Genomic DNA, 57,671 nt, shown 5'->3' on the forward strand with positions numbered 1-57,671 from the left:
TGATCTTCTTGACCAAGTTAGCTGAGGCCGTGCCCGCGGCAAGCATCCATCGACAAGCGATTCGTGAGAATCAACAACAACCTTTAACCACTTCTCTTGATAGGAAAAGGAGTTTTTCAGTGGCCACTCATACGGAAGGGGATTTTTTATTACTCATGGAGATAATCATAAATTTTTTGATTCACTTGATGTTCAAGTTTCATATTCATGCGAACTACAGGAATTTCTTTATCCCCATCATTCATTGTGGTTTGTTCCACCGTGTTTTGGTCCGGGATCGCTTGCCCAAGGTAATAAAAATCACTACCTTCCCCGTTATCCTTCTTCACAAAAATGTGAAGATCATTCTCTTTTTGCTCCGCTTCAACGATTTGGACGACTTCATTGGATTGTAAGGTCCGTTTACTTCTGGAATACCACGTGAGAACTTCAGGATTTAAGAATCCATCCTCATAGTTCACACTAGACTCCACTTCTTCAGGCTTATGATAAGTCACAAAGATCGGACATGTCCCATACTTAGGCTTGTATCCATAGACCGTTGAGCTTTCATCATTCTCCCAATTCAGAAGCTTACAAGCATCCTTACGAGAGTATTTTTCAAAAAGAGTAAAGGGTTGTGCTGGAGAATAGCTTTTACTTTTGGTCATGGCAACGTCCACAATATCGTGAACAAAAGTACGGAAGATAGCATTCTCATTTAAAGATGAGGCGATTTCCTCTTCCCAGCTAATTTGATTCCCTTCAAAGATAATAATAGGCTTGTTTCCATACTTTTTTTGATCGGTAATCTTGAAAAACTCCAGACTAAACATTCGCTCCACAGAGTGTAGCGTTTGTTTATCCACTCGTCCGCCTTGCTCCAATACTTTTTCTTTGTACTCAGGATAGGAGATAGACGAGTGATCTAATAGCAAACGCAACAATAAGGGCTCGTTGATTCTTTTTCCATTTAACACTTCCTGAGAGAGCATGGTTAGGATTTGTCTTTCCCTATGGGTTAGGTGGCCCACTTCTTCTTTGACTCCCTCCAAAAATTCTACATAGTTCCCTTTTTTATCTACCAAAACGAGAGGATCAATAGAGTGGTGCTTCTGAAAGTCTACTAGCATTGGAATACGACCGATCCTATTCTTCAGTTCTTTATAAGCATCACGCAACACCTTCATTTGCGTTAAGTTAGCTGTTCGAATGGACTCGTAAATTCTCTCTTTAGCTACTTCTTCAAAATTGATTGTGGATTTTCCTTGAATATAACTCGTATCAATGACTCTTCTTCGGATATTATCTTTGTTTTGCGAATGATCCCCAGACAAAGCAATGGGGATCAGGTAGTTGTTTTCGTAGTTCCCAATAAAATCGATGACAGTAACAAAGTCTTTTGTATCATGCTTCCTAAGGCCTCGTCCAAGTTGTTGAATGAAGACAATACTGGACTGTGTTTGTCTTAACATAACAACTTGATTGATGCAGGGAATATCGATCCCTTCATTGAAAATATCTACTGTTAAAATGTAGTCCAAGGCACCGTTTTCTAACTTTTGAACAGCTGCTTGCCTTGTTTCTTGAGAGTGATCGCCTGTGAGAAAGTCGGTGTTATAGCCACGCTGGTTCATAAGATGTGAAAGCTGTTCAGCCTCTTTCTTCGTACTACAAAAAATCAATCCAGCTACCCTGTCACCTGAATAGCCATAGTATTCTACCTTCTCCAAAACATGATCAACCCGCTCATCTGCTGTTAGGTAGGTAAACATCTCATTTTCTGTAAACCCATGGCCCTCGATAGAAAGATCGGTTACCCCAAAATAGTGAAAGTGTGTTAGCATATCAGCTTCTAGCGCTTCCTGGAGGCGAATTTCATAAGCCACGTTATAATCAAACAGCTCAAAAAGGTTGAAGCCATCTGTACGCTCAGGTGTAGCTGTCATGCCAAGCAGAAATTGGGGCTTAAAGTAGTCGATCAATTTCAAGTAAGACTGTGCGCCCGCTTTATGAACCTCATCAATTAATATGTAATCAAATTCTTCTTGATCAAAAGATCTCATGACATCTGATTTTGATATCGTTTGGACTGTCGCAAATAAATAACGAGCATCTGTTTCACGCTTGGTACCTGAAAGGATTCCAAAGTCTTTATCCTCACCGCCCAGTACTTTCTGAAAGTCACTTTTCGCTTTATGTAGAATTTGTTCTCTATGCACAATGAACAACATCCGTTTGGGTCTAGCTCTACGGACGTCAAAAGCGGATAAATACGTCTTCCCTGTACCCGTAGCAGATACGATCAGAGCCTTTTCTTCATTCTCCGTCCTTACCTGCTGAATGCCTTCCAATGCAGCCTCCTGCATTTGGTTAGGCTGAATGGATAGAGAGTCCCCTAGCTTATTTTGTTCATATGGCGCTGCTTTTTCAGCAACCTTGAAGAACTGAGGAGGCTGATAGCTTTCTTCATACGCCATGATCCAGGCCAATGAAAGATGATCGGCTTGATCCCACATGACTTGGAATTGGTCATTAAAGTGATGAATGATCTCCCCATTTTCATGAGAGGTTAACTTGATGTTCCATTCATAATTAACTTTAAGAGCATTGGTTGTGAGATTGGAGCTCCCTACAATAAGAGAGACATGAGTGTCATGTTGGAAGATGTATCCCTTTGAATGGAAACCTTCCACATCAGCAATTCGCACTTCCACATTGTCGAGCTTTAGTAGCTCTTTAAACACCTTAGGTTTATTAAACATTTGATACGTAGAGGTTAGTATTTTGCCTCTCACACCTTTTGATTTTAAATCTAATAAGTGTGATTTCAGAGTCGCTAATCCACTTTCCGTAATAAAAGCTACGGAAAACATAAACGAGCGACAATTTTTAAGTTCATCCACTAATGACGTAAGAACGTCCTTACGTTGCTGTTTATTGTTCACTAAAAGTTCGGGCCGAAAACGAGTCGAAGTTGAGAATTCACGGTCAATGAATCCCTTATGAAAGGAATTCTGTAACTGCTCAATAATTGATTCCATCATAACCCTCCATCCTATTGATCTACTTTTATCTCTACCTTCTAAAATGTAATGGATGTTACCCATCCACACATGGATATATATAACAATATAGGATATAAGCAATAGAATAAAGAAAAAGAACGAGGTCTCCCTCATCCTTTTTAACTAGCTTCGTATTAACTCTGGTACATTCCCTGTAAACTTCCCATACTCCTTCTCAAAATTAAGATCGACTTTCCCAACTGAACCATTCCGCTGCTTTCCGATAATCAACTCAATTTTATTACTGTTCTGGTGCCACTTGTAGTAGTCTTCCCTGTATAGAAAAGCAATCATATCTGCATCCTGTTCGATGTTTCCTGATTCACGAAGGTCAGATAGAAGCGGGCGCTTGTCCTGACGCTGCTCCACATTACGGGATAGCTGAGACAATAGAATAATCGGAATATCTAGTTCAAGGGCAAGCAACTTCAGCTCTCTTGTGATATTGCCAATTTCAAGATCGCGGTGTTTGAAGCGGGGGTAGAAGAAATAATTCGTCACGAAATAAAGTATAATCATTTTACATACAGTAAAAGAGAGGAAGTAATCCCCATTTTCGCCTTAGCGTTGTTCAATACTAAGATACATCTCAACCAATCTTGCATGAGGTCATAAACAAAACCAAAAAAAGCTATACCTTAACAAAGACCAGCCTTTCAGCCTTTCAGCCTTTCGAGATATAGTTCTATCAATATTAAATATTTTCATGGTGGGCCAAAATCACCCTTGACAAATCACTTATGGCAGTCTCTTTAGTTGTTGACTCATCATTAAAGTATCGATTTCAACTATACCTATTCTTATGTGAGAGAATTCAGCCATGAACATTGGGGAACTTAACTCGGTATAAACTGATGAGATTCTGTTTACTCGAATTTAATTTTCTATACCGCCGATTTCCGTAAGTATTCCATTACATTACCAACATAGAATGCTCACATATTGATACTCAAATAGGTAATGAAGAAAGAAAGGTATCAGAAACTCACTTACTATTATATTCTTCACCTTCGTCCTCCTCACCATCTTCACTTTCTATCACTTCAGAATCAACATCAATGATATCAGGAAATTCTTTCTCTAATTCATTAAATTCATTTTCAATATCATCCTCTGTAAGAATAAGAGCTTCAGATAAAGTAGATGCTAGCCTTTTCCCCATTGGTCTCATTGTAAAATAAGTTACCGTGCCGGATACTACTCCACCTACAACTGGGATTGCTTTAGAAACTCCTTTTGCAAAAGAATCCTTAGTGATTTTTACACCGATATACCCTGATATTTTCTTTATAACTGGATAGTAAATTGTTTTAGTAAGCGCTTTTTGTGGCAGCCTTTTCAAAACTTGCTTTGACATTCCTGAGGCAACTAATTTGATAGCTGAAGTAGACCCACCTACACCAAACATGACCCCAAGATATAGGATTAAGTTACTCCTAGCTTTTTCAGTATCAAGATGATCTTCCAGCCAAAGATCTTGATGACCATATAAGTAAGCTAATTCCTGGGACAACCTCAGCGCAATACCAAAGAACTGGATAATATCTGCAGGAATCGCTCCTGCCATAGCAATTCCTCCAGGTAATCCTGCTCCAAAGGATAAACTAGTACTAGTCAAAGTTCTTTTAGATACGATTGAACTAGCAAGATTATCAATCTCTTTTCTTTCAATCCCTGCATTATATGGGCCGTTTTTAATTATATCTACTAACTGTTTAGGACTCTTACGGTCAGCAAAGGTGTTTGTTAAGAATTCATCTCGATAAACTTTCACACCAGGAATTTGCAATGCTTTCCCTAATATAATTTCAAAGTTCCCGCTTTTAGTTATTTCTCCCATAATCTCCCCTCCAAATATGTAAGTTTGAAAGCTGAATAGTTGGTTCCAAATAATATAATGTGGCATCGTTATCTGGTTTATTATTGGTAATAGTAACTATTTCAACAAAAGACTAAGAATACCTTTTGATGAAAATGTTGAAGCATCGACCTAATGCCCACGACATTTATATAAACCTCTATTTGTCCACTTTTTAATAATAATCTAACTAGAGAATTTTAAAATGAACAAGGTCATCACTAACATGGCATTTAAATGCTACCTCATTGCAGAGATGCCATCTCAGAGAAAGGGTTCCTCTAAATTGTACCAAGAGTAAGAAATTATTCTTTTAATTAAAATTCCACAACTCTAAAGCACTATTAGCAAGTATCTTTGAGCGATTAATAACATCTTCGAATTTAAAATCATCAAACTTTGAAACTTCTTGTGTCAATGCAATATTGGACTTTTTATATTCCTTAACCTTACTTTGAAATGGATTATTTGATGCACTAATGTTTAGTGATCGGGCTAAGAGTGTCAAATTACCAATTCTATTTACATATTCTCTATGTTCTCCGCTGGAATTCCCCCCCAAATAACCTTCCCAGTCCCCAAAATCCTTTTTAGACTTTTTAGTAGTTATTTTTTGAGGAATTATATGTTCTAAATGAAGGTCAATACCTGATGTTAACTCATACTCTCCTTGATCATTTATCAAGTTATACTCAAGCTGCTCAAGGACATACTTAGCTCGGCCTTCATTATTACGGAAACTATGCCTAGCAAACTTTTCTTCAAACTCATTATCTCCAGGTAAATATCTAAAAAGTCTACTTTTAACTTCATTTACGATTTGTATATCTTTTAAATTAACTAAATTAGAGAATATGGTATCCAATTCTCCTGTTCTATACTCACATATATGTCTTCTTAACATAAATGTCTCGATTAGCTTAAGAATTTTAATTCTATCATTCTTTTCTATATTCCTTTGAAACAAGTCTATTAAAAAAATATAGCTTGGAAATGATTTGATTCTTTTAAGGTTAATTAGATGTTTATTATAGTCTTTAACTTCAAATGAACCATTTCTAATCATTTTATAAATAGTTGAAGAGTCTTTTAGTCTTTTTGCAAATTCAGTAATAGAAACTTTGTTAACGGTTGATTGATCAATATCCTTTTGTCCTTCAAAATTTATATTCTCATGAACAACATCTTCATCTGTCGATTCCTCTAATCCACTATACTCACTATATTCATTCAGACTCTCCGCTTCTATAACTGAATTAAAATAATAGTTTTTAAATTCACTAATAATCGTTGATTTTGTAATTCTTTTTTGGGTAGCGTATGAAAGATAGTGTCTAAAGAAGTCATCAGTCTTTGTTCCATCTAAATTAATAATAATTTCTGTCCAATAACTTTTAACTTTTTCAAGGGTCTTCTCATTGATTAATGAAGCATGCCCCAATAGAAAATTTTTTATAATATCCGTCGAACTTAGTCTAAGGCCACGATTATTTATAGTTTCAAATAATTTGTATGCATCTTTAGCATTCGCTACATCTAAACGAATGACATAAGTATTACTTCTAAGTTTATGTACATATTCATACAGGTTTTCAACGCTAAAAGAACTAAATTCATTAAGAAAAAATTTATAGGCTTCAACAAGATTCTCATTCTCTACTTTATCTAATTCGTCATTATTTAAAAATCTCATGTAATCTATATCATCTAAATCACCTAAAATAAGTTTGCGCTTTTGCTTACGATCTATACCTTTACATGTGAGTAATACTTCCAATTCGTTATGTACTTCATCAATGCCAAAATTTTTAAACATGTCCGCTAATGCCTTGATTATTATGGTCAGTGTTGTTGCCCTCTGTTGTCCATCCACTAATTCAAGCTCATTAATCCCTACAGAATAGTTTGAAGTTAGACACAAAATGTTTCCTAACAAGTGTGAATCTTCTTGGTTTAATAACTTAATGTCATTAAATAAATCAGCCCATTGTTTTTCTCCCCATGAATACCTGCGTTGGTAAGCTGGAATAATAAATTGTTCATTACTGCTACCTAATAATTGATTAATAGTTAAAGTAGTAGGGGTGATTTTCATAATGGCTTCCTCCTATTTTTTCTATTCCTAATCACTTATGGTACGGTTCATTCCGATTAATCTTAAACGCCCGGTACACCTGCTCCACCAACATCAACCGCATCAATTGGTGCGGGAACGTCATATTCGAAAATGACAGCCCGAAATCACTTCTCTCCAGTACCTCATCACTCAACCCGAGGGATCCTCCAATCACAAACGCGACTTTACTCTTTCCGTAAGTCGCAAGCTCGTCCATCTTTTTCGCCAGTTTCTCAGACGTCAGCTGCTTCCCTTCGATTTCAAGCGTAATAACGTACGTATCCTGGGAAATCTTGCTCAGGATGCGTTCGCCTTCCTTCTGCTTCACCTCAAGCATCTGCGCTTCACTCAGATTTTCCGGAGCTTTTTCGTCGGGCACTTCAACGACCTCGACTTTAGCGTAGGGGCCGAGTCGCTTCACATATTCAGCCATCCCCTGCTTCAAATATTTTTCTTTCAATTTTCCTACGGTGACAATGGTTAGTTTCATGGTGGTTCCTCCCGTACGTTCTGTTTCCTTTAGTTTACCATGACAATTCCAGGAATAGAAAAACACCACAGGTATCCTGTGGTGTTCATGCAAGCTTTCGAGAGTGTTTACTCCCTTTTAAGTTAAGGTCACGAGCAGCGTTCGGTGGTGACGCCTGCGGGAACAGCACGGACCGAAGATCCACTTGGGCAGATGGTTTTTCTGCCCAAGTCAGCTGAGGTCGTGCCCGCGGCAAGCAGCCACCGATAAGCGGAACGTGACCGTAACCATCATCATTACAAATCTTTCTCTCTTTTTATAGAATGCCAATCGTATTCAACAGAATGACGACCGCAACGGAAATAACCGGGATCAGAAGCGCGACGACGAAGATATCGCGGTAGCTGTCCTTGTGGGTCATGCCGGTGATCGCAAACAGCGTGAGCACCGCTCCGTTGTGCGGCAGCACGTCGAGACCTCCGGAGGACAGGGAAGCGACGCGGTGGAACGCTTCAGCGCTGATGCCGGTGTCCTGGGCGATCTGATAGTACTTGGAGCCGAGGGCTTCAAGGGCGATGCCGAGGCCGCCGGAGGCGGAGCCTGTGGCGCCGGCGAGGACGTTGACGGCGACCGCTTCGGAGATGAGCGGGTTGCCTTTGATGCCGACGAGGATCTGCGTGAGCTTCTCAAAGCCGGGCACTTCGCGGACGACGGTCCCGAAGCCGACGGCGGCACTGGTATTGATGATGGCGATGACCGATCCGCTCGCCCCTTTGTTGATGGATGTGACGAACTTTTTGAACAAGGTGATGTTCAACAGCATAATTAAAAGAATTCCTGCGATTAATGCGGTGACAACGTCCCATTGCAGCAAGTTGAGTGTCAGTAACACGGTCAGCAGTGGCAGAATCGACAGGATGAAGTGCGGCTCGCGCTCCACGTCACCGAGTGAACTTTTATCCTCCGGTTCGACGAAGATGTCGCCTCTGTCGCGCAGCTGTTTTTCTCTAAAGCGCAGGTACAAATAGCCTCCGACCGCCATGATGATGGCGGCGACGATCCCCATGACCGGGGCCGCGGATGCGGTTGTACCGAAGTATTCCATTGGAATGAGGTTTTGGATCTGCGGTGTACCAGGCAGGGCCGTCATCGTGAAGGTGAAGGCGCCGAGCCCGACGGTCGCTGGTATGAGCTTCCGGCTGATGTTGGCTTCCCGGAACAGCGATAAGGCGAGCGGATAGACCGCGAAGACGACGACGAACAAGCTCACCCCGCCGTACGTTAAGACGGCGGCGGAGACGAGTACGCCGAGGATGGCGCGCTTGGTGCCGATCACTTTTGTGAATGCGACGGCGACCGAGCGGGCCATGCCGGTGTCCTCCATCAGCTTTCCGAAGATCGCCCCGAGCATGAAGACCGGGAACCATGATTTCGCAAAGGCGACAAAGCCGCCCATGTACGTATCTTTATAAGCATCGAGCAGGTCGAGGCCGCCGGTGACGGCGACGACGCCGGCAGCGATCGGTGCGACCCAGATGATCGACCAGCCGAGGTAGGCGAGCGCCATCAGGACGATGAGGCCGAGTAATATCCCGAACATTGGTGTTTCCCCCTAAATGATTTTTACATTAAGATTTTAGACGGATTCGACGACCATGGCAATCCCCTGTCCGCCTCCGATGCAGAGTGAAGCGACTCCATAGCGTCCGCCGCGGCGCTTCAATTCCTTGATCATCGTATACAACACGCGGGTCCCGCTGGCGCCGACCGGGTGGCCGAGCGCGATGGCGCCGCCGTTGACGTTCACTTTTTCACGGTCGAGCCCGAGCTCTTTTTCCACCGCCAGATACTGCGCGGCAAAGGCTTCGTTCACTTCGATAAGATCCATATCCTCAAGGGAGAGCTCCGCTTTTTCAAGCGCCTGACGGATCGCAGGCGCAGGACCGATGCCCATGTAGTGCGGATCCACACCGGCCACGGACCAGGAGACGATTCTTGCCACAGGGCTTAAGCTGTGGTCCTGGACGTAGTTTTCACTGGCCAGAACAACCGCTCCAGCGCCGTCATTGATGCCGCTCGCGTTTCCGCCTGTGACACTGCCGTCTTTTTTGAAGGCGGGCTTCAGCTTGGCCAGTTTTTCTGAATTCGTGTCTTCCCGGATGTGCTCGTCCTGATCGACGACAGTCGTGCCTTTGCGTCCCTTCACTTCCACCGGAGCGATTTCCTCAGCAAAACGGCCGGAGCGCCGGGCTTCGGCGGCACGCTGGTGACTGCGGGTCGCATATTCATCCTGGGCTTCGCGTGAGATTTCATAACGCTCCGCCAGATTTTCCCCTGTCATGCCCATGCCCGCACCGATGTACTCATCCGTAAGCGCGGACCAGAGCATATCATCGACCTTCGGTGTGCCGAGCTTCGTACCAAAACGGCTGCCGCGCAGGGCGTACGGGGCGAGACTCATGCTGTCGACACCGCCGGCAAGCGCGGTTTCCCCTTCCCCGAGGAGAATGGACTGGGCTGCGGATACGACGGACTGCATGCCCGAACCGCAGAGGCGGTTGACGGCAAGGGCCGGGCTTTCCATCGGGATACCTGTTTTCAGCGCGATGTGGCGCGCCATGTACGGTGCGTTTTGAGATGAATGAATGACGTTGCCGATGACGGAGAAGTCGATGCTGCCGGCATCGATGCCGCTCCGCTTCAGTGCTTCTTTTCCAGCGGTGATGCCGAGGTCCGTCGGTTCCACGTCTTTGAGGGCGCCTCCGAATGTACCGAACGGCGTGCGCGCTCCTTCTACGATATATACGGATTTCATTGAAATACCCCTTTCGGTTACTGGGTCGTATAGCCGCCGTCGATGACAGCTGCCTGACCGGTAATGCCTTTCGCTTTGTCACTGGCTAAAAACAGCGCATAGTCGGCGATTTCCTGTACTTCCAGGAGACGCTTCTGCGGCACGAGCGGATAGATGACTTCTTCGAGTGCCTTATCGAGCGAGACGCCGCGGTTGCTGGCGAGATCCTCAAGCTGGTTGCGGACGAGCGGTGTATCGACATAGCCCGGGCAGATAGCGTTGACGGTAATGCCGTCCTCCGCGCCTTCCAGAGCGGTCACTTTCGTGAGACCGATGACGCCGTGCTTGGCGCTGTTGTAGGCGGACTTGCCGGCGAATCCGATCAGGCCGTTGATGGAGGCCATGTTGAGGATGCGGCCGAAGCCCTGCTTTTTCATAATCGGGAATACATGCTTTGTCGCCATGAACGGGGCCACGAGCATGATCTTCGTAATCAGCTCGAACTTCTCTGTCGGAAACTCCTCGATGGACGAAACGTGCTGGAGGCCGGCGTTGTTGACGAGCACGTCGAGACGGCCGTACTTGTCCACGGTTGCATCAATGGCGTCCTGGATATCCTTTTCCTTCGTCACATCGCAGACGAGACCAGTGACGTCATACCCTTCTGAAGACAGCTGCTTTTCGGCTTCCTTCACTTTTTCCTCGTTTATATCGCTCAAGACGACCTTGGCGCCGTTCTTGGCAAACTCGGTGCCGATTTCATAGCCAATGCCGCTGGCCGCGCCTGTAATGAAGACGACTTTATTTTCTACCATCCGGTGTTCCTCCTCACGTGTTGGACTGGATTGTCATCAGCTCGTCGCTGACAATCAGATCCGCTTCTGTCGATGCCTTGATTTCGTCTACCGTCCAGCCTTCAGCGATTTCGATCAGCTTCAGGCCTTCCTCTGTTACGTCCATGACGGCACGCTCGGTGATGATGCGGTCGACGACGCCTTTTCCTGTGAGCGGCAGACGGCATGCCTTCAGGATCTTCGGATCTCCGTGCTTGTTCACGTGGTCCATGATGATGACGACTTTTTTGGAGCCGTGGACGATATCCATCGCCCCGCCCATGCCTTTGATCATTTTTCCAGGGATCATCCAGTTGGCGAGATCGCCGTTTTCTGCGACTTCCATCCCGCCTAAAATCGCAAGGTCGAGGTGCTCACCGCGGATCATCGCGAACGATTCGGCACTGTCACAGTAGGCGGCGCCGATGGAGGCGGTGACGGTTTCCTTTCCGGCGTTGATCAAATCCGGATCGACTTCCTCTTCATACGGAGAGCGTCCGATGCCGAGCAGTCCGTTTTCCGACTGCAGGACGACTTCCTTATCAGAATCGATGTAGTTGGCGACCATCGTCGGCATTCCGATTCCAAGGTTCACATAGTAACCGCTTTCAATTTCCCTTTCAGCTCGTCGGGCAATCAGTTCCCTGACTGCCGCTTTATCCATTTCTACGGCCATAATAGCCCCTCCTTTTGTTATGCATGAGTGCGTACGGTCCGGCGTTCGATGCGTTTTTCCTGCTGACCTTCAATGAGTCCCTGTACGTAGATGCCCGGCGTGTGGATCTGATCGGCATCAAGTTCGCCCGGCTCGACCAGCTCTTCGACTTCAGCGATCGTGACGGCCCCGGCAGCGGCCATCATCGGATTGAAGTTGCGCGCCGTTTTGTTATAAATGAGGTTGCCGTGCTTGTCACCCTTCAGGGCACGGACGAGGCTGACATCAGCGGTGAGTCCGGTCTGCAGCAGGTAGTCCCTGCCGTCGAAGGTGCGCACTTCTTTTCCTTCCGCAATCGGTGTTCCGACGCCTGCCGGTGTATAGAAAGCAGGAATGCCGGCGCCGCCTGCGCGGATGCGTTCTGCGAGCGTTCCCTGCGGCGTGAGTTCGACTTCCAGTTCGCCTGCGAGCACCTGACGTTCGAATTCCTTGTTTTCGCCGACGTAGGAGCCGATCATCTTATCAATCTGTTTGTTTTCCAAAAGCAGGCCGAGACCCCAGTCGTCAACGCCACAGTTGTTGCTGATGACGGTGAGATGCTTCACGTTCGATTCGACGAGTGCCAAAATGAGATTTTCCGGGATTCCGACGAGTCCGAATCCTCCGACCATAATCGTTGAGTGATCGTTTATGTCCTTAACTGCTTCCTGAAATGATGTGTGAATGTGTTTCATATTGGTTTCCACCCCTTCCACCCTTCTACATGCAAGTTTCATGCCAACTTTTCAACCGCGGTACTAAAGGAATCTGGTTTTCCGGTTTCCGGATTTATGGAAAAAATGATTTGCCATTCATGAAAACCCTTACAAAACGGCATAAAAAAACCCATTCCGGATTTCCGGAACGGATTCCTGAAATCTGGAATGGCTTACAGGTCGTACTTTTTCACTTTGTCATACAGGCTTGATTTGCCGATGCCGAGGCGGTCGGCGGCTGTACATTTGTCACCGTCCGCTTCTTCGATCGCGCGGAGGATCGCCGTTTTTTCCGCTTCCTCGACCACGTCCTTGAGCGTCTGTCCGGCGCGCTGGCCGTTTCCTGAGGATGACAGATAATCCGGCAGGTCTCGGTAACGGATTTCCCCGTCGTCGGTCATATGAATGGCGGATTCAATGACGTTTTCCAGCTCACGGACATTCCCCGGCCAGTCGTGTTTGTTAAAGAGAGCCTCCACGTCCGGGGCGAGCGTCTCAATCCGTTTGCCGGTCCGGTCACTGAGCTTTTTCAACAGAAACTTCGTGAGCACCTTGATGTCGCCCCGGCGTCTGCGGAGTGGCGGAATATCGATCTGGACGACATTGATGCGGTAGAAGAGATCCTCCCGGAATTTGTCCTCCTTGATGAGCGCTTCGAGCGGCCGGTTGGTGGCGGCGATGATGCGGACGTCGATGGCCTGCGGCTTCTCTGCGCCGACCGCTTCGATTTCGCCTTCCTGCAGGGCACGGAGGATTTTCACCTGGGCGTGGAGCGGCATGTCGCCAATTTCATCAAGGAACAGCGTGCCGCCGTGGGCGAGCTGGAATTTGCCCGGCTTGCCGCCTTTTTTCGCACCGGTAAACGCTCCTTCCTGGTAGCCGAACAGCTCCGCTTCGATCAAATGCTCCGGGATAGCCGCGCAGTTCACCTTGATGAACGGCTGCTGGCTCCGCTCACTCAAGTGATGGATGCTGTGGGCGAACAATTCCTTCCCTGTCCCGCTTTCGCCGCGGACGAGCACCGACACGTCGCTGTAGGCGGTTTTGCGGATCTTTTCCTTGACCTGCAGCACTTCCGGTGAGGTGGTGATGATGTCATGAAGCGAATACTTGGCCCCGTTCACGTGCTGCATCTGGCTGCGGTACGTCTCGAGCTCAAGCAGGAGGTCCTTGATGTGGGTGTTCATGATTTTCCATTCATCGGTATCACGGAACAGCACCATGCCGAGGGCCCCGATCACCTCGCCGTCCTCCTGGAGCGGAATCCGGTGGGCGATCATATAATCGCCGCGGATCTTCTGGAGATCGGCCATCTCCTCCTCCCCGGTGTCGACGACGATGTGCATCCGCGTATTCTCGATCACTTCGGTGACGTGGCGGCCGGCGATCTCTTTTGGATCGACTTCCAAAAAACGGCCGTAGCTTTCATTCATATAGGAAATCCGTCCGTCCCGGTCGACGACGACGATACAGTGCTTCACATTGCCAAACAGCGTTTCCAGCACATGATTGCGCTCCTCAAGCATCGATGGCATCCTGGGTCACTCCTTTATATGATAACGTTTTCAATAGTCGCTACTTTGAGTCTATCAAAAGAGTCCCGTAGTGGCTAGATACCCCGCCTCCTTTTTTTACCATGATAGGATAGAAAAAGGAGGTGTTCGTTATGGACGGGTTATGGAGCTGGATCGCCTTATCTCTGGCTGTTGGTGCTTTTTATACAGCGGAGCAGGCAAAAAGAGAGGATAAGAGATTGAAAGAGCGGCTGGATCGTCTGGAGCGGGAAAAAGAGGAAAAACCTCCCTCATGAACGAGGGAGGTTCCTGCATTATGGATGCAAAGGAAGATCAATCTCCAGATCATCGCCTAAAGGGTTTCCTGTTTGATCAGTCGGAGCTTTGACATAGAGGGTCAGTTCCTCAATATCCTTCACGTTCGTTTCATCAAAGAAGAACGTGAACAACCTTGAAACACCTTCTTCACGGAAAATACGTTCCACGAGGCCATCACTCATCTTCTCATCCGGATCAACCATTTCACCCGTACCTGTCTCCACACGGAAATGATCCCATGTGAAAATAATATCCTTATTGGACACGGCAAGGTCCATTCCCAGATTCAAGTACTCTACGTCTTCTCTGCCAATCAAGTCGATAAACAAATCATCGGTATAGGTGCCTGTAACAAGGCTTGCCGCTGCGAAATCCAAGGTAACAGGTCCTGTTTCATATGTACCTATATCTTCGGCGGTGGAGACCATTTCAAAATTCCCCCGGTCGGTTTCCACGATTTCAGGTTCCTTTTCATCATTAGAAGAAGATTCTTCCTCCACTTTTTCTTCCGGCTCATCAGCCTTCTCTGGTGTACTTTCTGAACTGCACGCTGAAATGAACAAAATAGTAAAAAGAACCAGCACAGCCTTCCACTTTGTTAACAAACGATCACGCTCCCCTTTGATATATCATCTAAACATTACCATGCAGGAGATCCATAAATAAAGGAAGTGTTATAAGCAGCCTCCTTTCCACTCACGTTTTGTAAAAATCACAGCTTTTCTTAAAATAAATATGATATATGTAAAAGTAAATACTTTTATCATGCCATAATATAGATAAAAATACCTACAAAAGGAGTGGAAGGCTACTCAAAAGATGAAAAACCAGGAGGCTGCATCCATATTATATTTCGCCCGGAACATTGAGAGAGAACCGGGATACACTTGAAGAATGACGAGGTGGTTGTCTTGGTTTATATCGTATGGGCAGAAGCCCTGATTATTGTCCTGTTCACCGTGTTATTAATGAAGGATCTGCTTAAGAAAAAGGCAGCGGACGCTCCAACAGCTGCCGAGCCCACCGCAGGAAGCGTCCCCCCGTCGAAACAGCCGTACGTAAAAAGAAGCCTCCGGGTCGATGTCCCCCATATCGAAAGCAAAATCATCATCATTGATATCGATACCAAACGGTTCAAAGCCTTGAACCAGAAATACTTTACCGGCTATATCGAGAACATCAGCCTCACCGGCTTGAAATTTTCATCAGCGTACAACATCCCGATCCAGGAGAACATCACAATTTCCCTGCACTTTTCCTTGGATGACGAAGACTTTACCCTGCAGGCCCGGATGGCCCGGAAACACGAGGAGTTATCAAGCTCCGCCGTTGTCTATGGGGTGGAGTTCATCGAAATCAGCGAAAAGAACCGGGAGCGCCTGGCGCGCATCCTGTATCAGCTGCAGATTGTGAAAAATAAGCAAGCGCTCTGAATAAAACAAGCCCCCGGACATGCGGGGGCTTGGGTCTACTCCTCATCGCTCAGCTCATAGTTTTCGAGCATATGGATCCGCTCCATCATCGTCGGATGTCCGTAGCGCAGGTACTTCACAAGCGCCGGCGGATCGACGTCACTCAAGCCGTTGACGGTGAGCTCCTGGAAGGACCCGACAGCCGCTTCTGTATCCTGGGTCATCTCAATCGCATAACGGTCGGCATCCCCTTCCGCGTTCCGTGAGATTGCAAGCTCCACAGGACTTGCAAGGAAAGAGAGCAGCGTCAGGATCAAATAAAACATCGGCAGACTCGCAATCTCGGACACCTTCGTAAAGCCGAGCTTTTCCCCGTAGCGCCGCACCGCCCACCGCAGCAGGTGATAGGTCACCAGCAGTCCAAGGAAGGTGGCGAAGATCGCACCGGCGAGATTCCAGTACAGGTGATTCATGACGTAATGGCCGATTTCATGCGCCATGATGAAAAGCACTTCATTTTCCTGAAGCCGGTTCAGCGTCGTATCCCATAAAACGATGCGGAGATTGGAGCCGATGCCGTTCACGTAGGCGTTCATACTGTTCGTTTTCTCCGACATGTTCACTTCATAGACACGGTCAGCGGGAATATCCGCTTCATCGGCGAGCGTGAGAATTTTTTCCTCAAGCTGTTTATCCTGCAGTTCACCGAAATCATTATACAGCGGGTCGATGACGACGGGCTGCAGGTACATCATAAAAATGAGAAACGGAATCATCAGCAGCCAGGCGATCAGCCACCAGCGCTTCTCGAATTTTTTCATTAAGAAATATAAGACGGTAATGAGAACGGCCATGATGAGCCAGCCGATCCAGAAGCTGAGCAGCTCATCGCGCATCCAGCTTGAAAAGCTCTGGGTGGAAATGCCGTACTCCACCGACAAGCGCCGCTTTACGTAATCGATCGGGAATAACAGGATCGATGTCAGCGTCGACAACAGCAGCACAAACAACGGAATTTGGATGGTCCGGAAGCGTGATACCTTTTCCCCGAACTGCTTGAAGACGATCGACGCGCCGAAAACCATTACACCGAGATAGACGATCCACTCCAACGGCTCGCCGAGAAAGGAGAGGAAGTTCTGATAGGTCGAGTATTCCTGACTGAGTTCAAGCTCCCTCGCCGTCATAAATGTCGCCGGATCGGCGGCGGTCCCTTCGTATTCCGGAGGTACGCCGGGGTTCGACCACTGGAAAAAATACAGGCCCAGCACCAGACTATAGAGGCCGTAGAGAATGAACGTCCATGTGATAAATTTTTTCTTCACTGCCTGCCCTCCCTGACATACGCATTCGTCATAGTGTACGAGCCCGCCCGTCCGCTTAGAACGTTTCCTTCAGGATCAGATGCATCAGATGATCTGGAATTTCCAGCAGCGACTTCTTAAGAAACGCCGGCTTCACCTCATGCAGGGACAGATCATCCAGAGCAATCCACTGATAGATAAGACGATCGCCATCTTTTCCGTGAAAAGGTCCGGCTCTGAACTTGGGCTCCTTCGTTTCCAGCGCATAGTAAAAAGCCACTTCGTGCAGCGCTTCCCCGCGGTGAGGAAAAAAGCTTTCGGCAATCCAGACCGTACGCTCGACCTCAACCTCCCAGCCGAGTTCCTCCCTCATCTCACGGATGATCGTATTCATCGAATCCTCGCCAAGCTCAATACCGCCACCCGGCAGGGCCCAGTAGGCATCTTTCTTTCGTTTATGTAACAGCACATGCCCCTGCTCGATCAGTATGCCGGCGGCGCGGTGATTGAAAAACCGGCCGTCGCTGCGGAATCGTACATCCATCCGTCTGCCCCCTTTTTTCGTTAACAAATCCCATTCCTATTACTTACGCCGGACGGGGGCGGGAGTCCTTTATTTTTTTGGAGCAGCTGTGACTTAAATGAATATAAGGATTTCCACCTATTCAAGGATATGTGGGTAAACAGAAGATCGGCTGGTGCTCCCCTCCCTTTTTATCAGCATATAAGAAAAGCCCCCAAAAAGGACGTTAAGACGGAAGATACTGTTTTGGAATAAAATCGTTTATTATTAGTTGCTTTCCCAGGGTTGTCTGTCTCAGGTAATCCATGAATAATTAGATGACAGAAGTGTTGTTTAGAAGAGGAGTTGATAGAACGTGAACTTTATAAAATATGGTGTCTTTCTTTTATTCGGTTCTTTTGTTCATTACAGTATAGTGATGATGTACAGCCAATGGCTCATGTTGCAGAACTTAGAGACTTTGGGGAGTGGCGGACCAATGGAGGCGCATGTCTTCACTGGCTTTCCCATGATATTCAGGACCGAACTCATCGTCGCAGCTGTACTGCTTGTCCTTGGTACCTACCAGATGTTGAAGAAAAATCGTTCGTAAAAAACCGGAGCAGCTTTTTGTTAAGTCCCCCACTTTCCGGGACTGAATCAATGTATCTTCCGGTTGTACAACAAGGAAGAATATCATGAAGAACTCTAACAGGTTGGAGATACATTTACATAAGTTCAGATACAATAGCACACATCAAGACTGACCTCCCTGCTGTAAGAATGAAAGAATGCAGAACCCCCGGAAGCAGGCCGCTTCCGGGGGGTTCTCATTACCAGATCTGTTCCACGTATTCCGGGTGGTCAATGAACGGGTTGCGGTTACCTTGATAGTCACTGAAAATAATTTCGTTCCGGTTACGCTCAAAGCTGTCGACCGGATCGCTCTCGTGCCATTCTTTCAATGTGGAAAGCTTCCCTAAGTATGGACCGCTCGTTCCGGTGTAATCGGCAATTTCAAGATCCAGCTCACCCTGATCACCTTCATAGCGGACGGCCATATAGAAAATCATCCGGGCCACATCCCCTTTGACCTCATCGCGGGGCTCCCAGGAGTCGCTGTCCGAATACGTATCCGGGGCGTCGGCATAAGCCGATCCGCCGTTATCAAAATCAAGGTTGCTTCGTGCGGAGTTCACCGATACATCGGTCGGACGAAGATGGTGAATGTCGGTACCGGCTCCCATGCTCGTGCCGAAATCGCCGTGGGACTTCGCCCAGACGTGCTCGCGGTTCCAATCATCGACATACCCGCCGTTGTCATACTTGGACATCGAGTTCCCTGTGTACAAAAGCAGGACGTTGCCTGCGTTGTTCGGATCTTCATCGGTATGACGAAGCGCATCCCATACATCGGAATACGAAAGCTCCGTGTGATCGTCGATGACGTTGTGCAGCTCCTGCTTCAACGCATCCCCCGTCAATCCATCCGCACTGCTGTAGTAGTCCCCGGACGTCGAGCCGTCTCCGTCCCCGCTTCCGGTGCCGCCGCCGCAGTCACCGGACGAATTGGTGATCGAGCTTACGTATTCGACGCCTTCATGGCCGAAGTAGGCATCACGGGTGCCGTCCACGACGATTTTTTCTCCCATCAGCCCGGGGTTGTTCTGGAGTCCCCACTCATAGCGGTATTCGGAATCCAATTTGACCAGAATCATGTCGTTCATATCGGTTTCGCCGGCATCATCCGCAAGCGCGAGGGCATAATTCGAGGAAAAATCGCTCTGCTCCACGGCCGACTGGGATACCGGGACGCCGACAATGTACCCCTCCACGGTCACATCGGTCCCGTTCGACGTCTGCATCGCTTCCTGGACAGACAGGTTTCCGGCCGCGTTCAGGGCCGGCCCCCCGGTGAAAAAGACAAGACTAAAGAGGATCAAAAATAATTTCTTCATCATGTGCACTCCCTTGTTTGTTATGTGGCCTTACACCGATTCTTTCCATATCCACCTTCGATTTCCTGCCTGAAAACGTGAAGTTAGCACGATTCTCACAGAGCGTTAACATCCGCTTCATAATGAGGACCTCCGGCGCACGACGTCCGAATCAGATTCCTTTTCTTCTGTCATAGGAGCGTCACGGATACATATGTATAAAGGGTAAGCCATTGATTCCAAGGAGGAGATGTTCACATGAGTGAAAAACGCAGCTCTAAGGAAAAAGACGGCTTCTTCAAGCAGGTGACCAAAGAGGCCAACAACATCGTCCAGCAGACGGTCGATTCGTCCGGAAAGGTCATCAAATCGATTACCGGTGAAGGCGGCCTGATCGGCAAAACCGTCGATTCATCGGGGAACATCATTAAAAAAGCGTCCGAAAAAAGCACCGAAGCCATCGACAAAACGGTGGATACGTCCTCTGAAGCCTTCAAGAAAGTGAAAAATAAAACGTTCTCCCGCAAGGATAAGGAATAACCCCTGCCCCGCCGGCTTTCCGGCGGGTTCTCTTTTATATTGTGAAATAGTGAGCAAAAGGGTTGTATTCTCCTTCAAACCGTTTTATAATACAATTACAGTTAACATGTGAAGTATTTCACATGAGCTTATAAGGAGGATCTATTCCATGAAGATTGCAGTAATTGGAAGTACCCACGCAGGAACCGCTGCGGTGACGAATATGGCGAACATGTATCCTGAAGCTCAGATTACCGTTTATGAACGAAACGATAACGTCTCCTTTCTATCCTGTGGACTCGCTCTCTATGTCGGCGGAGTCGTCGAAGACCCGCAGGGACTCTTTTATTCTTCTCCGGAGGAGCTGCAGAAGCTCGGCGTTACGATCCGGATGCAGCACGACGTGAAAGACATTGATGCTGAAGCGAAAACCATCTACGCTGAGAACCTTGTGACCGGTGAACACCTCACCGATTCCTATGATAAATTAGTGATTACGACCGGTTCATGGCCGGTGACACCGCCGATCGAAGGCATCGCTCTTGAGAACATCCTGCTTGCGAAAAACTACAACCAGGCGAATACCATCATTGAACGGGCGGAACACGCCGAAAAAGTGACCGTCGTCGGAGCTGGTTATATCGGTGTCGAGCTTGTCGAAGCCTTTGAAAAAGCGGGTAAAGAGGTGACACTGATTGACGGAGCGGACCGGATTTTGAATAAATACCTTGATGAGGCATTCACATCCATCGTCGAAGAGGACTTCGAAAACCGCGGGATTACGTTAGCGATGAATGAAACTGTCCAGCGGTTTGAAGGGAGCGGCGGCCAGGTCGGACGTGTGATTACGAACAGCGGAAGCTATGAGACCGATCTTGTCATCATGTGTGTCGGATTCCGTCCGAATACCAATCTTGTCAGAGGAATCGTCGACACGCTCGATAACGGTGCGATCATCGTCAATGAATATATGCAGACGAGCCATCCTGATATTTTTGCAGCGGGAGACTGCTGTGCCGTGACGTACAACCCGACTGGAAAACACGCCTATATCCCACTCGCAACGAACGCGGTCCGTATGGGAACACTCGCCGCCCGCAACATCATGGAGCCGGTCATGCCCCATGGAGGCACCCAGGGCACATCCGGTCTGCACATTTACGACTACAACATGGCATCCACGGGGCTGACAGAAACATCTGCTCAACTTTTAGATGCACATGTGAAAAGTTTCACAATAGAAGATACGCACCGCCCGGCGTTCATGCCGACAGCGGAACATGTGAAGCTGAAAGTATCGATCGATCCGGAAACAAGGAAAATTCTCGGTGCCCAGGTTCTGTCCAAAGCTGATGTGACGCAGTCCATCAATACGTTGAGTGTCTGCATCCAGGCCGGCATGACGATCGACCAGCTCGCCTACGTCGATTTCTTCTTCCAGCCGCACTTCAACCAGCCATGGAACTTCTTGAACAAGGCGGGCCTTGAAGCACAGCAGGATTACAACCGGACACCAGCCCTCGTCTAAATCAATCAATCCCCCGTGCCCATTCACGGGGGATATTGTCATTCATGTACGGATCGCGTTCAGACAGGAATTTTTTATAACATCCGTACTAACTGAAGAAGATAATGAGAAAGAAGAAAGACGAAATGGTCAGTACGTGGGCAAAAAACATGGACCACCTTCTCCACCCTCGGCTCCGCAGGGAATTAAAAATGCCAAGGACGATGGAGGAGAAGAGAGCTGTCACTATAACCCACACGGCGTTCCCTTGAATGTCTCCCACGATTTGAGTGAGCCCGATCGTAGCACCGCATAAAGCAAAGAACAAACCTAAAAAAACAAGAGAAGTCCAGAAGCTCTTCTTATCCAATTCCTTGACCCATTCTTGAGCCACAAGAAAATAGAAGTCTTCATCCTCCCGCTTTTCCTTTTTAGATACAAAAGCATTGACAGCCTTCTCAGCTGCTTTGTGATTCATTTTATCAGTCAGGTCATGATAATTCTTGTCTAAGTAGTTATTCTCTAACAGCATTTCCTCTAAAAATTTCATATTTTTGACCGTTTCTTTGTATGGTTTCTTCTCTCTATTCAATATGTTCCTTTTTCGAACCATTAAATGAGTGAAAAACCGAAGAGTCGATAGGATCATCGTCCACAACGCACGAATGAAATAACGCTTCAGCATGTAGAGTCACCTTCTTTCTATGGGTTGGCTTCAGGAGTTTTTTCTTCATCTACCTACATTCAATTACATGAGGAAAATTTGAATATTCTTCATACACCTCATTCCCCCACCTCTGCTTCAACAGCGGCCCGGCGCATGGCATCGGTCGGTTTCATTACCGTATCCCTTCGTAAATCGATCATCGTCTCCCCCTTTTTCATCTATTGTATAGAAGGATTTTACAAAAAGGAAAGGCAGGGATGTGAAAAAACAGTCGAAAATCGCTTGAAATCGCCGGTTTTTCAATAAATGTCACTTGCTGTGAAACGCTTCCACGTGCGATACTCTTTATTATGGTTATACATTAAAGAAAGAAAGGACATTAAAAAAGTGGAACAGTTGACGCAACTTTTTAAAGATATAAACAGTGTTCTGTGGGGACCTGTCATGCTCGTCTTCCTCCTCGGAACCGGTGTATGGCTCACCTTCCAGCTCCGCTTCATCCAGGTGCGCTTCCTTGGTAAAGGCTTCAAGATTACCTTCGCACCGCTTTTCAAGAAGGAAAAGCAGGAAGGCATCCATTCATTCAAGGCGCTCGCCACATCGATTTCCGCGCAGGTCGGAACCGGAAACCTGGCTGGTGTCGCCACAGCGATTGCTGCCGGTGGTCCCGGTGCGATTTTCTGGATGTGGATCAGCTCGTTCTTCGGCATGGCGACGATTTTTGCCGAAGCGGTCCTTGCCCAGCTCTATAAGGTAAAGAAAAATGGATCCGTCTACGGTGGTCCGGCCTATTACATCCGTGACGGTCTTGGCAGCAAATGGCTGGCCGGCTTTTTCGCTGTAGCCATCATCATTGCGCTCGGCTTTGTCGGAAACATGGTGCAGTCCAACGCGATCGCTACGGCGATGAACCAGGCGCTGGATGCCTCCTCGTTCGGTCTCAATCTCGGTCTTGGTATTGTGATTGCTATTTTAATTGGTCTTATCTTATTCGGCGGAATTGACCGGATTTCCACCTTTGCCGGAAATGTCGTCCCTGTCATGGCGCTGTTGTACATCGGCGGAAGCCTCGTCATCATGGTGGAATACTGGGATCAGGTGCTGCCGACGCTGCAGCTGATTGTACAGGCTGCGATTAGTCCGGAGGCCGCCGGCGGTGGTGTGCTCGGTGCAACGGTGAAAGAAGCGATCCGTTACGGCATTGCCCGCGGATTGTTCTCGAACGAAGCTGGAATGGGGTCCACCCCGCACGCCCATGCGGTCGCTCAAGTGAAGCGTCCGTCCCACCAGGGCCTTGTCGCTATGGTCGGTGTATTCATCGACACTGTGATCATTTGTACGATGACCGCCCTCGTCGTACTCGTAACCGGTGCCCATAAAGCAGGGCTTGAAGGAAGTGCGATTACGCAGGAAGGGTTCGCCCGCGGACTCGGTGAATTCGGTATTCCGTTTATCGCGATCTGCCTCTTGTTCTTCGCCTTTACGACGATCCTCGGCTGGGCCTTCTTCGGAGAAGTCAACGTGAAGTTCCTGTTCGGAGAAAAAGCCGTGCCGGCGTACCGCGCGTTCGTGCTGCTGTTTATCGTCACAGGAGCCGTCGTCCAGGTGGAATTCGTCTGGCAGATGGCCGATACGTTCAACGCATTGATGGTGGTTCCTAACTTGATCGCTGTCCTTGCCTTAACGAAAATCATCAAAAAGACGTGGAACAGCGACCGCCTTCAACCCTGAAACAGAAAAAAGCCAGCCTGATGCCGGGCTGGCTTTTTTTCTATCCTCAGTGCGTTTGCGTTTTTCTTCCGGAACGCATGTGATAAAATGATTCTGATTTGGCTGGATCCTTTCGTGTGCTGTTTTTTGGTCGAAACTCGTATACGAAAAGGGGTCCTTCCAAGTCACCTTCACATGAATAACGCTCCATTGTATATCCCTCTTTCTATAACCGCTTCCAGTTAAGCTTTTCTTTCTTCCAGTGTGGAATAGCCGGCAGATGATTGATCTTCCGCTTTGCTTGTCCAATGTTCTTCGATTTCCTCGAGTGTTTTTCCCTTCGTTTCCGGAACGAGCTTCCAGACGAATAGGAAGGAAAGGACACACATTACGCCGTAAAAACCGTAGGCGACGCCTGCACCGATTTCAAGCAGCGACGGGAATGTGGATGAAATCAACAAGTTGCTTCCCCAGTTTGCTACTACAGTAATCGCCATGACCTGTCCGCGAATCTTGTTCGGGAACAATTCCGATGCCAGCACCCAGACGAGCGGGCCGAAGGAAAGGTTGTAAAAAGCGACGTACAGGAGAATGAACAACAGTGCGCCAAGTCCAAGGGAATCAGCGAAGGACAGGGCGGATATGCCGAACATCCCCACACCCATACCGACCGATCCGATCAGCAGGAGCGGTTTTCTTCCGACTTTTTCAACAAGCAGCAGCGCAATCAATACGAAAATGAAGTTGACGACACCAATCAGAACGGTCTGCATCATCGATCCGTCTGCCGATGCCCCCATGTTGGCGAAAATACGCGGCGCGTAGTACAGGATAACGTTGATACCGACGAACTGCTGGGCAGCAGCCAGTAAAATTCCGACAATGACGACAAGCTTGCCGTAGGAAAAGACGCGTGCCTTCTTTTTGCCTTCCTTCTGAACGGTTTCTTTGATTTCATCGAAAATTGCTTTCGCCTTTTCTTTTGAGCCGTTGACCTTCGTTAAAATATCCATCGCTTTTTCGTCTTTGTTTTTCAAAATCAAGTAACGCGGTGTTTCCGGTACTAAGAATAACAATCCGAAGAATAACAGCGCAGGGATGGCTTCAGAAGCGAACATGTAGCGCCAGCCGATATCATGGATCCACGCGGTACTCTGTCCGGCAGCAATCCGCCAGTTGATGATATAGACGACGAGCATACCGAAAATGATGGCCAGGTTGTTTAGCGTCACCAGCTTGCCGCGGATCTTGGCCGGTGATGTTTCACTGATGTAAAGCGGTCCAAGACCGGAGGCCAGTCCGACACCAATCCCGCCGATAATGCGGTACAGATTAAACATGATAAAAAGTCCGATGGATGGATCGCCTTTCGTGAAGAATAAAAATTCAGGATACGCCGAAAGCAGGGCGGACAAAAAGAACAGCACAGCAGCTGTAATGAGGGAATTTCTCCGTCCGATGCGGTTGGAGAGCACTCCGCTGATCAGTCCGCCGATGATACATCCGAATAAGGCACTGGATACCGTCAATCCCTGGAACAAGCTGTTCAAGCCGAGACTGTCGATGAAATACACCTCAAGAGACTGCTCCGCTCCCGAAATGACAGCTGTATCATATCCGAACAACAGCCCGCCTAAAGCAGCGACAACAGATAAAAAGATCATATACTTCAAATGCTTTGTCATAATTACGTGAACCCCACCTTTATACGTAATGTCGTTCAGACAGCGCTTTCAAATTTCAAGTGACCGTCAGCTTTTGACCGGTGTGCCTTCCCACTGCTTCAATTTATCAAGGGATGTCTCGTAATAGCCGGTGATCACATCCAGGTAGTCAGCGCCTTTGACCGGTGTGAACGGATCCGGTCCTGCAGCGGTCATTTCCATGATGATCGGTCCTTGATAGCCGATGTAATCGAGCGTCTGAACCTGCTCTGCCAGATCGGCGTTGCCGTTTCCGACGGCCTGTCTGTTCGAATCGGCGATGTGATAGACACCAAGCTGCCGGCCGACCGCCTTCAAAGACTCAGCTGGGGCTGCTTCTTCGATATTCATGTGGTAGGCATCGAGCAGCACTTTCAATTGGGAACTTCCAACCGCTTCAATCAAATCCAGGGCTTCTTTTCCTGTGACAATCTGGTGGTTTTCATACCGGTTCAAGACTTCAAACACGACTTCCATGTTGTGGGCTTCTGCTTTTTTCATAATTTCAGTGGAGCTTTCCACAAGAAGCCTCCAGTCCTTCTCTTCATCGCCGCTGCCGCGGACTTTACCGACGTCCCCGTGCAGGCAGATTCTGTCCGCACCGAGCTCATCGGCCCAGCTGATCAGATCCAGGAAGTATTGGACCGCTTCCTTTCTCACTTGATCTTCGGCACTGGATATATCGACATTGTCCGGGGTGATGGATAAAATTTTAAGCCCGTACTGATCAAGAACTTTTTTTAACTCTTCCGGGTTCTGGGAGACATCCCCCTGCACTTCCACGCCGTCTACCCCTATGTCAGCAGCAAGGCGGCACTTCTTTTCAAAATCGATATCTCCAAACGTCCATAAACACAAGCCGTAATCTCGAGTCATTGTATTCCTCCGTTCTATAGTCCCCGTCTGTTCTATGTAAGACGGGCGGTTGATTCGCGTTCGATCAACGACGGGGTAAGTACCAGCCGCTGTACAATTTTTTCTTCCTTCTCCTTCTTATCGAGCAGTTCTTCGACGAACAGCTCAATCGCTTTTTCCCCCATTTTCTGAGCCGGCTGACCGATCGTCGTCAGCTGCGGATCGGTGACCTGGGCAAGGATGCTGTTATCAAACCCGATGACGGATAAATCCTCCGGCACCTTGAGCCCTTTTTCCTTAGCTGCCTGCAGAACGCCGACGGCCAGAATCTCGGTTGATGCAAAAATGGCCGTAGGAGTGATTTCCTGTGACAGCAGATCAAGCGCCGCTTGTTTACTTTCGGCAAGCGAATGGGAGGCATAGCGTGTGGACGCTTCCGTCATAGGCACGTTACAGGCCTGGAGGGCTTCTTTCAAGCCATAAAACCGTTGTTTGATGGACGGTACATCCACATCCTCCATCAAGGCCGCCACCCGTTTGTGTCCAAGTTCAGCCAGGTAGGTGCCTGCATCATAACCGCCCTGGAAATCATCCACCATCACCGAATGCGCTGGAAACTTAGGGACGTCCCTCGTCAGCAGCACAACAGGAACTTCACTTTTCTTCAGCTTGTTCAGCGCACGGCTGTTTTTCAAGCCGGTGGCTATAATCATCCCGTCGAGGTACTTCTGCTGCAGCATCGTGATATATTCCTCTTCCTTATCCGGATCGTTGTCTGTACTGCAGATCATGACGTTGAAGCCTTTCTTCCGGCCGCTGTCCTCCACGGCTCTCGTCACTTCCGCCATGAACGGATTGGAGATATCCGGGATGAGGACACCGATCGTCTTCATTGCTTTTTGGACAGAAAGTACGACACTCGGCTTATAATCGAGCGCCTTGATGGCGTCGTACACACGCTGTTTCGTTTTTTCATTAATGTTTCCTTTTTCATTCAACACCTTGGATACGGTGGATATCGATACGCTGGCTTTTTCTGCTACATCATAAATGGTGACTTTCATTATTTGCTGCCCCTTTCTCTCTGCTGCCTGAGTCAGGACAGCCTAAGGTTAAACGAGTGCTGGTTTTGGAATTTGAACAGGCTGATTTGTCTGGACGGATTCAATACAGGCAAGCGCGATCTTCAGTGCCCATCTGGCATCTTCAGCTGTCGCATAGGAAGGATGCTTGTGTACGACACCGTCGACAAAGGCCCGCAGCTCTTCTACATACGCTTCAAACAATAAATGCTGGTCATAACGGCTTGTATCATAGCTGACCCCGTCCTTATTATAACGTGTCATACTGGATTCGCGGATGCCTCCAGCTGTAATCATCCCCTCAGATCCGAAAACTTCGGCTCGGACGTCATATCCATACACAGCCTGGAAGCTTGCTTCTGCTGTTGCAATGGCGCCGTTGTCAAACTTGATTGTCGCAACGGCTGTATCCAGCAGACCGCTTTCCTTAAGGTCCGGTCGGACAAGCGCATCGGCGGCTACATAAACTTCCACCGGCTGGGCACCCGGGTTCAAGTAGCGGAGGGCGTCAAAATCGTGAATGAGCGTTTCCAGGAAAATCGTCCACTGCGGCTTCGACTCTGCTCCCTGAAGCTCCGGATCCCTCGTATTCGATTTCAAGAGCTGTGGTGTGCCGATGCGTCCTTCAGCAATCTCACGATGGGCAGCGCGGAACCCTTTTTCAAAACGACGGTTAAAACCAACTTGTAGGAACGTTTGATGCTCATCCGCCGCCTGGACGATTTCATCTGCTTCTTCCATGGTAATCGCCATCGGTTTCTCACAGAAAACCGCTTTCCCGTGCCGGATGGCAGCAAGAACATTCGCAGCATGCGTTTTTGCCGGAGACACGATAACCACGGCCTCTACTTCAGGGTCCTTGATCAATTCCATAGGATCTGTGTACACCTTCGCTGTTGTATTCAGCGTGTGGACGAGCTGTTCCGCTGCGTTGGGTACCGGATCTGCAACCGCATACAATTGTGCGCCGGGCAAACGCTGGGCTATGGTTTCTCCGTGAAAGGCTCCCATTCTTCCTGCTCCGATCAATCCAATGTTCAATGTATTCAAAACAAACGCCTCCTAGATAAATGAAATTTAGGAAAGAACTTTCCTTAACTCGGATTGTAAACCTTTTCATAAAGCTAGTCAAACAGAATTTTTAATTATTTGAAAACTGCAAGGGTTATCATATAGTATCGAAAACCGCTTAGATTAAGGGGTACAGAGTGAAAATAAAGAGCTGGTGACTGACAAGGAAAGTTCTTTCCCAATTTTATATTGATATTTCCGAAGACAGCGATCTCCACCCGTCTACATAAAACGACAAACCTTCATCATCGCAGCAGGGGATGGTCGTTTCTTTGTAAAAATCGTTAAGAATGCAGGAATTCCCTTCTTTCGTTGCGTATAACTGGTAGAGTAGAGAGGAGTGAAAACCATGTCTTTATTTTCAATGATATTACTGATTCATATCGCTGCCGGGTTTACCGCCCTGACGGTATTCTGGATACCTCTTGTGACGAAAAAGGGCGGCCGTGTCCATCGGAAAGTCGGCTGGGTTTACGTCTGGGCGATGTATACTGTTGCGGCCAGCGCCTTATTTATGGGACTATACCGGCTTTTTATGGAGCCGCAGCGCTCCTCAATGGAACAGGCCTTTTCCTTTTTCTTATTATTCATCGCTGTATTAAGTGCAGCCACGGCCTGGATGGGGATTCGTGTCCTGCGTTTGAAGCGCCGGACGAAAGCTCACCGCAGTCCTTATGATTTAGGGGCATCCGGTCTGCTCGTCATCATGTCTCTCATCACAATGGCAGTCGGCTGGATATACGATATTGCGCTGTTGAAGTTTTTCCCGATTTTAGGTTTGTTCCTCGGCAGTGGGCAGCTGTCCTATTGGCTCACGCCGCCCAAAACAAAAATGCACTGGTATTTTGAGCACTACGGAAACCTGATCGGCTGCTCCATTGCCACCATCACGGCTTTTGTCGTCTTCGGAGCTCCGAGACTGCTGAACATTTCAAGTGTGAGCATCTGGCTCTGGTTTCTGCCTGCCGCTGTCCTGACGCCACTGATCTACAGCTTCAATGCCTACTACAGGAAGAAGTTCAACATTTCAAAATCCGGAAAAACCGCCTCCTGAAAATGGAGTCACGAAAGGCGTTAGCATTAGACATTATTTTCGCAGGAGCGATCGAAAACTCAAGCGGGAAGGTTTGAGTTTCATACACATGTGGAAAACAAGCACTAACGAAAGTAGTTACCCACAACTGTCCACAGACTTATGCACAAACCTTGTTAATTTTCTGATATTCACAGGGTTTACTTAGATATAAACAGGTTATACACAGATTTTATCCACATATTCACATTCCCTTCGGCTATATGGTATCGGAATATACGTTCCCTACCATATATGACAGTTATCCAGAACTCTATGCACAGGCTGTGGATAAATAGTTGTTGAATGAGACAGAAGAATGTCGATTTCTGACCATCAAAAAAGAGTACCTTCGCCGGAAGGTACTCTTTTTTATGATTTATTCCTGTGAACCGAGAGTGATCGTCGTTGTCTGCTGCTCTCCATCGCGGTAGTAGGTGATGTCCATCTCTTCTCCAGGGTCTTTCTCATTGTATAAATACTTTCTGAGATCAATGATATCTTCAACAGGTTCACCATCAAGGGCTGTGATCACGTCCAGTGGTTCAAGACCGGCTTTCGCCGCTGGTGACATCTGACGGATGCTGCGGATATAAAGGCCGCCCTCCACATCCTCAGGAAGGTTCAATGTGTTGTTCCATTCGGATGTAGGCACTTCATCCAGTCCGTAGGCTTCAATACCGATATATGGACGGTCGACCTGTCCCTTCTGCTCGAGCTCATCGATGATCGGTTTGGCTGAATCGATCGGAATAGCAAAACCGATGCCTTCCACAGATGACTGGGCGATTTTCATCGAGTTGATTCCGATCAATTGGCCTTCGATGTTAATCAGCGCACCGCCGCTGTTTCCAGGGTTGATGGCTGCATCGGTCTGGATCACTTCCGCCTGCCAGTCTTCCAGTCCATCTCCATTGAAATCCTGCGGGATCGCACGCTCTTTCCCGCTGATGATCCCCTGTGTGACGGAACCGGCAAAGCTTAAGCCGAGCGGGTTGCCGATGGCAATGGCCGGTTCGCCGACTTTTAGATTTTCAGAACTGCCAAGCTCAGCGACCTGCTCCACCTGATCCCCCGGCATTTCCAAAACAGCAAGATCTGTGAATACATCGCCGCCGATCAATTCGGCTTTAATCCTTGTCTCATCAGCAAGAACGACTTCAATTTCACTGGCACCTTCAATAACGTGATTGTTCGTAACCACATAAGCGGTACCGTCTTCCTTTTTATAAATGACGCCGGAACCGACGCCTGCCTGCTGCGAGGAATCCTCAGCACCCTCCTGCCAGAAATTCTCCCTCGTCTGGAGATTGACGACACCGACAACGGTCGGTGTGACCTGCTCGACGACATCTGTAATCTGTGTCGTTACATCGACTGAGACACTCTTCGTATCGCCGGTCAGTCCCTGATTGTCATCCACGAGGCCGCTTTCATCCTCTGGAATCGTCATATCGTATGGAAGCAGCTCGGTCTGGACGAGTGCGGGGAGAGCAAGCAGGACGAGCACAGCGCCTAATATCCCTCCGACGATGGTCGGCATGACCCAGCGCCTGCGGGATCTTTTCTGCTGTGTATGGGGTGAATGGTCATCGTAATAACCCACTCCGCTTCACCTTACCTTTCTTTCGCTCCTATGAACTTCAATAGGTATTGTTCCCTTATTTTTAACTAAATCAAACCTTTTAAACCTCAAAAATCGGTGTAGCTTCAGCAGGGTCTGTGTCATGCAGAGCCACCTTCGTCCCAAGCTCGAAGCCTCGTTCCTCAAGGATGTTGGAGACTGACATCCGGGCCAGGTCCTTCATATTGTTATCCAGACTCAGGTGGGCCAGGTAGATCCGTTTCGTCTGATCGGTAATGATATCGGTAAGCGCAAGCGCTGCATCTTCATTGGAAACGTGCCCGGAATCGCCGAGGATCCGCCGTTTCACATTCCAAGGATAACGTCCCATCCGAAGCATGCTGACATCATGATTGGATTCAAACACATAGGCGTCGGCACCTTCCACTGTCTTTTTGATGCGCTCCGACACGTAGCCAAGGTCGGTGACCAGCGCCACTTTTTTCCCGTCCTGATGGAACGTATAAAACATCGGGTCCGCCGCATCGTGGGATACCGCGAAGCTTTCCACATCGATGCCCCCGAATGTCTGCACTTCCTCCATTCCGAAAAGGAACTTCTGGTCCAGTGACAGCTTGCCGATCTGCCCTTCCATCGCCTGCCACGTCTTCTCGTTGGCATAAACAGGCAGGTTGTAGCGGCGCGCCATGATGCCGAGCCCCTTAATATGATCGCTGTGCTCGTGCGTGACGAGGATCCGCGACAGCGATGCGGGGTCGATGTCCACCTGCTCCATCAACCCTTCCATTTTTTTGCCGCTCAAGCCGGCGTCCACCAAAATCCGTTCGTCCCCTGATTCAATAAAAAACGCGTTCCCCGTACTGCCTGAAGCCAGTACACTAAAGCGTAAGGTCATGATGTAAGACACTCCATTTAATTGTTTTCACTTTCTTCGTTCTCCTCTGTCGTACTCTCTAATGGATTTTCCTGAAGATCGTACGTTTGTAACTCTTCTTCAATAAAATTCCCTTCCTCGACGTCAATCACGCCTCCCGTCAAGGCATAGACAAAGTGGCTCCGCTCTCCATTAACGGTCACTTTCCAGGCAGGCGCAAAAACCTGCTCACCTTTTTCCTCACTCGGCTCGACGAAAATCTCGGTGTAATAACCGATACTCATCGACGTCACCTCGTCCCCGTCCTGGAGCATCCCCTGCCTGTGAAGGGTCCTCACAGCATTCAAAGGAGCGATGACCGCCCCATCCTGTTCAGAATCGATGGTCATTTCTCCTTCGTTGAAAGCAAGCATCGTCGCTACATAGCCGGTAATCTCCCCGTCTTCAATCGTGACGAGCAGCGACCCGCTGTTGTTAAAGTAAATCGTACGATCATTGGCTTTCTGGAAAAAGAGCGCCACTCCGTTTTCTTCATTCCAGCCCCAGAATGAATATTGGGAATAAAACGGTACAAGGCTGCGGACTTTATCAATTACGTTGTCTTCTGTAACGGGAACCGGGTCATCCAGTTCCACTTTCAGTACGCGGTTCTCATTCAATACCTCAACCGTCTGCTCCTCCTCGTCCATATCTTCAATTTGGCCGAGAATTTCCTCAGAGAATGTACTGCCGGAGGATTTAATCGTCGAAACTTCCCCCGGCTCCTGAGGGTTGGCGCCGTCGGCGATCGTAATTCCGTCTTCGGCTAATTCAGTTTCAATATTCTCTTCAGCTGTTGAAATCTGGCCCAGAACATCCTGCGACTGTTTTTCAATAAATTGCTGCAAGAGGAAAAGGTCGAGAATCAAAAAGCTGAGGATGAACAATAATTTAATCTGGCCCCACTGCATTCGTTATCCCGCCTTCCTCTTAAGGTGCTGCGTTGCCATTAGGCATCGGCTCTTCCTTGAATAATGGTGCCCAGTTTTCGGATTCCGTCTCGATATACCACTCCGGAATCAAATTATAGGCCAAATTGTTCGTCTGTTCTTCCAACGTGTAGCGGATGCCGATATTCTTGATGCTGTTGAAATCATACGTATTGGAATTTTGAATTTGATTGATCACTTCATCGACGGACTGCAGTTCAGCCATCGAATCTGTTTCATACGGCGTCCGGACGAACTTGATCAGCGGACGGTCGTAGCTTTGAATATCGCTGTCCTCATACGTCAGGGAGATCTGCGCGAAACCTTCCGTTTCCTCATTTTCCATGACAGGGAATTCATTGAAATACATACGGTATTTCAGTTCATCCAGCCCGGTGGATAACGATTCGATCCGGAATTCGTTCGTCCACCCGAGATGACTGTTGATGTCCTGAACACTTCTGGTCAGCAGATCATACTCCGTCATCCCCGATTCATTAATACTCTTCGTCGTTAAAAATAGAAACTCCATCAGCCGGTCATCCTTCTTCTGATCCAGCCTCCGGTCGTTCGTTTTCGTCCGTTTGATCCCTTCCCCCGCCTCATAGAAGATGGTACTGGAGGGCGACGGGAACAAATCATTCTGCAGCGGTGTGACCGGCACGGCCGTCGTCTGCAGAACGACCTGAGGGACAAAGATGTCATCTGTCGGCAGATAAATATGGTTGGCGCCGACATTTGACACGTCAGTAGACGGCATTTCATCAGCAAGGCGGACAATTTCCGTCAGGTCATTCCGTTCTTCAAATTCCTTGATCACTCTGTCCCCCGCACTCGCATTGACACTGGCCTTCAGCGTCACTTCATCGCCCTGGCTGCTTGTCTGAATGAACCACAGCTCATAGGTGGACGTTGAGCGTTCATCGTTCTGGATGAGGAAGACCCGTTCAAAGTTCTTATTGAAGTTATCAAGAATGACGTTGTTGTTTACTGTAAACAAGTCCTTGATCACTTTTAACGGAAGCGACGTCGGAAAAATGACCTCGACGCCTTTATCGATGTTACTTAAATCAACCTCACCAGGGGTCGTATCAAAGTTGGACAGCGCCCACTTCTTGAATTGATCATTAAAGTTCGCTTTCCCATTCGGTTCAGGGAAGGTGAAATGATCAGAGTTTTCGTGATAGACAACCATTTCAGGAATCAATAAGTCGGAAAGCTCCTCTTCTGTACCGACTCCCGTAAGTTTGTTGTCTGCCGTGCTTCCGCCCTCTTCCAATGTTTCCGAAGCGGGCTGGTAACTCCAAAGGGCTACGGTCAATACAAGACTGAAGGCAATCAGAATAACGAGAATGATCGATTTCAACGTTTCTCTATTCATGATTTATCCCTCCGCTTCTGACTCATGAGCGGAAGAGTAAAGTAAACGGTCGTTCCTTCTCCTTCACGGCTTTCCGCCCATATTTTCCCGTGGTGGGCATCAATTATTTCCCGGGCAATTGCAAGACCAAGACCGGTACCGCCCATCTCCCGGGCTCTTGATTTATCTACGCGGTAAAAGCGGTCGAAGATTTTATCGACCGTATCCGGGGGCATCCCAATACCTTCATCTGTAATGCTGACCCGCAGCTGTTTTCTCGTTGTGGAAGCCTCAAAGGTAATGCTGCCGCCTTCAGGTGAATACTTGATGGCATTGGAAATCACGTTATCCAGCACCTGTGTGATCTTATCCTTATCGATCCATACATACATCTTTTTCTTCGTCAGGCTGCGGACGAAGTTCACTTTATCATCCTTGTTCATTTCAAAGCGCTCGATAATGCTTTCATAGAAGCTGATGAACTCCACACGCTTCTTCATAAGCGTCGTCTCTTTATGATCCATTTTTGTAAGCTGGAGCAGATCATTGACGAGCCGGATCATGCGGTCAGTCTCATTCTGGGTGACATCCAGGAAGCGGGGAGCAATATCCGGGTCCTGCCATGCTCCGTCGTTCAGCGCTTCGATATAGCTGCGCATCGTCGTCAGCGGTGTGCGGAGTTCGTGGGAAACATTGGAAACGAACTCGCGGCGCTCCTGTTCGACGCGCTGCTGTTCGGTAACGTCACTGATCACTGTAATGAAACCATCCATTTCGTTGTTTTCATCCTCCACTACAGAGAAGTTCGCTTTTAATAACAGGTGGTTCTCGTCGTTACTCAAATCGATAATCATGGAGTTCGTCTCTTCGACTTCCCCCATTTCTTCAATCTGATCGCCCAAATCAAGAACATCAATCAGGGACTGCCCCTGGATATCCTCAAAGCGCTGGCCGATCAGCTTGGAAGCCGGCGCGTTCATCAATATAATCGCACCCAGCCGGTCGGTGGCAATGACGCCGTCCGACATATTGGAAAGGACAGAGCTCAGCTTCCTGCGCTCCCCTTCGGTAGTTGCCTGGGCAAGCTTGAGTTTATCATTCATATCATTGAAGGCGTGTCCAAGTTCGCCGATTTCATCATTTCCCCGGACATTGACCTTCTGAGAGAAGTCCCCTGTGGCCATAATCTGCGCCTGACGCTTCATTTCCGTCAATGGTTTCGTGATGGTACGCGCCACCAAAATCCCGAGCAGAGCCGTTACGACAATAGCTAAGACCGTCCCTTTGGCAAATATACTGCTGATCTCCTCCATCTGCCTGGAGATGTCATCTCCATACACTTCGTAATGGAGAAGCCCGAGGACTTCCTCGCCTGTTTCATCGGTAATCGGACGAGTGCCTACATAGACACGGTCATTGCTGCCCTCTTCCCGTTTGAACTTCGGTTCGGTCGCCTCGCCAATGAATAACACGTTGGTCAGCTGGTAGTCCGTCACCTTTTTTCCGATATCGGATGAATCATCCCGGGTGCCGACAGAGGCGATGATGTTGGCATTGCTGTTCAGGATCTGCAGCTTGCGCGGGTTGATGCTCTGCGTTTCTTCTATAAAATCACTGATCAGCCCCTGCACTTCATCCTCAAGTGTCGGACTGTCCCCGTCACGTTCTGCGTTAAACGCATTCTGCAGACTGAATGTAAGGGAGTTCAGCTGGTTATCGATGGAACTGGTGAAGTTACTTGTCAGCTGTTTATCAAGCTGACTAACAAAATAGGCCCCAATCACTTGGATGCCTAATAATAAAAGCAGTATATAAACAACAATCAGCTTCAGCCGGACCGACTGAAAGAAACCCACTTTCTTCATAAAGTCAGTCCTGCTCTGGGTTTCTCAAATAGTAGCCGACCCCGCGTCGTGTCACGATCCACATCGGGTTACTCGGATTCTCCTCAATTTTTTCACGGAGACGGCGGACGGTTACATCAACGGTACGGACGTCACCGTAGTAATCGTAGCCCCATACGGTTTCCAACAGGTGTTCACGTGTCATGACCTGGCCGATATGACGGGCTAAGTAATGAAGAAGCTCGAATTCACGGTGGGTAAGCTCGATGTATGTCCCATCACGCGTTACGGTGTAGGCATCCGGATGGATCGCCAGGCGGCCGATTTCAATATCCTTCGTCTGCTGGGAGGTATCCTCCGGCTCCTGCTGCTGGCGGCGCAGGTTCGCTTTGACCCGGGCAATCAGTTCACGGTTGCTGAACGGTTTCGTTACATAATCATCCGCACCCATTTCAAGTCCGAGCACTTTATCGATTTCTGCGTCTTTGGCTGTCAGCATAATGATCGGCATATTGTGCCGCTTCCTCACTTCACGGCATACTTCATTTCCATCTTTGTTCGGAAGCATGATATCAAGCAGAATCAGCTCCGGCTCTTCCTCGTCCGCTTTAGCGACAGCTTCGTCACCATCGTAGGCACAAACGACTTCATAGCCTTCCTTTTCAAGGTTGAATTTCAATATATCAGCAATTGGTTTTTCATCGTCTACGACTAAGATTTTCTGCGCCATCTTGTCACATCCCTTTCATCGTCTTCTGTTCTTTCCCTCATTTTAACTTATTTACTGAGAAATGTCTTACTTCATCTGAAGACACTCCGGGAAATCATCCGTTCATCCTATCCGCCTGTTTCTTTAATCATAGCCATTCCCATAAAAAAAGCCGCTATGTGTCTGCATAGCGGCTTTTGATTATTGAGATACGTGGGAAAGCGGGTTTTCCAGACCGCCGTCCTTATGCACTTCAAAATGAAGGTGGACACCGGTGGAATGTCCGGTCGTTCCCATATCACCGAGCTTGTCCCCCTGCTTGACGGTATCCCCCACCTGCACATCGATCGATGATAAGTGGGCATACAGCGTCTCATAGCCATTGCCATGATCAATGACGACTTTGTTTCCGAAGCTTTCCTGATAACCGGCTTCGGTCACTTTGCCGTGATCAGCAGCTTTGATAGTCAAGTCGGAAACACCGGCGATATCGATGCCTTTGTGATAACGTCCCCAACGCTCCCCTTGTTTACTCGTAATCGTTCCACCGACCGCCGGCCAGATAAACTTCCCTGATCCGATAGACGGGGATGGTCTCGTCCCTTTCAACACGACTTTTGTCACAGGATCCTCGACGACTTCTTCTTCAAGAACTTCCTCTTCGGTCGTCTCCCCGTTTTCTGTCACCGTCTGGATGAGCGTTTCCTTCTTCCCATCCTGTCCCTCTTGGTGGATTTCTGTTTCCCCTTCATAAAGAGCATCTGTGTTACGCACTTCGACTTTATGTGCGATCATTTCTGCTTCCCGTTCCTGTTCCGTGACGATGACATCGACGAGCGGTTCTCCGCTGCTCAGAGACACCTGCTCAGACATGCTGCCGGTTTGAATCCGGTCCACCGTCTCTTCAACCGTATGGATGGATGAAGGAGCCACTTTGACAGGAGCATAGTCGATCACACCATTCACGTAGACGTTTTCAAGTTTGGTTTCACCGGCGGGAACCTCTTCATCATCAGACACGTGTTCCTCATTGACATATTCCGCTTTTAACGTATCTATGACGGTTTCTACATCACCGGCCTCCGGAAGATACGAAACGGACTGCCCATTCACCTGCACTTGTACCGCTTCCACTGCATACGACACGTCTTCCTGCAGACGCTCAAGCACCTTCTCTTCATCGGCTTCCACAGAAAAGACGCGCTCCGGATTGAACGTAATCTCTTCCGCCACCGTCATGTCCCAATCCTCATGCTCCTTTTCCTTTTGTTCCACCAATGATTCCAGTTCATCCTGGACGACAGCTTTCTCCGTCACGGTTCCGATCTCCCAGCCATCCATCTGGACATGATAAACGGTCTGCATGGACTGCTCTGCATAAACCGTCCCCACGCCTAATGTACCGACCCCGAGCACCGTAATCATAATCTTCTTCCACATGTTTCCTTCCCCCTGGGTTATTATGCGTTTATATCTATATAAAAACTGTAAATTTCACTTTCATTAATCTATCATAGCCAAACTTTTAATAAAATAGATTTTGAAACTTGTAAAAAAGATATAATTTTACTACCAATTTTACGAAATAGATAACAATCTTTTATGTAATGATATAAATTAGCATGAAAATGAAGATGTGGAAACATGGATAATATTTTCCTGTGAACCCATACAAAAAAAGCCTGCGGAATAAACCGCAGGCTTTTGAAAGAAGTGGCTCGGGACGGAATCGAACCGCCGACACACGGATTTTCAGTCCGTTGCTCTACCGACTGAGCTACCGAGCCATGTTAATAATTAAATTTCGCAGGAGCTTCCCGCCCCAAATCTGGTTTCGATGAAGCTTCTTCATTTACCGAGCTTTCGACTTCTTCTTTCCATTACTGAATCACATTACGTGTGAATTCGACCACACAGAATGATATAATGAAAATGGCGGTCCGGACGGGACTCGAACCCGCGACCTCCTGCGTGACAGGCAGGCATTCTAACCAACTGAACTACCGGACCAATACGGCTTGTTCACCGCAACGATATCTATCGTACCACACGGTCAAAAGGGAAGCAATAGAAAATTTCATAGAATGTTAGAATTCCTTCATTCCCTGCCGGAACAGCTGTCATTTTACATAGAAAGGAGGATTATGTTGACGAGGATATGGTTCCGCTACCTGGTTTACGCCCTTATCTTTTTATTGGTTTCGTTCATTGCCTTCTTGAAGCTGAATCCGCCGCTTGAGCACGGATCAATCGGTTCGACAGAAGATAAACAGTCGGTCATTGTCGCTTTAGGAAATAAAAGCATGCTGGGAAGCATCCACATTACAGATGTCTCCATTAATGATGATGAAGTTCCTTCCCATGTGAATGTTCAGATCAGCGACACAGAAAAAGGTTTCACCCTTACGGATACCCATGCGCTCCTCGGTGAGACCCAGCATACACAAGCTTTCACCTCATTCTCACTAGGTCCTGACACATCCCCCCTTGCTGCTAAAACCGTTGCCGCTGCCACTGATCCAGCCCCTGCCACCATATATGGACTGAGTATTGCCGAAGATACAACCATCAGCAGAATCAAAGTGACATACCGGTACTTCGGGTTGATCTTTTCAAAAACGATCCATGTATAGGAAGAAACCGAACCTCAACGGAGGTCCGGTTTTTCTTTTGCTTCCATTTCATCCAGCAGCTGATGTGGATCCGGGGAAGCCACCATCAAATCCTGATGCTCTTCTTTTACGAACCCGGCCTTCACGCTGTGTTCCACAAGGTTCATCACCGGGGTATAATACCCGTCGATATTGAATAAAGCGACAGGCTTCTGATGGATGCCGATCTGTGCCCAGCTGACGGTTTCAAACAGCTCCTCCAGTGTCCCGAAGCCGCCCGGGAGAGCAATGAATCCATCCGCGAGCTCACTCATCTTCGCTTTGCGCTCATGCAGGGTATCCACTTCAATCATCTTCGTAATATCCGGATGGGGGACTTCTTTTTCGAACAGGTGCGTCGGCATGATGCCTGTTACGGTGCCGCCATGGGCGAGCACTGCATCAGCAGCTGCTCCCATCAGGCCGCTCCGGGCTCCTCCGTACACGAGTTCAATCCCCCGGGAAGCGAGGGCCTGTCCGAGAATTCTTGTCTGCTCAGCAAAGACCGGGCTGCTCCCGGCACTTGATCCGGCAAAAATACAAATGCGTTTCACATGAAACACTCCTTTCTTCTCATTCTATCCTATACAAAAACACCTGACTGAAAACAGCCAGGTGCTCGTTGATTATTCGCTGTATACGCTGCGGACGACGTTCGTTTGGGAACGGTCAGGACCGACAGAGAATACAGAGAGTGGAATGCCTGTCAGCTGAGACACACGCTCGATGTAATGGCGTGCATTGGCCGGCAGTTCGCTCAGGTTTTTCACACCCGTGATGTCTTCCGTCCAGCCCGGCATTTCTTCATAGACCGGTTCACATTCAGCGAGAACTTTCAAGCTGGCCGGGAACTCCTCAATGACTTCGCCTTTGTACTTATATGCCGTACAAATCTTCAGTGTTTCAATGCCTGTCAGCACATCAATCGAATTCAGGGAAAGATCCGTGATTCCGCTCACACGGCGGGCGTGGCGGACAACAACACTGTCGAACCAGCCGACACGGCGCGGACGTCCTGTTGTCGTTCCGTATTCACGGCCGACTTCGCGGATTTGGTCGCCGGTTTCGTTTTCAAGCTCTGTTGGGAACGGGCCGTCACCGACACGCGTCGTATAGGCTTTGGATACACCAACCACGTGCTTGATTTTAGATGGGCCGACACCGGAACCAATGGTTACTCCTCCGGCAATCGGGTTCGAGGACGTCACAAACGGATAAGTTCCCTGGTCGATATCGAGCATAACACCCTGGGCGCCTTCGAAAAGTACGCGGCGGCCGTCATCAAGGTTGTCATTCAGGACGACAGACGTATCGCATACATAAGAAGCAATCTTCTGACCATACTCGTAGTATTCATCAAGAATTTCATCCACGGTGAACGGCTCTGTTTCATACACTTTTTCAAACAGGCGGTTCTTCTCGGCAAGGTTCTGCTCCAGCTTCTCACGGAAACTTTCCTTGTCCATGAGATCGGCAATACGAATCCCTGTACGGGCCGCTTTGTCCATATAAGCCGGTCCAATCCCTTTTTTGGTTGTTCCGATCTTATTGGCGCCCTTTTCTTCCTCCTGAAGCGCATCCAGCTTCAAGTGGTATGGAAGAATGACGTGCGCACGGTTGCTGATCCGCAGGTTGTCTGTGGAAACACCTTTATCGTGAAGGTATTTCAATTCCTCAAGAAGCGCTTTCGGATCAATGACCATGCCATTTCCGAGTACGCAGATTTTATCATCAAAGAAAATCCCTGATGGAATCAGGTGAAGTTTATAAGTAATTCCGTCAAATTTAATCGTGTGTCCCGCATTGTTACCACCCTGGTAACGCGCAACCACTTCGGCATTTTGTGAAAGAAAATCGGTAATTTTGCCTTTACCTTCGTCCCCCCACTGGGTTCCGACTACAACTACTGAAGACATAAGGCACCTCCGCAATGAATTTGGTTATTGGTTTGAATTTCCTTCGTCAGTTTACCAATTTCCGCAATGAAAGTCAACGCTGAATCCGAACGTTATTTTCAATAAAATAATTTAATGTTCGATAATAACCTTACTATCAGGCTTTTCTAACAACTTATTAAAACTTATTATCCATTGATTTTGATTATAAAATTACTTATAATCACTTACAAGAGGATAGATATGGAAGGGGTTCTCCCATGTATCAGGAAGAAAGACTGATCGGCGTCATCGAATACTTAAAAAAGCAGCGCCGCATTACTATTGATCAAATGTGTGAGATGTTCGACATTTCACGTGATACCGCCCGGCGCGATCTGGTCAAACTGGAAGAACGCAGAGCGATTGTACGGACGAGGGGCGGGGCGATCCTGCCGAAAACGCACGCCGCCATTCAGGATTATACCCATCGTTTGAAATCCGTATCCTATGAGAAACAGGAAATCGGCAGAAAGGCGGCTTCCCTCATCCACTCAGGCGATCATATTATTTTAGACACGTCGACGACCGTACAGGCCTGTGCCAGCCAGATTTCCCCCATGGAGATCAAGGTGATTACCAATTCGATTCACCAGGCGGATATACTATCGAATGTGGGCCATGTATCTATACAACTGCTTGGCGGGTATCTGCAGAAGGAGCATCAGTTTCTTTACGGAGCGTCGGTCATTGAACGTCTGAAAAGCTACCACGTCGATAAAGCCTTTATCGGTGTGGTCGGAATATCCGAGCACGGACTGACCCTCGGTCATGAAGAAGATGGAATGGTGAAGAAAAATATGATCAAACAGGCCGGGGAAGTCATCGTCCTCGCTGATCATACGAAGTTCGGAATGACGGAATTCTTCACCTTTGCCGGACTTGAGGACATCGACATGATCATTACCGATCAAGCCCCTGATGAATCCTTCCAGCGTCTATTAAGAGAATGCGGAGTAGAATTGATTGTGACAAAAGAGGAGGAAACAGACATATGGACGTAGTGGCCATCGACCTCGACGGAACGCTCTTGAACAGGGAACATACGATCAGCGCAGGCAATGCAGAAGCGATCAAGCAGGCGCAGCAAGATGGGGTGGACATCGTTATTGCGACAGGACGGGCCTATTTCGATGTTCAGCAGATTTTTGCCGACCTCCCGATCCGCCCATGGGTGATCAGTGCGAACGGTGCCGTCATTCATACACCGGACGGCACCCTGTTTGAAGAAAAGGCGCTGGACAGGGGGGACGCCGGGGACGCCTTGAAGTGGCTTGAAAAGGAAGCGTATTATTATGAGGTCTTCAGCGGCTCGTCCATCTACACGCCGCAGAATGGACGGGAACTGCTCCACGTGGAAATGGACCGCCTCATCAGCGCCAACCCGGAAACCGACAAGCAGAGCTTGAAGCATGCGCTCGATAAGCAGTTCAGCCAGAACGGGTTCGCTTTTGTCGAGTCTTATGAGGAAATTGTGGAATCCAAAGATCCGATGTACAACATTCTCGCTTTTACCTTTGACCTGGATAAACTCGAAAAAGGGAAAGAGAAGTTCCATGACCATCCTTCTTTCACTATGGTGAGTTCTGCCGAGCATAACTTTGAGCTTGAGGACCACACCGCCTCCAAAGGCAGTGCCCTGAAGTCGGTGGCAGATCACCTCGGCATCCCGATGGACCGGACAGCAGCGGTTGGAGACAGCCATAATGACCTTTCCATGCTGGAAGCTGCCGGAAGAAGTGCCGCAATGGAGAATGCGGTCGATGATGTGAAAAAAGCAAGCGATTACATCACAAAATCCAATGATGATGATGGCGTGGCCTATGCCATCACGCACTACTTTTCTTAGGATCACCCACGACCCAGCGTGACTCTGCGGGAGGCGTAACGGGTGGTGATCATCATACATGGCTTCACAGAAGCTGCAAAAAAAGACGCTCCTCCAGATCTCCCCTCTGGATGTGAGCGTCATTTCGTATTTCCGCCTGTCAGGCAGGCGGTATATCGGCATCGGTATAGCGGTGATCGAGGTCGACGAACTTGTTATACTCCTTCACAAAGGCCAGTTCGACGTTTCCGACCGGACCGTTACGTTGTTTAGCGATAATGATTTCAATGATGTTCTGGCTTTCGGATTCCTTATCATAATAGTCATCACGATATAGGAATCCAACGATATCGGCATCCTGCTCGATTGATCCGGATTCACGAAGGTCCGACATCATCGGGCGTTTATCCTGACGGGATTCCACTCCGCGGGAGAGCTGGGACAAGGCAATCAACGGGACGTTCAGCTCACGGGCCAGCCCCTTCAAGGAACGGGAAATTTCGGAAACCTCCTGCTGTCGGTTTTCCTTCGAGTTCGCGCTCCCCTGGATCAACTGCAGGTAGTCGATCAAAATCATGCCGAGGCCATGCTCCTGCTTCAGACGGCGGCACTTGGAACGGATTTCACTGACACGCACCCCGGGGGTGTCATCAATGTAGATGCCGGCGTTGGACAAGCTTCCCATCGCCATCGTCAGCTTGTTCCAGTCTTCTGTTTCCAGGCTTCCGGTACGCAGGCGCTGGGCATCAATGTTCCCTTCTGCACAGAGCATACGGGAAACAAGCTGGTCCGCGCCCATCTCCAAACTGAAAATCGCGACGTTTTCATCCGTATGGACAGCGACATTCTGGGCAATGTTCAAGGCGAAGGCCGTTTTACCCATCGATGGACGGGCAGCGATGATGATCAAATCGTTCCGCTGGAATCCGGAGGTGATGTGATCAAGGTCACGGTAGCCCGTCGGAATTCCTGTTGTAGAGCCATCATTGTTGTGCAGCTGCTCGATGTTGTCATAGACATCAATGAGGACATCCTTGATGCTTTTGAACGCACTTGAATTTTTCCGCTGGGACACTTCCAAAATGTCTTTCTCGGCGGAATTCAGGACATCATCAATCTCCTCTTCCTCTGAATATCCTGTCGTTACAATATTCGTCGCCGTTCGGATCAGGCTGCGGAGCGTCGATTTTTCACCGACGATGTTCGTATAATAACCGACGTTGGCGGCGGTCGGCACCGAGTTTGCGATATCTGTCAGATAGGAAACTCCGCCGACCTCCTCCAACACCTTGTTGTTGGAAAGAGCCGTGGTGACCGTAACCAGGTCGATCGGCTCGCCTCTGTCAGCAAGCGTCAGCATCACCTCGAAAATCCGCTGGTGGCTCGCTCGATAAAAATCTTCCGGTAGTAAATTCTCTGCGGCTGTCGACATTGCTTCAGGTTCTAAAAAGATCGCACCGAGCACCGCCTGCTCTGCTTCTATGTTATGAGGCGGGGTACGGTCATTCCACATTTCACTCACTAGCTTTTCCTCCTCTGAATCGTTAACACCAATACATCATATTAACTCATATTCTGACCGCTGTCCATATGCCGGAAAGGGCAGAAGTAAAAGCGCCCTGTTCATCCGGACAATGGACAGGGCGCCTGTTTGACTCATTTATTTTTCAGCGATATGGACACGGATCGTGCCTGTCACTTCAGGGTGAAGCTTCACAGGAACGTTTGAGTATCCAAGCGTACGGATCGGATCATCCAGCTCGATTTTACGTTTGTCGATTTTGATGTTGTGATCCTTCTTCAACTGCTCTGCAATCTGCTTGCTCGTAATCGAACCGAACAGGCGGCCGTTGTCGCCGGATTTCGCATCAAGCTTCACTTCAAGGTCAGCCAGCTGATCCTTAAGCCGCTTCGCTTCTTCCACTTCTTCCTGAGCCTGCTGCTCAGCTTTGGCATCCTTGGCTTTCTGCGCCTGCATGTTGCCTTTGGTCGCCTCAACAGCCAGGTTGTTTTTCAGAAGGTAGTTACGGGCATAGCCGTCGTTCACTTCTTTGATTTCGCCTTTTTTCCCTTTACCTTTTACATCCGTTTTGAATATTACTTTCATTCTGTGTCTCCCCCTTCAAAATATTCGTCAATAATATCCTGCAGCAAATCTCTGGCATCTTCAATCGTTGTGTCTTCCAGCTGTGTCGCCGCATTCGTCAAGTGACCCCCGCCGTTCATCTTCTCCATGATGACCTGGACGTTGATATCCCCGAGAGAGCGGGCGCTGATGCCGATCCGGCCGTCACTGCGCTCAGATATGACAAACGACGCGACAATTCCGCTCATCGTAAGCAGTGTATCCGCGGCCTGAGCGATGATGACAGGACCATACGATTCACCGTGGTCTCCTGTTGATATGGCAATCCCATCTCTATATACGGAAGCCTTCTCAATCAACTTGCTTCGTCTTACATACACATCCAGATCCTCTTTCATGAATTTCTGCACCTGGACGGTGTCCGCTCCTTTGGAACGCAGATAGGAAGCGGCATCAAAGGTCCTTGAACCTGTCCGGAGCGTAAAGCTCTTCGTGTCGACGATGATTCCGGCAAGCAGAGCCGTCGATTCAAGCATGGACAGCTTCAGCTTCTTCGGCTGGTATTCCAGAAGCTCGGTGACCAGCTCGGCCGTCGAGGATGCGTACGGCTCCATGTAGACGAGCGTCGGATCCTTGATGAACTCCTCAGCGCGGCGGTGGTGGTCGATGACGACGACATGCTCCGTCTTCGACAGCAGTTTTTCTTCCATAACCATCGACGGTTTGTGCGTATCGACAACGACGAGCAGCGTGTTGTTCGTCACCATTTCCAACGCATCTTCCGGTGGTATGAAATACTGCCATAAATCCTCGTCTTTTTCAATTTCCTCGACCATCCGCTGGACACCTGTATCGATATCATCCGGATCAAGGACGATGGCCGCTTTTTTATCATTCGCCTGGGCAATTTTCAGGATCCCGATGGAGGCTCCGATCGAGTCCATATCCGGGGATTTATGCCCCATAATCAAGACCTTCTCACTTGCCTGGACGAGTTCTTTCATGGCGTGGGAGATGACCCGGGCCCGTACACGTGTCCGTTTCTCCATCGGATTGGTTTTACCGCCATAGAAGCGGACCTTTCCGGAATCGTCCTTGATCGCCACCTGGTCGCCGCCGCGGCCGAGAGCAAGATCCAGACTCGACTGGGACAGCTCCCCGAGCTCAGGCAGGCTGATCGGGCCGACACCGATACCGAAACTCAGCGTCAGCGGGACGTTCTGATCCGTAATCAGTTCACGGACATCATCGAGAATTTCAAACTTCGCTTTTTCCAGCGTATAAAGAATCTCCTGGTTCATTACAGCCATAAACCGTTCCTGTGATGTGCGCTTCAGGTAAATGCCGTAGTCCCCGGCCCATTTATTCAGAATGGAAGTCACCTGGGAGTTGATATGGCTTTTCGCTGTATCATCCATTCCCTGCGTAATTTCTTCATAGTTATCAAGGAAAATGATCGCAAGCACCGTCTGTTCGTTTTCATAACGGTTATGAATCTCTGTCTGCTGTGTTCTGTCAAACAAGTAAAGCAGCCGTTCCTCGCGCTTGACGATCGTCTGGAACTTATAGCCGTCAATCGTAATCCACACTTCATCCTGTTCTTCCTTCACGGCAGGAATGAGCTGGTCCGACAGCTTTTTCAGCGATTCGCCGACGACCGTATCCTCCTTCGTGAACCGGTTCATATACGGATTGGCCCATTCGACGATGTAATTCTCACTGTATAGGATGATCCCGATCGGCATCTCCAACAGGGCTTCCTCGCCCACCTTTTTCACCCGGTAGGAAAGGGTCGATATATATTCTTCGGTTTCATTGATCATGTGCTGTTCAGTGCGGACACTGTAGAATATGGACGCCGCAAGGAACAGCGTCATCAATAATCCGAGCATCCACTGATAATACCAGATAAACCCGAGCAGAATCAGGGAAATCGCGTAGATGATCCATAAGTGTCCGCTCATTGTTGGTTTCTTAAAAAAATTCGGCATTGCATTCAGCTCCTACCATCTTCTCCGAGCTAGTTTTTTTTCTTCTCACTGACATAGCTGCGCAGTGGAAATCCTAAATCAATTATACCTAAAATTCGAACAAGATACATGATCAATCCCGGAGAAAGTAATGAAAAAACGATGACCAGGACAGGTACAGCCTTCGGCCACTTCTTCTGTGATGCGTAATAGAAGACGAATGAAAAACCCTGGATGGCAATCAGTGTGCCCGCCACAATGAAGACGTTGATCGCTCCGAAATAAACCCAGCCTTCCCGGTCCGTCACCACATAGTTCAAAATCATCGCAAAGAAGTAATACCACAGAATGGCTGTCGGCAATCGGAAGTTTTTGAATGAAGCAAAGGCATAGGATTTATTTTCAATCCGGTTCATAAGCTTGAACGTCAGCCACAAACTGATCAAGGCTGTCATCACACTTGTCATAACGAGGATACTCGGAATGATATCCGGAATGAACGTGACCGCTTCACGGAACGTATCAACAGCTTCCTCTGAGTTCTCCACCTGTCCAAATGCGCCCATCGTAGATTCCACGGTGTCTAAACTATCATTCATTCCTGCGGTCAGTTCATCGACAAGGTTGATGCCGAGAAGCAGCTGGACAAGGCCCATACCGAGCATAAGGCCTCCTGTATACCCTACAGTTCCAAGAGCAAGAGATTCATAGGCCGACCGGCCGGCATACAGGACACCCCCGGATACCACGCCGCCGATTCCTGCGGTCAGTGTAAAAGGAACCGACAGGACCGGAACGATCAGCACACTGAAGATCATGGTTAAACAAAACAGAAGCAGACCGGGCTTCCAGCCATGCCGGCTGCTGTAATAAATGTATGGCACCGGCAGGATGAACAGGAGTAACGATCCGATTCCTCCCGGCAGGAAAATAATTACCAATAACAATAGCAGATATATCCCTGCCATTAAAGCCCCTTCGGTTATTCTTTTTGAGTTATTCATATTCAGGTAGCACCTCGACTTTTTTCGCGCTGTCTTAACCACCCTATTTTAACATATGTACGGTTTGTACGGGTTGTTGTTTACTCACGCCTGTTCTGTCTTGGTGAACAGGTGTGAGTCTGGTATGATGAATGAAATTCCAACTGAGGAGGATGTTCATGCTGACCGATTATCACGTGCATATGGCTGAAACCGGAGATTTAGACGTCGACTACCTGAGAACCTACATACAAAAAGCAAAAAATGAAGGCATTCAGGAATTAGGTATTTCTGAACACGCGTACTTTTTTCAGGAGACGAAGGACATTCTCTCCAATCCGTGGGTGAATAACCGCCGGACACTGGATTTCGACATCTACCAGCAGATGTTTGATGAGGCAGAAAAGCAGGGACTTCCCATTAAAATGGGCATTGAGATGGATTACATGCCAGGTAAGGAAAAAGAAATGGAAGCTTTCATCGACACCCATCCTTTCGATTATGTGATCGGCTCTGTGCACTGGATTGACGACTGGGGCATCGATCTGGCCATTTACCGCGAGGAGTATGAAAAAAGAGACTTGAAAGAAGTCTATGAGCAGTACTTTGACAGAGTCGTGACACTGGCGGAGTCCGGACTGTTCGACTTCGTCGGTCATATCGATGTCATCAAAGTATTCGGCTACCGTCCCGACGACCGTGATTTTCTTATCCAGCAGTACAAGCGGGCAGCAGAAGCACTGGCTTCTACAAATACGCTGATTGAAATCAGTACCGCAGGGCTCAGAAAGCCGGTCGGAGAGCTGTACCCAGATCCTGATCTACTGAGGATCTGTAAGGAAGCCGGGGTTGGAATCGTTCTCTGCTCCGATGCGCATAAGCCGGACCATATCGGTTACCGCTATGATGCAGCCATCGACCTGGCCAAGTCGGCGGGCTATACCCATGTCCATACGTTTACGAACCGGAAGGCTGAACGTCATCCGATCGGGTAAACGAGAAAACATACGTCTCCTCGCGTAAACTGGCCCATATGAGGAGTTTATGGCCACGCTCCGCTTATCGGTGGATGCTTGCCGCGGGCACGGCCTCAGCTAACTTGGTCAGGAAAACCACCTGCCCAAGTGGATCTTCGGCTCGCGCTGTTCCCGCAGGCGTCACCACCGAACGCTTCTCGTGCCAATCGCAGGGCACATACGAAAGAAATTGGATAGGCTGAAGGAAAAAAGGGAAAATCGCCCGCAGCTTATCAGATTTTTCGATCCTGGAGGAACTAGAACAGCACCAGATTTTCCTACAAGTTGAAAGGCCGGGCCCCTTCTAGAGGGCCCGGCCTTTTTTGTTACCCATGTTGAGATTTATTAATAGCTGATTGGAGCTCCCGGTCCGACTGGAATTCCAAGAATGACCCAGACGAGTAAGAGCAGCAGCCATGCAAGTAGAAAAGCGACAGAATACGGGATCATCATCGAGATGAGGGTTCCGATTCCAAGCTTCTTGTCATAACGCTGTGCAAATGCAATGACCACCGGGAAGTACAAGAGCAGCGGTGTGATCATGTTGGTCACGGAGTCCGCGATCCTGTAAAGCAGTGTCGTGAATTCCGGGGAGTATCCGAGATTCATCATAATCGGTACGAACACCGGTGCAAGAATCGTCCACTTGGCCGAAGAACTTCCGATAAAGAAGTTGACGACCATCGTCAGGCCGAGGAACGTAAGGATCAGCCCAACACCGTCAAACCCTGTGGAATCAAGGAAATCAGCCCCTTTAAAGGCGATAACCGTTCCAAGGTTGGTCTCACGGAAGTAAGCGATGAACTGACCGGCTGTAAAGGCGAGAGCGATATAACCGCTCATCGTGGCCATCGTTTTTCCTAACAGCTTCGTCAAATCTTTGTCATTGGTAATTTCCTTGACCACAATCCCGTAGATCAGTCCTGGTACGAGAAACAGGATGAAAATAACAAAGACAAGGGCATTAAAGAAGGGAGATTCAATGTATGCCCCATCTCCGCGGAGCGGTCCTAAGGAAAGATAGGCCATAAAGGCGAATGTAATGAGAAAACCGATACCGGCCCGGCGCATCCCTTTTTTCTCAAGAGCCGTCAGTTCATCAATATCACCGGATTCGTCACCTTTATAAGTGCCAAGACGCGGTTCTACAATTTTATCTGTAACAAACGTACCCACAATCGTAATCAACGCGACTGAAACAGCAGCGAAGAAGTAGTTCATGGTTACAGTAATCGTATTTGCATAGGCTGGATCGATCGTGCTGGCCGCATCGGCGGTCAACTCCAGCAGAATGGCGTCGGTGGATGTCAGCGCCAAATTGGCTCCGAACCCGCCGGACACACCAGCGAAGGCCGCAGCGAGACCGGCGAGCGGGTGGCGGCCGAGTCCTAGAAACAGAACCGCACCAAGCGGTGGAAGAACGACATATCCGGCGTTAACCGCCACACTGGACATGACACCGGCAAAGACGAGTGCGGCAGTCAGCAGGCGGCGGGGAAAGGAAAAGACGATGCCTTTCAGAGAGGCATTGATCAATCCTGTCTGTTCTGCAAGTCCGATACCGAGCATCGTAACAAGAACGGCACCGAGAGGCGGAAAGCCGATGAAGTTTTCCACGGCACTGTTGAAGATATACTCCAGTCCACTGAGACTAAGCAGGTTTTTGACTTCGACAACTTCTCCTGAAGTCGGGTTGGTCACAGATACACCGGAAAAAATCCCGGAAATCACTACGACGAGCGCGGCCAGAATGGCAAACAGCAGCAATGGGGAAGGCAGTTTATTCCCCAGCCACTCAATCCCGTCCAATATACGGAAGAGAAGCTTTTTCGGGGCAGAAGCTTCTTTTTGTTGGGCGTTCATGATGGTCCTCCTTTAAAAATCTATTTAATACTTACAAATAAGGTCGGCATTAAATTTAACAAGGGATTGTCTCAAAGTCAAAGCTTATGATTCACTTTTACAAAAACCACATAAAATCAACCCACAGGCAGATCATTAGACGGCAAGATCGTACCCCTATACGGAGCGGACACGTTCCGCTTATCGGTGGATGCCTGCCGCGGGCACAGCTTCAGCTGGACCCGCAGACGTCAAAACCGAACGCTCCCCGTAACCTCACCAAAAAAAGAGAGCGATTTTCCGTTAAACAGAAGATCGCCCTTTATTATTAGACAGAATATAATCGATAATGAACTTTTTTTCAATTACGTATGGGGCACAGACCGTTCCGGAAGAACGAGTGTGCCGAGATCGCCGAGCGCAGGCTTTGCGAGGGAGCTCGTCCGCGGAAAGGGAAGGGACTTACGCTCCCGGCGGTAAGAAAGAAAAAAAGCTTGTAAAGAAACAGAGGTTTCTCTACAAGCTGAGACCGGCCTGCTCAGGCCGGTCTTTTGGTTATTTGAGGGTTAAATAATCCACTTGGCGGATGTCGGCAATCTCAGACAGCTGATCAGCCGCCTGCTTATCGATCGCTTTGTCGACGGTTAAGACCATGACTGCTTCTCCACCTTCGTTTGCACGTCCCACCTGCATCGTTGCAATGTTGACGTCCTGCTCGGCAAGCAGACTTCCGACACGCCCGATAGCACCGGGCTGGTCGGTATGGTGAATGACAATCAAGTGGCCTTGGGGAACGATATCAATGGAATATTGATCCAGCTGGACGATTCTTGCACCAAGACCATTCAAACGGGTACCTGCTGCACTATGCTTTTCCTTGTCGGTTTCAATTTCCACCGTAATCAGGTTCGTGAACCCTTTCGTTTTCGTAGACTTCTGCTCATTAATGGTAATGCCTTTATCCGCAGCGGTCTTATAAGCATTGACATCATTGACGCGGCTGCCAATGTAACGGCCGAGGATGCCTTTTACCGCAATTCTCGTCAGCGGGGTCGTATCAATATCGAGCAGTTCCCCGCTGTAGTAGACATTGATCTTTTCAAACGTGCCCTCTGCGATACGGGAGACAAAAGATCCAAGACGTTCCGAAAGCGTAAAGTACGGAGACAGCTTCTCCATCATTTCGGAAGAGACGGAAGGCAGATTAACCGGGTTTCTTACGGTTCCGCCGCGCAGCAGCTCGAGCACATCCGCACTGACATCTGTTGCCACGTTTTCCTGTGCTTCCACTGTACTCGCGCCGAGGTGAGGAGTGGCAATCACTTCCGGCAGGGATAACAGCGGGTGCTCAGTGGCCGGCTCTTCTTCGAATACATCGAGAGCCGCTCCAGCGATTTTTCCGGATTTAACGGCCTCATACAAGGCATTTTCCTCGACGATTCCGCCGCGGGCACAGTTCAAAATACGGGCGCCGTCTTTCATTAAGGCAATCGCGTCCTCATTGATCAAATGCTTCGTTTTCTCAATCAGCGGCGTATGTACAGTCAGGAAATCCGCCTGCTGCAGCACTTCCTCCAATGTACCGTGAGTGACGCCTGCTTTCTGCGCTTTTTCTTCATTAAGGAAAGGATCAAAAGCTACCACTTTCATGCGGTGCCCTTTGGCACGCTGGGCAACCTCGCGTCCAATCCGGCCGAAGCCGACAATCCCGAGTACTTTATCCTTCAGCTCGACACCGACGAATTTCTTCCGTTCCCAGCGCTGCTGCTGAAGCTGGTGGTATGCCTGCGGAATATTACGGGCCAGGGACATGAGCATTGCCATCGTATGCTCCGCAGTCGAGATCGTATTGCCGTCCGGGGCGTTTACGACAATGACACCATGGTCTGTCGCTGCATCAAGATCGATGTTATCGACACCGACGCCTGCGCGGCCGATGATTTTCAGGTGAGGAGCGTGTTCGATCACTTCACGCGTCACCTGTGTCTGACTGCGGACGATCAAAGCTTCTGCCGAACCGATGGCTTCCAGCAGTTCCTCATGGGACATGGACGTTTCCTTGATGATTTCTATATCATCCGCTTCGCGGAGCGGTTTAATGCCTTCCTCGCTCAATGGATCACTAATTAACACTCGATGCATGGACTAATCCTCCCTTGTAAAATCGAGGTACGCGGCCTGAGCAGCTGCTGTACCCGCACCCGGTTCAAATGTGTGACCGAGGCGCTTCAGAATGATTTCGATAATCCCGATATACTGCAGAACATTGGCCGGACGGGAATACCCCATATGGCCGACACGGAAAATTTCACCCTTCAGCTCTTTCTGTCCACCGGCAAGCTGCAAGCCGAATTCTTCTCTCGCCAGTTTCCTCAACTGCTCGGCTTCGAACGTTTCCGGCCGGACGGAGGTCACCGTCGTAGATGCCTCCTCGTCCGATACAAGCAGGGGAACCTGAAGGGCCTGAAAGGCTTCCCGCGTCATCTGCTTCATTAATTCATGGCGTTCATAAACCTTTTCCAACGTTTCTTCCTCTAAGAGGCGCAGCGCTTCCTGAAGACCGAACAAGAGGGACAGAGCCGGGGTGTACGGGGTCTGCCCGGCCATCAACTGCTTGCGGTAGACGCGCAGATCCAAGTAAAAGCGCGGTCTGGGATTCTCATCAATCACCTTCCAGGCAGAATCAGAGACGGCGACAAAAGCAAGACCCGCCGGGAGCATCATCGCCTTCTGGGAACCGGAGACTAAGATATCGATTCCAGAGGCGTCCATATTCAAACCAGCGCCGCCGATCGACGAGACACCATCGACAATGACAAGAGCTTCACTGACTTCCTTCACTTTTTCAGCGACGGCTTCAACCGGGTGCATCACTCCTGTTGACGTTTCACAATGCGTCACGAATACGGCCTTGATATCCGGGTTCTCCTGAAGGGCCTGTGTCACATGATCGACCTTTACTGCCTCTCCCCATGTGACATCCAGACGGTGGACATTCAATTCATAGGTTTGACAAATCTGAGCAAAACGATCACCAAAAGCACCGGCAACGACGACAAGCACTTCATCTCCCGGCTGGGTGGCGTTGACGACAGCGGATTCGAGCGCTGACGTTCCGCTTCCGGTAATCACAAGAACGTCTCCGGATGTACCGAAGACCGGCTTCAATCTCGGGGCGATGTCCTGCATCAATTCCTTGCATTTCTCTCCTCTGTGTCCAATCATCGGCTGGCTCATACTGCGGTCCACACTCGGCGGGATCGGCGTCGGTCCCGGAGTATGAAGCAAATCCCATTCACGCTTCATTCGACTTGTACCTCCTATTTATTTCATGCTCTCTTTTCATCTTATAGACGCGTTAAAACGTTAGAAAAGAATTGGATATTCTATAATCCTATCAGAAGAAAACCCGATGTCAATGTAATGGGAATATTCTGTTTAAAGCGGTATAAGGCGCTGTTTTCCCATGTATACCAAAGGATTAGACAAAAATAGACTTTGCTTTTTTTCTTTTTTATTTGTATAATTCAAAAAGTAATTATTTTTAGAAAATTTAAACTATAGGGGGAGTCACTTTGAGAAAACATCTGTTGGTGCTTTTCGGATTGATGTTTGTGCTTGTACTGGCAGCGTGCAGCGGCGGGGACAGCGAAACATCTTCTGAATCAGGGGAAGGTAATGAGGAAACATCAGAAGGAACAGAAGAAAGCAGTGCTTCGGGAGAACAGGAAATCACGATTACATCAAAAAGTGAGATCCCAAGCATGGACCCGTCCTTGATTACGGATTCCGTCGGATTCCAATGGGCAGGGGAAACCTACGAGGGACTTTACCGACTCGATGAAAACAGCCAGCTTGTCAACGGAATGGCGGAAAGCTCTGAAGTGAGCGAAGACGGCCTGACGTGGACATTCAACCTGCGTGACGCCGAATGGTCAAACGGCGACCCGGTTACCGCTGACGATTTCGTTTATGCGTGGAGAAGAGCGGTTGATCCGGAAGTGGGATCCGAGTACGGTCCATACTTCCTTGGTGGCATCATTAAAAATGCAACTGAAATCAGCAACGGTGAAGCTTCTCTGGAAGACCTCGGAGCAACAGCTGTCGATGATAAAACGCTTGAAGTCGAACTGGAAAAGCCGGTACCTTACTTTGAGTCCATGACGGTCTTCATCACGTTCATGCCGCTCAATCAGGAGTATGTTGAAGAACAAGGGGACAAGTTCGCAACAGAAGCGGAATATACCATTTCCAACGGACCGTTCGAAATGACGGAATGGAGCCACGGGGAAGGCTGGTCCATTGAAAAGAGCGATTCCTACTGGGATAAAGATACAGTACAGCTTGAAACAATCAATGCGAAAGTCGTCAAAGAAGTCTCGACCGGCGTGAACCTTTATGAGTCCGGTGAAATTGATCAAACAGAATTGAATGCTGAATTTGTGGATCAGTACCGTACCGACGAAGCATTTAACGTTGTTGAAAAACCATACTTATACTTCTTCAAGTTCAACCAGGAAAATAACGAGGCGCTTGCCAACGTTAACGTACGTAAGGCCATTTCCTACGCGATCGACCGCCAGGGTCTTGTCGATGTCATCCTGAACGACGGATCGGTTCCTGCGGAAGGCTATGTACCATCCAACTTCGTGTCCATGCCGGACAGCGAGGAAGATTTCCGTGAAGCACAGGGACCACTTGTAGAGTCCAACGTAGAAAAAGCACAGGAGCACTGGAGTAAAGCTCTTGAGGAACTGGGAACAGACTCTGTTGAAATCGAACTGCTTGGCGATGATACCGGGACGTCCAAAGATGCGCTTGCCTACTACAAAGGACAGCTTGAGGAAAACCTGGACGGCTTGACGATCAAGCTTATGGAAGTACCATTTAAGGAACGTGTCCGCCGTGACAACAATGCAGAATTCGAAATGGAAGCTGCGACTTGGGGACCGGACTACGTCGACCCGAACACATACTTGAACATGTATCTGACAGATGGTCAGAACAACAACATGGCGTACTCCAGTGAAGAGTATGACAGCTTAATTGAAAAAGCCAACACCGAGTATGCTCAAGATCCAGCGAAGCGTTTCGAAACCTTCCTGGAAGCAGAGAAGCTTCTTCTTGAAGAAGATCAGGCTGTTGCTCCTATTTATCAGGATGCAAAAGCTCAGCTGTTCCGCCCATCCATCAAAGGGGTGTATTCTACAGCGACAGGTCCTGAGTTCGAATTCAAGTGGGCTTACGTTGAAGAGTAATAGATATCATAGAGAAAGCAGGAGCTATAAGCTCCTGCTTTTTTATATGTAGATAACCCCCATTTACCCCAACGCCTCCAGTCTTCCTTATTCAAGTAAAATGCTTTCGATTAGGGTAAGTGGACATCTCCCTACACGTATATAACACATCGTTCAGGGTTCCTGTCATGACCCGTACGGCATGTTCTTGTAAAACAAGGATCGTTTAGAGCCTTCATATCCTCCATCATTTGGTGAAGCCACGAGGAGCATTCGGTGGTGACGCCTGCGGGAACAGCACAGGTCGAAGATCCACTTGGGCAGGTGTTCTTTCTGCCCAAGTTAGCTGAGGCCGTGCCCGCGGCAGGCATCCACCGATAACCGGAACGTGACCGTTCACCCAAATGGTGGTCAAGGTTCCTCACTCACCAGCTTGAAAGGCAGGAGCGATAAGCTCCTGCTTTTTTACTTTCATTTACACCCTCCCCCTTGAAATCCGGCCGGACCCCGCTGTATAGTCTAAGGATAACGAGAAAAGGGGTGGTGTCATGAAACGCCATTACATCCGGGGCTTGTATTATCTGGCAGGCCTTTTTATAATGACCGCCGGCATTGCCTTGACGATTCAATCCTCGCTCGGTACCTCTCCTTTTGACGCGCTTCTTGTAGGACTGCACCGGACATTCGGATTGACGATTGGAAGCTGGGAGATCGTCGTCGGCCTGACGATGATCCTTTTTAATGCGGCGGCCTCCAGAAAAAAACCGGAACTTTTCGCGGTCATCACCTCACTGATGACTGGAGCGGGAATTGATTTCTGGGTGTTTATTCTAAGAGAAACCGTCCAGCCGGAAACAGCGGCTGTGCAGTTTACCTGCCTGATCAGCGGCATGATCATTGCCGGCTTTGGTATTGCGATGAATCTTCAGGCGGATTTCGCTCCGAACCCCTTTGACCGGATGATGCTTGTCATCAAGGATTTAACCGGATGGAACGTAACAATATCCAGAGCCTTCATCAGTATCATTCTTGTCATTCTGGCGGCCGTGTTCGGAGGGGCAGTCGGCATTGGTACGGTGATCAT

The 57,671-nt window shown here is 48.6% G+C and carries 48 protein-coding genes, 2 tRNA genes and 1 pseudogene (1 of these 51 running past the window's edge); 13 read left to right on the forward strand and 38 right to left on the reverse strand.

Translation table 11 applies throughout. The features are described from left to right. Positions 1-149 precede the first annotated feature (149 nt). The 11 genes and pseudogenes from GLV97_RS15470 to GLV97_RS15520 form a co-directional block, all read right to left on the reverse strand. A complete protein-coding gene (locus tag GLV97_RS15470; RefSeq protein WP_160890051.1) occupies positions 150-3,023 on the reverse strand; it encodes a DUF3427 domain-containing protein in 2,874 nt (957 codons plus the stop codon). Between the two features lie 147 nt (positions 3,024-3,170). Continuing rightward, positions 3,171-3,515, reverse strand: a pseudogene (locus GLV97_RS15475) (DnaB-like helicase C-terminal domain-containing protein); the annotation flags it as partial. A gap of 517 nt (positions 3,516-4,032) precedes the next feature. Further along, the gene (locus GLV97_RS15480; protein WP_160890052.1) at positions 4,033-4,887 is read right to left on the reverse strand and encodes a bacteriochlorophyll 4-vinyl reductase; all 855 of its coding nucleotides are present in this window, start codon (positions 4,885-4,887) and stop codon (positions 4,033-4,035) included. A 331-nt stretch (positions 4,888-5,218) separates the two neighbouring features. Continuing rightward, on the reverse strand, positions 5,219-7,000 hold the full coding sequence (locus tag GLV97_RS15485) for a DUF262 domain-containing protein (RefSeq protein ID WP_160890053.1): 1,782 nt from the start codon (positions 6,998-7,000) through the stop codon (positions 5,219-5,221). Between the two features lie 31 nt (positions 7,001-7,031). After that, entirely contained in the window at positions 7,032-7,511 is a 480-nt protein-coding gene (rlmH, locus tag GLV97_RS15490; protein WP_160890054.1) for a 23S rRNA (pseudouridine(1915)-N(3))-methyltransferase RlmH, read from the reverse strand. 295 nt (positions 7,512-7,806) lie between these two features. After that, complete coding sequence (locus GLV97_RS15495) at positions 7,807-9,090, reverse strand: GntP family permease (RefSeq protein ID WP_160837508.1); 1,284 nt, start codon at positions 9,088-9,090, stop codon at positions 7,807-7,809. Between the two features lie 36 nt (positions 9,091-9,126). Beyond that, entirely contained in the window at positions 9,127-10,305 is a 1,179-nt protein-coding gene (locus GLV97_RS15500) for a thiolase family protein (protein ID WP_160890055.1), read from the reverse strand. Between the two features lie 17 nt (positions 10,306-10,322). Beyond that, the gene (locus GLV97_RS15505) at positions 10,323-11,099 is read right to left on the reverse strand and encodes a 3-hydroxybutyrate dehydrogenase (protein WP_160890056.1); all 777 of its coding nucleotides are present in this window, start codon (positions 11,097-11,099) and stop codon (positions 10,323-10,325) included. A gap of 13 nt (positions 11,100-11,112) precedes the next feature. Next, positions 11,113-11,793 carry a 3-oxoacid CoA-transferase subunit B gene (locus GLV97_RS15510; protein ID WP_160890057.1) on the reverse strand — a complete coding sequence of 227 codons (681 nt, stop codon included), beginning with the start codon at positions 11,791-11,793 and terminating at the stop codon, positions 11,113-11,115. A 17-nt stretch (positions 11,794-11,810) separates the two neighbouring features. Continuing rightward, a complete protein-coding gene (locus GLV97_RS15515; RefSeq protein WP_160890058.1) occupies positions 11,811-12,506 on the reverse strand; it encodes a CoA transferase subunit A in 696 nt (231 codons plus the stop codon). A gap of 194 nt (positions 12,507-12,700) precedes the next feature. Further along, positions 12,701-14,062, reverse strand: coding sequence for a sigma-54 interaction domain-containing protein (locus GLV97_RS15520; protein WP_237418641.1), 1,362 nt, complete (start codon positions 14,060-14,062; stop codon positions 12,701-12,703). 131 nt (positions 14,063-14,193) lie between these two features. Here GLV97_RS15520 and GLV97_RS15525 point away from each other — a divergent pair, with 131 nt between their 5' ends. Next, a complete protein-coding gene (locus tag GLV97_RS15525; RefSeq protein WP_160890059.1) occupies positions 14,194-14,337 on the forward strand; it encodes a LapA family protein in 144 nt (47 codons plus the stop codon). 18 nt (positions 14,338-14,355) lie between these two features. Here GLV97_RS15525 and GLV97_RS15530 read toward each other — a convergent pair whose 3' ends face one another. Next, positions 14,356-14,964, reverse strand: coding sequence for a hypothetical protein (locus tag GLV97_RS15530; RefSeq protein WP_160890060.1), 609 nt, complete (start codon positions 14,962-14,964; stop codon positions 14,356-14,358). 306 nt (positions 14,965-15,270) lie between these two features. Between GLV97_RS15530 and GLV97_RS15535 the strand changes: the two genes are divergently transcribed. Then, complete coding sequence (locus GLV97_RS15535; protein WP_160890061.1) at positions 15,271-15,792, forward strand: PilZ domain-containing protein; 522 nt, start codon at positions 15,271-15,273, stop codon at positions 15,790-15,792. A gap of 35 nt (positions 15,793-15,827) precedes the next feature. On the opposite strand, the gene GLV97_RS15540 is transcribed toward GLV97_RS15535, so the two are convergent. Further along, on the reverse strand, positions 15,828-17,096 hold the full coding sequence (locus GLV97_RS15540; RefSeq protein WP_160890062.1) for a M48 family metalloprotease: 1,269 nt from the start codon (positions 17,094-17,096) through the stop codon (positions 15,828-15,830). Positions 17,097-17,151: 55 nt separating this feature from the next. Continuing rightward, the gene (locus tag GLV97_RS15545; protein ID WP_160890063.1) at positions 17,152-17,619 is read right to left on the reverse strand and encodes an NUDIX hydrolase; all 468 of its coding nucleotides are present in this window, start codon (positions 17,617-17,619) and stop codon (positions 17,152-17,154) included. A 334-nt stretch (positions 17,620-17,953) separates the two neighbouring features. Here GLV97_RS15545 and GLV97_RS15550 point away from each other — a divergent pair, with 334 nt between their 5' ends. After that, positions 17,954-18,190, forward strand: a complete 237-nt coding sequence (locus GLV97_RS15550; protein ID WP_160890064.1) for a hypothetical protein — start codon at positions 17,954-17,956, stop codon at positions 18,188-18,190. A gap of 220 nt (positions 18,191-18,410) precedes the next feature. Here GLV97_RS15550 and GLV97_RS15555 read toward each other — a convergent pair whose 3' ends face one another. Then, the gene (locus GLV97_RS15555; protein ID WP_160890065.1) at positions 18,411-19,535 is read right to left on the reverse strand and encodes an endonuclease; all 1,125 of its coding nucleotides are present in this window, start codon (positions 19,533-19,535) and stop codon (positions 18,411-18,413) included. 237 nt (positions 19,536-19,772) lie between these two features. On the opposite strand from GLV97_RS15555, the gene GLV97_RS15560 reads away from it, so the two are divergent. Next, positions 19,773-20,054 (forward strand): hypothetical protein, encoded by a 282-nt coding sequence (locus tag GLV97_RS15560; RefSeq protein ID WP_160890066.1) that lies wholly within the window; start codon positions 19,773-19,775, stop codon positions 20,052-20,054. A gap of 148 nt (positions 20,055-20,202) precedes the next feature. Then, positions 20,203-21,561: an FAD-dependent oxidoreductase gene (locus tag GLV97_RS15565; protein WP_160890067.1), complete on the forward strand. Its 1,359-nt coding sequence runs from the start codon at positions 20,203-20,205 to the stop codon at positions 21,559-21,561. Positions 21,562-21,649: 88 nt separating this feature from the next. On the opposite strand, the gene GLV97_RS15570 is transcribed toward GLV97_RS15565, so the two are convergent. Next, complete coding sequence (locus GLV97_RS15570; protein WP_160837551.1) at positions 21,650-22,225, reverse strand: hypothetical protein; 576 nt, start codon at positions 22,223-22,225, stop codon at positions 21,650-21,652. A gap of 369 nt (positions 22,226-22,594) precedes the next feature. On the opposite strand from GLV97_RS15570, the gene GLV97_RS15575 reads away from it, so the two are divergent. After that, the gene (locus tag GLV97_RS15575) at positions 22,595-23,938 is read left to right on the forward strand and encodes an amino acid carrier protein (RefSeq protein WP_160890068.1); all 1,344 of its coding nucleotides are present in this window, start codon (positions 22,595-22,597) and stop codon (positions 23,936-23,938) included. Between the two features lie 221 nt (positions 23,939-24,159). On the opposite strand, the gene xylE is transcribed toward GLV97_RS15575, so the two are convergent. The 4 genes from xylE to GLV97_RS15595 form a co-directional block, all read right to left on the reverse strand. Next, the gene (xylE, locus tag GLV97_RS15580) at positions 24,160-25,602 is read right to left on the reverse strand and encodes a D-xylose transporter XylE (protein ID WP_202410661.1); all 1,443 of its coding nucleotides are present in this window, start codon (positions 25,600-25,602) and stop codon (positions 24,160-24,162) included. Positions 25,603-25,668: 66 nt separating this feature from the next. Continuing rightward, on the reverse strand, positions 25,669-26,496 hold the full coding sequence (locus GLV97_RS15585; protein ID WP_160890069.1) for a sugar phosphate isomerase/epimerase family protein: 828 nt from the start codon (positions 26,494-26,496) through the stop codon (positions 25,669-25,671). Between the two features lie 32 nt (positions 26,497-26,528). Further along, entirely contained in the window at positions 26,529-27,539 is a 1,011-nt protein-coding gene (locus tag GLV97_RS15590) for a LacI family DNA-binding transcriptional regulator (RefSeq protein WP_160890070.1), read from the reverse strand. Between the two features lie 48 nt (positions 27,540-27,587). Beyond that, positions 27,588-28,607 (reverse strand): Gfo/Idh/MocA family oxidoreductase, encoded by a 1,020-nt coding sequence (locus GLV97_RS15595; RefSeq protein ID WP_160837559.1) that lies wholly within the window; start codon positions 28,605-28,607, stop codon positions 27,588-27,590. A gap of 370 nt (positions 28,608-28,977) precedes the next feature. Here GLV97_RS15595 and GLV97_RS15600 point away from each other — a divergent pair, with 370 nt between their 5' ends. Further along, complete coding sequence (locus GLV97_RS15600; RefSeq protein WP_160890071.1) at positions 28,978-29,682, forward strand: DUF2306 domain-containing protein; 705 nt, start codon at positions 28,978-28,980, stop codon at positions 29,680-29,682. 397 nt (positions 29,683-30,079) lie between these two features. Here GLV97_RS15600 and GLV97_RS15605 read toward each other — a convergent pair whose 3' ends face one another. From GLV97_RS15605 to GLV97_RS15645, 9 genes are all read right to left on the reverse strand, one after another. After that, positions 30,080-31,306 carry a S1C family serine protease gene (locus tag GLV97_RS15605; RefSeq protein WP_337194113.1) on the reverse strand — a complete coding sequence of 409 codons (1,227 nt, stop codon included), beginning with the start codon at positions 31,304-31,306 and terminating at the stop codon, positions 30,080-30,082. A 79-nt stretch (positions 31,307-31,385) separates the two neighbouring features. Next, positions 31,386-32,180: an MBL fold metallo-hydrolase gene (locus tag GLV97_RS15610; RefSeq protein WP_160890072.1), complete on the reverse strand. Its 795-nt coding sequence runs from the start codon at positions 32,178-32,180 to the stop codon at positions 31,386-31,388. Positions 32,181-32,197: 17 nt separating this feature from the next. After that, positions 32,198-33,109, reverse strand: a complete 912-nt coding sequence (locus tag GLV97_RS15615; protein ID WP_160837565.1) for a two-component system regulatory protein YycI — start codon at positions 33,107-33,109, stop codon at positions 32,198-32,200. 19 nt (positions 33,110-33,128) lie between these two features. Continuing rightward, complete coding sequence (locus tag GLV97_RS15620) at positions 33,129-34,508, reverse strand: YycH family regulatory protein (RefSeq protein WP_160890073.1); 1,380 nt, start codon at positions 34,506-34,508, stop codon at positions 33,129-33,131. Beyond that, positions 34,505-36,352 carry a cell wall metabolism sensor histidine kinase WalK gene (walK, locus tag GLV97_RS15625; RefSeq protein WP_160837569.1) on the reverse strand — a complete coding sequence of 616 codons (1,848 nt, stop codon included), beginning with the start codon at positions 36,350-36,352 and terminating at the stop codon, positions 34,505-34,507. The genes GLV97_RS15620 and walK overlap by 4 nt, the downstream gene beginning before the upstream one ends. A 4-nt stretch (positions 36,353-36,356) precedes the next feature. Then, a complete protein-coding gene (yycF, locus tag GLV97_RS15630; protein ID WP_160837571.1) occupies positions 36,357-37,061 on the reverse strand; it encodes a response regulator YycF in 705 nt (234 codons plus the stop codon). A gap of 180 nt (positions 37,062-37,241) precedes the next feature. Then, the gene (locus GLV97_RS15635; protein WP_160890074.1) at positions 37,242-38,480 is read right to left on the reverse strand and encodes a peptidoglycan DD-metalloendopeptidase family protein; all 1,239 of its coding nucleotides are present in this window, start codon (positions 38,478-38,480) and stop codon (positions 37,242-37,244) included. A gap of 274 nt (positions 38,481-38,754) precedes the next feature. Continuing rightward, a tRNA-Phe gene (locus GLV97_RS15640) sits at positions 38,755-38,827 on the reverse strand. A gap of 146 nt (positions 38,828-38,973) precedes the next feature. Next, positions 38,974-39,050, reverse strand: a tRNA-Asp gene (locus GLV97_RS15645). A 134-nt stretch (positions 39,051-39,184) separates the two neighbouring features. Here GLV97_RS15645 and GLV97_RS15650 point away from each other — a divergent pair. Further along, positions 39,185-39,673 (forward strand): hypothetical protein, encoded by a 489-nt coding sequence (locus GLV97_RS15650; RefSeq protein WP_237416872.1) that lies wholly within the window; start codon positions 39,185-39,187, stop codon positions 39,671-39,673. Positions 39,674-39,687: 14 nt separating this feature from the next. Here GLV97_RS15650 and GLV97_RS15655 read toward each other — a convergent pair whose 3' ends face one another. Both GLV97_RS15655 and GLV97_RS15660 read right to left on the reverse strand, forming a co-directional pair. After that, positions 39,688-40,245, reverse strand: a complete 558-nt coding sequence (locus GLV97_RS15655) for a TIGR00730 family Rossman fold protein (protein ID WP_160890075.1) — start codon at positions 40,243-40,245, stop codon at positions 39,688-39,690. A 72-nt stretch (positions 40,246-40,317) separates the two neighbouring features. Further along, a complete protein-coding gene (locus GLV97_RS15660) occupies positions 40,318-41,607 on the reverse strand; it encodes an adenylosuccinate synthase (protein ID WP_160837579.1) in 1,290 nt (429 codons plus the stop codon). 239 nt (positions 41,608-41,846) lie between these two features. Here GLV97_RS15660 and GLV97_RS15665 point away from each other — a divergent pair, with 239 nt between their 5' ends. Both GLV97_RS15665 and GLV97_RS15670 read left to right on the forward strand, forming a co-directional pair. Next, positions 41,847-42,629, forward strand: coding sequence for a DeoR/GlpR family DNA-binding transcription regulator (locus tag GLV97_RS15665; RefSeq protein WP_160837581.1), 783 nt, complete (start codon positions 41,847-41,849; stop codon positions 42,627-42,629). Next, a complete protein-coding gene (locus tag GLV97_RS15670; protein ID WP_160890076.1) occupies positions 42,620-43,474 on the forward strand; it encodes a Cof-type HAD-IIB family hydrolase in 855 nt (284 codons plus the stop codon). Before GLV97_RS15665 ends, GLV97_RS15670 begins: the two co-directional genes overlap by 10 nt. A 139-nt stretch (positions 43,475-43,613) precedes the next feature. Here GLV97_RS15670 and dnaB read toward each other — a convergent pair whose 3' ends face one another. From dnaB to GLV97_RS15690, 4 genes are all read right to left on the reverse strand, one after another. Then, positions 43,614-44,975 (reverse strand): replicative DNA helicase, encoded by a 1,362-nt coding sequence (gene dnaB / locus GLV97_RS15675; protein ID WP_160837585.1) that lies wholly within the window; start codon positions 44,973-44,975, stop codon positions 43,614-43,616. A 138-nt stretch (positions 44,976-45,113) separates the two neighbouring features. Continuing rightward, positions 45,114-45,560, reverse strand: a complete 447-nt coding sequence (gene rplI, locus GLV97_RS15680; RefSeq protein ID WP_160841109.1) for a 50S ribosomal protein L9 — start codon at positions 45,558-45,560, stop codon at positions 45,114-45,116. Further along, positions 45,557-47,530 (reverse strand): DHH family phosphoesterase, encoded by a 1,974-nt coding sequence (locus tag GLV97_RS15685; protein ID WP_160837589.1) that lies wholly within the window; start codon positions 47,528-47,530, stop codon positions 45,557-45,559. The genes rplI and GLV97_RS15685 overlap by 4 nt, the downstream gene beginning before the upstream one ends. A gap of 29 nt (positions 47,531-47,559) precedes the next feature. After that, a complete protein-coding gene (locus GLV97_RS15690) occupies positions 47,560-48,513 on the reverse strand; it encodes a YybS family protein (RefSeq protein ID WP_160890077.1) in 954 nt (317 codons plus the stop codon). Positions 48,514-48,671: 158 nt separating this feature from the next. Between GLV97_RS15690 and GLV97_RS15695 the strand changes: the two genes are divergently transcribed. Beyond that, positions 48,672-49,487 carry a histidinol-phosphatase HisJ family protein gene (locus tag GLV97_RS15695; RefSeq protein ID WP_160837592.1) on the forward strand — a complete coding sequence of 272 codons (816 nt, stop codon included), beginning with the start codon at positions 48,672-48,674 and terminating at the stop codon, positions 49,485-49,487. 366 nt (positions 49,488-49,853) lie between these two features. Here the strand turns inward: GLV97_RS15695 and GLV97_RS15700 are convergent, their stop codons facing one another. The 3 genes from GLV97_RS15700 to GLV97_RS15710 form a co-directional block, all read right to left on the reverse strand. Continuing rightward, positions 49,854-51,371 carry an AbgT family transporter gene (locus GLV97_RS15700; RefSeq protein ID WP_160890078.1) on the reverse strand — a complete coding sequence of 506 codons (1,518 nt, stop codon included), beginning with the start codon at positions 51,369-51,371 and terminating at the stop codon, positions 49,854-49,856. A gap of 534 nt (positions 51,372-51,905) precedes the next feature. Further along, complete coding sequence (serA, locus tag GLV97_RS15705) at positions 51,906-53,492, reverse strand: phosphoglycerate dehydrogenase (RefSeq protein WP_160837596.1); 1,587 nt, start codon at positions 53,490-53,492, stop codon at positions 51,906-51,908. Positions 53,493-53,495: 3 nt separating this feature from the next. Next, positions 53,496-54,656, reverse strand: coding sequence for a pyridoxal-phosphate-dependent aminotransferase family protein (locus GLV97_RS15710; protein WP_160837598.1), 1,161 nt, complete (start codon positions 54,654-54,656; stop codon positions 53,496-53,498). Positions 54,657-54,958: 302 nt separating this feature from the next. Here GLV97_RS15710 and GLV97_RS15715 point away from each other — a divergent pair, with 302 nt between their 5' ends. Together GLV97_RS15715 and GLV97_RS15720 are read left to right on the forward strand one after the other, a co-directional pair. Next, on the forward strand, positions 54,959-56,608 hold the full coding sequence (locus GLV97_RS15715; protein ID WP_423784974.1) for a peptide ABC transporter substrate-binding protein: 1,650 nt from the start codon (positions 54,959-54,961) through the stop codon (positions 56,606-56,608). 527 nt (positions 56,609-57,135) lie between these two features. Continuing rightward, positions 57,136-57,671: the 5' portion of a YczE/YyaS/YitT family protein gene (locus tag GLV97_RS15720; RefSeq protein ID WP_160841115.1), read on the forward strand. Its footprint extends 97 nt past the window's final position; only the first 536 of its 633 coding nucleotides appear in the window; it begins with the start codon at positions 57,136-57,138; the stop codon falls past the right edge of the window.

Origin of the sequence: Halobacillus litoralis (genome assembly GCF_009856355.1) — a bacterium.
GTDB lineage: Bacteria > Bacillota > Bacilli > Bacillales > Halobacillaceae > Halobacillus > Halobacillus litoralis_B.

What these genes read in the sequence shown, in the direction of transcription:
- rlmH (WP_160890054.1), bottom strand. Translation starts at nt 7,511, where the DNA reads ATGAAACTAACCATTGTCACCGTAGGAAAATTGAAAGAAAAATATTTG.
- GLV97_RS15570 (WP_160837551.1), bottom strand. Translation starts at nt 22,225, where the DNA reads ATGCTGAAGCGTTATTTCATTCGTGCGTTGTGGACGATGATCCTATCG.
- serA (WP_160837596.1), bottom strand. Translation starts at nt 53,492, where the DNA reads ATGCATCGAGTGTTAATTAGTGATCCATTGAGCGAGGAAGGCATTAAA.
- walK (WP_160837569.1), bottom strand. Translation starts at nt 36,352, where the DNA reads ATGAAGAAAGTGGGTTTCTTTCAGTCGGTCCGGCTGAAGCTGATTGTT.
- GLV97_RS15635 (WP_160890074.1), bottom strand. Translation starts at nt 38,480, where the DNA reads ATGTGGAAGAAGATTATGATTACGGTGCTCGGGGTCGGTACATTAGGC.
- GLV97_RS15585 (WP_160890069.1), bottom strand. Translation starts at nt 26,496, where the DNA reads ATGACTCGAGATTACGGCTTGTGTTTATGGACGTTTGGAGATATCGAT.
- GLV97_RS15505 (WP_160890056.1), bottom strand. Translation starts at nt 11,099, where the DNA reads ATGGTAGAAAATAAAGTCGTCTTCATTACAGGCGCGGCCAGCGGCATT.
- GLV97_RS15560 (WP_160890066.1), top strand. Translation starts at nt 19,773, where the DNA reads ATGAGTGAAAAACGCAGCTCTAAGGAAAAAGACGGCTTCTTCAAGCAG.
- GLV97_RS15485 (WP_160890053.1), bottom strand. Translation starts at nt 7,000, where the DNA reads ATGAAAATCACCCCTACTACTTTAACTATTAATCAATTATTAGGTAGC.
- GLV97_RS15480 (WP_160890052.1), bottom strand. Translation starts at nt 4,887, where the DNA reads ATGGGAGAAATAACTAAAAGCGGGAACTTTGAAATTATATTAGGGAAA.
- GLV97_RS15620 (WP_160890073.1), bottom strand. Translation starts at nt 34,508, where the DNA reads ATGAATAGAGAAACGTTGAAATCGATCATTCTCGTTATTCTGATTGCC.
- GLV97_RS15600 (WP_160890071.1), top strand. Translation starts at nt 28,978, where the DNA reads ATGTCTTTATTTTCAATGATATTACTGATTCATATCGCTGCCGGGTTT.
- GLV97_RS15650 (WP_237416872.1), top strand. Translation starts at nt 39,185, where the DNA reads ATGTTGACGAGGATATGGTTCCGCTACCTGGTTTACGCCCTTATCTTT.
- GLV97_RS15515 (WP_160890058.1), bottom strand. Translation starts at nt 12,506, where the DNA reads ATGAAACACATTCACACATCATTTCAGGAAGCAGTTAAGGACATAAAC.
- GLV97_RS15690 (WP_160890077.1), bottom strand. Translation starts at nt 48,513, where the DNA reads ATGAATAACTCAAAAAGAATAACCGAAGGGGCTTTAATGGCAGGGATA.
- GLV97_RS15565 (WP_160890067.1), top strand. Translation starts at nt 20,203, where the DNA reads ATGAAGATTGCAGTAATTGGAAGTACCCACGCAGGAACCGCTGCGGTG.
- GLV97_RS15715 (WP_423784974.1), top strand. Translation starts at nt 54,959, where the DNA reads ATGTTTGTGCTTGTACTGGCAGCGTGCAGCGGCGGGGACAGCGAAACA.
- GLV97_RS15685 (WP_160837589.1), bottom strand. Translation starts at nt 47,530, where the DNA reads ATGCCGAATTTTTTTAAGAAACCAACAATGAGCGGACACTTATGGATC.
- GLV97_RS15510 (WP_160890057.1), bottom strand. Translation starts at nt 11,793, where the DNA reads ATGGCCGTAGAAATGGATAAAGCGGCAGTCAGGGAACTGATTGCCCGA.
- GLV97_RS15495 (WP_160837508.1), bottom strand. Translation starts at nt 9,090, where the DNA reads ATGTTCGGGATATTACTCGGCCTCATCGTCCTGATGGCGCTCGCCTAC.
- xylE (WP_202410661.1), bottom strand. Translation starts at nt 25,602, where the DNA reads ATGACAAAGCATTTGAAGTATATGATCTTTTTATCTGTTGTCGCTGCT.
- GLV97_RS15665 (WP_160837581.1), top strand. Translation starts at nt 41,847, where the DNA reads ATGTATCAGGAAGAAAGACTGATCGGCGTCATCGAATACTTAAAAAAG.
- rplI (WP_160841109.1), bottom strand. Translation starts at nt 45,560, where the DNA reads ATGAAAGTAATATTCAAAACGGATGTAAAAGGTAAAGGGAAAAAAGGC.
- GLV97_RS15525 (WP_160890059.1), top strand. Translation starts at nt 14,194, where the DNA reads ATGGACGGGTTATGGAGCTGGATCGCCTTATCTCTGGCTGTTGGTGCT.
- yycF (WP_160837571.1), bottom strand. Translation starts at nt 37,061, where the DNA reads ATGGCGCAGAAAATCTTAGTCGTAGACGATGAAAAACCAATTGCTGAT.
- GLV97_RS15590 (WP_160890070.1), bottom strand. Translation starts at nt 27,539, where the DNA reads ATGAAAGTCACCATTTATGATGTAGCAGAAAAAGCCAGCGTATCGATA.
- GLV97_RS15520 (WP_237418641.1), bottom strand. Translation starts at nt 14,062, where the DNA reads ATGCCATCGATGCTTGAGGAGCGCAATCATGTGCTGGAAACGCTGTTT.
- GLV97_RS15470 (WP_160890051.1), bottom strand. Translation starts at nt 3,023, where the DNA reads ATGGAATCAATTATTGAGCAGTTACAGAATTCCTTTCATAAGGGATTC.
- GLV97_RS15500 (WP_160890055.1), bottom strand. Translation starts at nt 10,305, where the DNA reads ATGAAATCCGTATATATCGTAGAAGGAGCGCGCACGCCGTTCGGTACA.
- GLV97_RS15670 (WP_160890076.1), top strand. Translation starts at nt 42,620, where the DNA reads ATGGACGTAGTGGCCATCGACCTCGACGGAACGCTCTTGAACAGGGAA.
- GLV97_RS15545 (WP_160890063.1), bottom strand. Translation starts at nt 17,619, where the DNA reads ATGGATGTACGATTCCGCAGCGACGGCCGGTTTTTCAATCACCGCGCC.
- GLV97_RS15695 (WP_160837592.1), top strand. Translation starts at nt 48,672, where the DNA reads ATGCTGACCGATTATCACGTGCATATGGCTGAAACCGGAGATTTAGAC.
- GLV97_RS15615 (WP_160837565.1), bottom strand. Translation starts at nt 33,109, where the DNA reads ATGCAGTGGGGCCAGATTAAATTATTGTTCATCCTCAGCTTTTTGATT.
- GLV97_RS15660 (WP_160837579.1), bottom strand. Translation starts at nt 41,607, where the DNA reads ATGTCTTCAGTAGTTGTAGTCGGAACCCAGTGGGGGGACGAAGGTAAA.
- GLV97_RS15710 (WP_160837598.1), bottom strand. Translation starts at nt 54,656, where the DNA reads ATGAAGCGTGAATGGGATTTGCTTCATACTCCGGGACCGACGCCGATC.
- GLV97_RS15700 (WP_160890078.1), bottom strand. Translation starts at nt 51,371, where the DNA reads ATGAACGCCCAACAAAAAGAAGCTTCTGCCCCGAAAAAGCTTCTCTTC.
- GLV97_RS15555 (WP_160890065.1), bottom strand. Translation starts at nt 19,535, where the DNA reads ATGAAGAAATTATTTTTGATCCTCTTTAGTCTTGTCTTTTTCACCGGG.
- GLV97_RS15610 (WP_160890072.1), bottom strand. Translation starts at nt 32,180, where the DNA reads ATGACCTTACGCTTTAGTGTACTGGCTTCAGGCAGTACGGGGAACGCG.